The 56,750-nt window shown below is 45.0% G+C and carries 66 protein-coding genes and 1 pseudogene (3 of these 67 only partly in view); 19 read left to right on the forward strand and 48 right to left on the reverse strand.

The window, feature by feature from the left end; all coding sequences use genetic code 11:
• Both HP570_RS09840 and HP570_RS09845 read right to left on the reverse strand, forming a co-directional pair.
• A protein-coding gene (locus HP570_RS09840) for a transporter substrate-binding domain-containing protein (RefSeq protein WP_012684945.1) crosses the window boundary here: on the reverse strand, positions 1–78 show its start. 774 nt of this gene lie to the left of the window's left edge; only the first 78 of its 852 coding nucleotides appear in the window; the start codon lies at positions 76–78; the stop codon falls past the left edge of the window.
• 33 nt (positions 79–111) lie between these two features.
• The gene (locus HP570_RS09845; RefSeq protein WP_012684944.1) at positions 112–840 is read right to left on the reverse strand and encodes an amino acid ABC transporter ATP-binding protein; all 729 of its coding nucleotides are present in this window, start codon (positions 838–840) and stop codon (positions 112–114) included.
• 187 nt (positions 841–1,027) lie between these two features.
• On the opposite strand from HP570_RS09845, the gene HP570_RS09850 reads away from it, so the two are divergent.
• The 4 genes from HP570_RS09850 (at position 1,028) to HP570_RS09865 (ending at position 3,828) form a co-directional block, all read left to right on the forward strand.
• Complete coding sequence (locus tag HP570_RS09850; protein WP_173625606.1) at positions 1,028–1,606, forward strand: sigma-70 family RNA polymerase sigma factor; 579 nt, start codon at positions 1,028–1,030, stop codon at positions 1,604–1,606.
• On the forward strand, positions 1,596–2,582 hold the full coding sequence (locus HP570_RS09855; RefSeq protein ID WP_173625607.1) for a hypothetical protein: 987 nt from the start codon (positions 1,596–1,598) through the stop codon (positions 2,580–2,582). The genes HP570_RS09850 and HP570_RS09855 overlap by 11 nt, the downstream gene beginning before the upstream one ends.
• A gap of 248 nt (positions 2,583–2,830) precedes the next feature.
• On the forward strand, positions 2,831–3,187 hold the full coding sequence (locus tag HP570_RS09860; protein ID WP_012684941.1) for a DUF2512 family protein: 357 nt from the start codon (positions 2,831–2,833) through the stop codon (positions 3,185–3,187).
• A 122-nt stretch (positions 3,188–3,309) separates the two neighbouring features.
• Entirely contained in the window at positions 3,310–3,828 is a 519-nt protein-coding gene (locus HP570_RS09865) for a DUF3231 family protein (protein ID WP_064201751.1), read from the forward strand.
• Between the two features lie 75 nt (positions 3,829–3,903).
• Here the strand turns inward: HP570_RS09865 and HP570_RS09870 are convergent, their stop codons facing one another.
• From HP570_RS09870 to HP570_RS09920, 11 genes are all read right to left on the reverse strand, one after another.
• Positions 3,904–4,830 carry an ADP-ribosylglycohydrolase family protein gene (locus HP570_RS09870; RefSeq protein ID WP_173625608.1) on the reverse strand — a complete coding sequence of 309 codons (927 nt, stop codon included), beginning with the start codon at positions 4,828–4,830 and terminating at the stop codon, positions 3,904–3,906.
• A 37-nt stretch (positions 4,831–4,867) separates the two neighbouring features.
• Entirely contained in the window at positions 4,868–5,065 is a 198-nt protein-coding gene (locus HP570_RS09875) for a hypothetical protein (protein WP_231850565.1), read from the reverse strand.
• Positions 5,066–5,161: 96 nt separating this feature from the next.
• Positions 5,162–5,452, reverse strand: a complete 291-nt coding sequence (locus tag HP570_RS09880; protein ID WP_012684937.1) for a DUF3817 domain-containing protein — start codon at positions 5,450–5,452, stop codon at positions 5,162–5,164.
• Positions 5,453–5,548: 96 nt separating this feature from the next.
• Positions 5,549–6,076 carry a PadR family transcriptional regulator gene (locus tag HP570_RS09885; protein WP_173625609.1) on the reverse strand — a complete coding sequence of 176 codons (528 nt, stop codon included), beginning with the start codon at positions 6,074–6,076 and terminating at the stop codon, positions 5,549–5,551.
• A gap of 12 nt (positions 6,077–6,088) precedes the next feature.
• Entirely contained in the window at positions 6,089–7,606 is a 1,518-nt protein-coding gene (locus HP570_RS09890; protein WP_173625610.1) for an MDR family MFS transporter, read from the reverse strand.
• A gap of 110 nt (positions 7,607–7,716) precedes the next feature.
• Positions 7,717–8,370, reverse strand: a complete 654-nt coding sequence (locus tag HP570_RS09895; RefSeq protein ID WP_173625611.1) for a hypothetical protein — start codon at positions 8,368–8,370, stop codon at positions 7,717–7,719.
• 183 nt (positions 8,371–8,553) lie between these two features.
• Positions 8,554–9,237 carry an FHA domain-containing protein gene (locus tag HP570_RS09900; RefSeq protein WP_064201744.1) on the reverse strand — a complete coding sequence of 228 codons (684 nt, stop codon included), beginning with the start codon at positions 9,235–9,237 and terminating at the stop codon, positions 8,554–8,556.
• A 27-nt stretch (positions 9,238–9,264) separates the two neighbouring features.
• Complete coding sequence (gene blaBBI / locus HP570_RS09905) at positions 9,265–10,179, reverse strand: BBI family class A beta-lactamase (RefSeq protein ID WP_173625612.1); 915 nt, start codon at positions 10,177–10,179, stop codon at positions 9,265–9,267.
• Positions 10,180–10,394: 215 nt separating this feature from the next.
• Complete coding sequence (blaI, locus tag HP570_RS09910) at positions 10,395–10,793, reverse strand: penicillinase repressor BlaI (RefSeq protein WP_173625613.1); 399 nt, start codon at positions 10,791–10,793, stop codon at positions 10,395–10,397.
• Positions 10,794–10,836: 43 nt separating this feature from the next.
• Entirely contained in the window at positions 10,837–12,606 is a 1,770-nt protein-coding gene (locus HP570_RS09915) for a BlaR1 family beta-lactam sensor/signal transducer (protein WP_173625614.1), read from the reverse strand.
• Positions 12,607–12,831: 225 nt separating this feature from the next.
• On the reverse strand, positions 12,832–13,401 hold the full coding sequence (locus HP570_RS09920) for an FAD-dependent oxidoreductase (protein ID WP_173625615.1): 570 nt from the start codon (positions 13,399–13,401) through the stop codon (positions 12,832–12,834).
• 211 nt (positions 13,402–13,612) lie between these two features.
• Between HP570_RS09920 and HP570_RS09925 the strand changes: the two genes are divergently transcribed.
• Complete coding sequence (locus tag HP570_RS09925; protein WP_254495158.1) at positions 13,613–14,098, forward strand: hypothetical protein; 486 nt, start codon at positions 13,613–13,615, stop codon at positions 14,096–14,098.
• Positions 14,099–14,156: 58 nt separating this feature from the next.
• Here HP570_RS09925 and HP570_RS09930 read toward each other — a convergent pair whose 3' ends face one another.
• From HP570_RS09930 to HP570_RS09955, 6 genes are all read right to left on the reverse strand, one after another.
• A complete protein-coding gene (locus HP570_RS09930) occupies positions 14,157–14,687 on the reverse strand; it encodes a GNAT family N-acetyltransferase (RefSeq protein ID WP_173625617.1) in 531 nt (176 codons plus the stop codon).
• Positions 14,688–15,081: 394 nt separating this feature from the next.
• Positions 15,082–15,399, reverse strand: a complete 318-nt coding sequence (gene cyoD, locus HP570_RS09935) for a cytochrome o ubiquinol oxidase subunit IV (protein ID WP_012684923.1) — start codon at positions 15,397–15,399, stop codon at positions 15,082–15,084.
• Position 15,400: 1 nt separating this feature from the next.
• Positions 15,401–16,009: a cytochrome o ubiquinol oxidase subunit III gene (cyoC, locus tag HP570_RS09940; protein WP_012684922.1), complete on the reverse strand. Its 609-nt coding sequence runs from the start codon at positions 16,007–16,009 to the stop codon at positions 15,401–15,403.
• A gap of 2 nt (positions 16,010–16,011) precedes the next feature.
• Positions 16,012–17,982, reverse strand: coding sequence for a cbb3-type cytochrome c oxidase subunit I (locus HP570_RS09945; RefSeq protein WP_173625618.1), 1,971 nt, complete (start codon positions 17,980–17,982; stop codon positions 16,012–16,014).
• A gap of 23 nt (positions 17,983–18,005) precedes the next feature.
• Positions 18,006–19,001, reverse strand: coding sequence for a cytochrome aa3 quinol oxidase subunit II (gene qoxA / locus HP570_RS09950; RefSeq protein WP_173625619.1), 996 nt, complete (start codon positions 18,999–19,001; stop codon positions 18,006–18,008).
• A gap of 507 nt (positions 19,002–19,508) precedes the next feature.
• Positions 19,509–19,721 carry a hypothetical protein gene (locus HP570_RS09955; RefSeq protein WP_041749283.1) on the reverse strand — a complete coding sequence of 71 codons (213 nt, stop codon included), beginning with the start codon at positions 19,719–19,721 and terminating at the stop codon, positions 19,509–19,511.
• Positions 19,722–19,987: 266 nt separating this feature from the next.
• Here HP570_RS09955 and HP570_RS09960 point away from each other — a divergent pair, with 266 nt between their 5' ends.
• Both HP570_RS09960 and HP570_RS09965 read left to right on the forward strand, forming a co-directional pair.
• Positions 19,988–21,616 (forward strand): ATP-binding protein, encoded by a 1,629-nt coding sequence (locus tag HP570_RS09960; protein ID WP_254495161.1) that lies wholly within the window; start codon positions 19,988–19,990, stop codon positions 21,614–21,616.
• On the forward strand, positions 21,609–22,328 hold the full coding sequence (locus HP570_RS09965; RefSeq protein ID WP_173606116.1) for a response regulator: 720 nt from the start codon (positions 21,609–21,611) through the stop codon (positions 22,326–22,328). The genes HP570_RS09960 and HP570_RS09965 overlap by 8 nt, the downstream gene beginning before the upstream one ends.
• Before the next feature lie 29 nt (positions 22,329–22,357).
• On the opposite strand, the gene HP570_RS09970 is transcribed toward HP570_RS09965, so the two are convergent.
• The 11 genes from HP570_RS09970 to HP570_RS10020 form a co-directional block, all read right to left on the reverse strand.
• Positions 22,358–23,326 (reverse strand): EamA family transporter, encoded by a 969-nt coding sequence (locus HP570_RS09970; RefSeq protein ID WP_173606115.1) that lies wholly within the window; start codon positions 23,324–23,326, stop codon positions 22,358–22,360.
• A 19-nt stretch (positions 23,327–23,345) separates the two neighbouring features.
• Positions 23,346–23,798 (reverse strand): Lrp/AsnC family transcriptional regulator, encoded by a 453-nt coding sequence (locus HP570_RS09975; protein WP_173625621.1) that lies wholly within the window; start codon positions 23,796–23,798, stop codon positions 23,346–23,348.
• A 235-nt stretch (positions 23,799–24,033) separates the two neighbouring features.
• A complete protein-coding gene (locus HP570_RS09980) occupies positions 24,034–24,816 on the reverse strand; it encodes a class I SAM-dependent methyltransferase (RefSeq protein WP_173625622.1) in 783 nt (260 codons plus the stop codon).
• Between the two features lie 12 nt (positions 24,817–24,828).
• Positions 24,829–26,352: a tripartite tricarboxylate transporter permease gene (locus HP570_RS09985; RefSeq protein ID WP_012684914.1), complete on the reverse strand. Its 1,524-nt coding sequence runs from the start codon at positions 26,350–26,352 to the stop codon at positions 24,829–24,831.
• 12 nt (positions 26,353–26,364) lie between these two features.
• On the reverse strand, positions 26,365–26,826 hold the full coding sequence (locus tag HP570_RS09990; RefSeq protein WP_173625623.1) for a tripartite tricarboxylate transporter TctB family protein: 462 nt from the start codon (positions 26,824–26,826) through the stop codon (positions 26,365–26,367).
• An 81-nt stretch (positions 26,827–26,907) separates the two neighbouring features.
• Positions 26,908–27,942, reverse strand: coding sequence for a Bug family tripartite tricarboxylate transporter substrate binding protein (locus HP570_RS09995; RefSeq protein WP_142495243.1), 1,035 nt, complete (start codon positions 27,940–27,942; stop codon positions 26,908–26,910).
• Positions 27,943–28,143: 201 nt separating this feature from the next.
• The gene (locus HP570_RS10000) at positions 28,144–29,211 is read right to left on the reverse strand and encodes an AbrB family transcriptional regulator (RefSeq protein WP_173625624.1); all 1,068 of its coding nucleotides are present in this window, start codon (positions 29,209–29,211) and stop codon (positions 28,144–28,146) included.
• Positions 29,212–29,393: 182 nt separating this feature from the next.
• Positions 29,394–30,266, reverse strand: coding sequence for a LysR family transcriptional regulator (locus HP570_RS10005; RefSeq protein WP_173625625.1), 873 nt, complete (start codon positions 30,264–30,266; stop codon positions 29,394–29,396).
• Between the two features lie 2 nt (positions 30,267–30,268).
• The gene (locus HP570_RS10010) at positions 30,269–30,970 is read right to left on the reverse strand and encodes a TerC family protein (RefSeq protein ID WP_173625626.1); all 702 of its coding nucleotides are present in this window, start codon (positions 30,968–30,970) and stop codon (positions 30,269–30,271) included.
• 123 nt (positions 30,971–31,093) lie between these two features.
• Positions 31,094–31,390 carry a hypothetical protein gene (locus tag HP570_RS10015; protein ID WP_007722285.1) on the reverse strand — a complete coding sequence of 99 codons (297 nt, stop codon included), beginning with the start codon at positions 31,388–31,390 and terminating at the stop codon, positions 31,094–31,096.
• 38 nt (positions 31,391–31,428) lie between these two features.
• Entirely contained in the window at positions 31,429–31,650 is a 222-nt protein-coding gene (locus HP570_RS10020; RefSeq protein ID WP_173606107.1) for a hypothetical protein, read from the reverse strand.
• A gap of 159 nt (positions 31,651–31,809) precedes the next feature.
• Between HP570_RS10020 and HP570_RS10025 the strand changes: the two genes are divergently transcribed.
• A complete protein-coding gene (locus tag HP570_RS10025) occupies positions 31,810–32,079 on the forward strand; it encodes a hypothetical protein (protein WP_173625627.1) in 270 nt (89 codons plus the stop codon).
• A gap of 61 nt (positions 32,080–32,140) precedes the next feature.
• Here the strand turns inward: HP570_RS10025 and HP570_RS10030 are convergent, their stop codons facing one another.
• The 3 genes from HP570_RS10030 to HP570_RS10040 all read right to left on the reverse strand — a co-directional run bounded on the left by HP570_RS10030 (position 32,141) and on the right by HP570_RS10040 (position 35,814).
• Positions 32,141–32,482, reverse strand: a complete 342-nt coding sequence (locus tag HP570_RS10030) for a GRAM domain-containing protein (RefSeq protein ID WP_173625628.1) — start codon at positions 32,480–32,482, stop codon at positions 32,141–32,143.
• Between the two features lie 156 nt (positions 32,483–32,638).
• Positions 32,639–34,618 (reverse strand): methyl-accepting chemotaxis protein, encoded by a 1,980-nt coding sequence (locus tag HP570_RS10035; RefSeq protein ID WP_173625629.1) that lies wholly within the window; start codon positions 34,616–34,618, stop codon positions 32,639–32,641.
• 263 nt (positions 34,619–34,881) lie between these two features.
• Positions 34,882–35,814, reverse strand: coding sequence for a 3-hydroxyacyl-CoA dehydrogenase family protein (locus HP570_RS10040; RefSeq protein WP_173625630.1), 933 nt, complete (start codon positions 35,812–35,814; stop codon positions 34,882–34,884).
• 200 nt (positions 35,815–36,014) lie between these two features.
• Here HP570_RS10040 and HP570_RS10045 point away from each other — a divergent pair, with 200 nt between their 5' ends.
• From HP570_RS10045 to HP570_RS10055, 3 genes are all read left to right on the forward strand, one after another.
• Entirely contained in the window at positions 36,015–36,716 is a 702-nt protein-coding gene (locus HP570_RS10045) for an SDR family oxidoreductase (RefSeq protein ID WP_173625631.1), read from the forward strand.
• A 28-nt stretch (positions 36,717–36,744) separates the two neighbouring features.
• Entirely contained in the window at positions 36,745–37,512 is a 768-nt protein-coding gene (locus HP570_RS10050; protein WP_173625632.1) for an SDR family NAD(P)-dependent oxidoreductase, read from the forward strand.
• Positions 37,513–38,076: 564 nt separating this feature from the next.
• Positions 38,077–38,454, forward strand: a complete 378-nt coding sequence (locus HP570_RS10055) for a hypothetical protein (protein ID WP_231850563.1) — start codon at positions 38,077–38,079, stop codon at positions 38,452–38,454.
• Positions 38,455–38,648: 194 nt separating this feature from the next.
• Here HP570_RS10055 and HP570_RS10060 read toward each other — a convergent pair whose 3' ends face one another.
• The 8 genes and pseudogenes from HP570_RS10060 to HP570_RS10090 form a co-directional block, all read right to left on the reverse strand.
• A complete protein-coding gene (locus tag HP570_RS10060) occupies positions 38,649–40,070 on the reverse strand; it encodes a SpoVR family protein (protein WP_016741702.1) in 1,422 nt (473 codons plus the stop codon).
• A gap of 92 nt (positions 40,071–40,162) precedes the next feature.
• Complete coding sequence (locus HP570_RS10065) at positions 40,163–40,669, reverse strand: ParB N-terminal domain-containing protein (RefSeq protein WP_173625719.1); 507 nt, start codon at positions 40,667–40,669, stop codon at positions 40,163–40,165.
• A 153-nt stretch (positions 40,670–40,822) separates the two neighbouring features.
• Positions 40,823–40,957, reverse strand: coding sequence for a hypothetical protein (locus tag HP570_RS29790; protein WP_256436222.1), 135 nt, complete (start codon positions 40,955–40,957; stop codon positions 40,823–40,825).
• Between the two features lie 453 nt (positions 40,958–41,410).
• Positions 41,411–41,857 carry a hypothetical protein gene (locus HP570_RS10070; protein ID WP_041749281.1) on the reverse strand — a complete coding sequence of 149 codons (447 nt, stop codon included), beginning with the start codon at positions 41,855–41,857 and terminating at the stop codon, positions 41,411–41,413.
• Positions 41,858–42,240: 383 nt separating this feature from the next.
• A pseudogene (locus HP570_RS10075) lies at positions 42,241–42,632 on the reverse strand (ArpU family phage packaging/lysis transcriptional regulator).
• A 139-nt stretch (positions 42,633–42,771) separates the two neighbouring features.
• On the reverse strand, positions 42,772–43,494 hold the full coding sequence (locus HP570_RS10080; protein ID WP_173625633.1) for a glycosyltransferase family 2 protein: 723 nt from the start codon (positions 43,492–43,494) through the stop codon (positions 42,772–42,774).
• A 100-nt stretch (positions 43,495–43,594) separates the two neighbouring features.
• On the reverse strand, positions 43,595–43,909 hold the full coding sequence (locus HP570_RS10085; RefSeq protein WP_173625634.1) for a hypothetical protein: 315 nt from the start codon (positions 43,907–43,909) through the stop codon (positions 43,595–43,597).
• Complete coding sequence (locus tag HP570_RS10090; protein ID WP_012684893.1) at positions 43,893–44,357, reverse strand: hypothetical protein; 465 nt, start codon at positions 44,355–44,357, stop codon at positions 43,893–43,895. The genes HP570_RS10085 and HP570_RS10090 overlap by 17 nt, the downstream gene beginning before the upstream one ends.
• 206 nt (positions 44,358–44,563) lie before the next feature.
• Between HP570_RS10090 and HP570_RS10095 the strand changes: the two genes are divergently transcribed.
• Complete coding sequence (locus tag HP570_RS10095; protein WP_111914456.1) at positions 44,564–44,899, forward strand: DeoR family transcriptional regulator; 336 nt, start codon at positions 44,564–44,566, stop codon at positions 44,897–44,899.
• Positions 44,900–45,457: 558 nt separating this feature from the next.
• Here the strand turns inward: HP570_RS10095 and HP570_RS10100 are convergent.
• A complete protein-coding gene (locus HP570_RS10100; protein ID WP_012684891.1) occupies positions 45,458–45,763 on the reverse strand; it encodes a BC1872 family protein in 306 nt (101 codons plus the stop codon).
• A 364-nt stretch (positions 45,764–46,127) separates the two neighbouring features.
• On the opposite strand from HP570_RS10100, the gene HP570_RS10105 reads away from it, so the two are divergent.
• The 4 genes from HP570_RS10105 to HP570_RS10120 all read left to right on the forward strand — a co-directional run bounded on the left by HP570_RS10105 (position 46,128) and on the right by HP570_RS10120 (position 49,392).
• On the forward strand, positions 46,128–46,364 hold the full coding sequence (locus HP570_RS10105) for a hypothetical protein (RefSeq protein ID WP_041749279.1): 237 nt from the start codon (positions 46,128–46,130) through the stop codon (positions 46,362–46,364).
• A gap of 102 nt (positions 46,365–46,466) precedes the next feature.
• Positions 46,467–46,772, forward strand: a complete 306-nt coding sequence (locus HP570_RS10110) for an NIPSNAP family protein (RefSeq protein WP_012684890.1) — start codon at positions 46,467–46,469, stop codon at positions 46,770–46,772.
• An 889-nt stretch (positions 46,773–47,661) separates the two neighbouring features.
• Positions 47,662–49,143, forward strand: coding sequence for an IS110 family transposase (locus tag HP570_RS10115; protein ID WP_173625635.1), 1,482 nt, complete (start codon positions 47,662–47,664; stop codon positions 49,141–49,143).
• 99 nt (positions 49,144–49,242) lie between these two features.
• Complete coding sequence (locus tag HP570_RS10120) at positions 49,243–49,392, forward strand: hypothetical protein (protein ID WP_173625636.1); 150 nt, start codon at positions 49,243–49,245, stop codon at positions 49,390–49,392.
• Positions 49,393–49,521: 129 nt separating this feature from the next.
• On the opposite strand, the gene arsC is transcribed toward HP570_RS10120, so the two are convergent.
• The 6 genes from arsC to HP570_RS10150 form a co-directional block, all read right to left on the reverse strand.
• The gene (gene arsC, locus HP570_RS10125; protein ID WP_173625637.1) at positions 49,522–49,926 is read right to left on the reverse strand and encodes an arsenate reductase (thioredoxin); all 405 of its coding nucleotides are present in this window, start codon (positions 49,924–49,926) and stop codon (positions 49,522–49,524) included.
• Positions 49,927–49,945: 19 nt separating this feature from the next.
• Positions 49,946–50,989: an ACR3 family arsenite efflux transporter gene (gene arsB, locus HP570_RS10130; protein WP_173625638.1), complete on the reverse strand. Its 1,044-nt coding sequence runs from the start codon at positions 50,987–50,989 to the stop codon at positions 49,946–49,948.
• Positions 50,990–51,002: 13 nt separating this feature from the next.
• The gene (locus tag HP570_RS10135; protein WP_173625639.1) at positions 51,003–51,440 is read right to left on the reverse strand and encodes an ArsI/CadI family heavy metal resistance metalloenzyme; all 438 of its coding nucleotides are present in this window, start codon (positions 51,438–51,440) and stop codon (positions 51,003–51,005) included.
• Between the two features lie 65 nt (positions 51,441–51,505).
• Positions 51,506–51,820 carry an arsenical resistance operon transcriptional regulator ArsR gene (arsR, locus tag HP570_RS10140; protein ID WP_106656033.1) on the reverse strand — a complete coding sequence of 105 codons (315 nt, stop codon included), beginning with the start codon at positions 51,818–51,820 and terminating at the stop codon, positions 51,506–51,508.
• 403 nt (positions 51,821–52,223) lie between these two features.
• The gene (ltrA, locus tag HP570_RS10145) at positions 52,224–54,032 is read right to left on the reverse strand and encodes a group II intron reverse transcriptase/maturase (RefSeq protein ID WP_483862093.1); all 1,809 of its coding nucleotides are present in this window, start codon (positions 54,030–54,032) and stop codon (positions 52,224–52,226) included.
• A gap of 1,287 nt (positions 54,033–55,319) precedes the next feature.
• Entirely contained in the window at positions 55,320–55,502 is a 183-nt protein-coding gene (locus tag HP570_RS10150; protein WP_173625640.1) for a hypothetical protein, read from the reverse strand.
• A 197-nt stretch (positions 55,503–55,699) separates the two neighbouring features.
• On the opposite strand from HP570_RS10150, the gene HP570_RS10155 reads away from it, so the two are divergent.
• Positions 55,700–56,074 carry a DUF423 domain-containing protein gene (locus HP570_RS10155; RefSeq protein WP_012684886.1) on the forward strand — a complete coding sequence of 125 codons (375 nt, stop codon included), beginning with the start codon at positions 55,700–55,702 and terminating at the stop codon, positions 56,072–56,074.
• 131 nt (positions 56,075–56,205) lie between these two features.
• On the forward strand, positions 56,206–56,750 hold the 5' portion of the coding sequence (locus HP570_RS10160; RefSeq protein WP_173625641.1) for an RNA polymerase sigma factor. It continues 25 nt past the right edge of the window; only the first 545 of its 570 coding nucleotides appear in the window; its start codon is at positions 56,206–56,208; the stop codon falls past the right edge of the window.
• Positions 56,744–56,750 carry the beginning of a DUF4179 domain-containing protein gene (locus HP570_RS10165; protein WP_173625642.1) on the forward strand. 1,124 nt of this gene lie beyond the right edge of the window, so only the first 7 of its 1,131 coding nucleotides appear in the window; the start codon lies at positions 56,744–56,746; its stop codon lies off the right edge, out of view. The genes HP570_RS10160 and HP570_RS10165 overlap by 32 nt, the downstream gene beginning before the upstream one ends.

A 56,750-nucleotide genomic window follows, 5' to 3' on the forward strand; every position in this document is an offset into this window, starting at 1 on the left:
GCCTGCCAACGCAGTTGCGCTTAGCATCAGAACGAGACCCATACCTGCTACCTTTTTCCACAGCTTGTTTGCTTTCATCTGAATACCCCTTTTCTCTATCATTTTCTTTTTTTAGTGATTCAAAATCCGACTCAAGAACAAACGCGCACGTTCTTCACGCGGACTTGCGAAAAACTCCTCTGGTGTCGAATCTTCGAGAATCGTGCCCTGATCCATAAACACGATGCGATCTGCCACTTCGCGGGCGAAGCCCATTTCATGCGTCACGACCACCATCGTCATGCCTTCCTTCGCCAGCTTCTTCATGACATCGAGCACTTCTCCGATTGTCTCGGGGTCCAGTGCAGAGGTCGGTTCGTCAAACAGCATGATTTTTGGTCGCATAGCCAGTCCGCGCGCAATTGCTACGCGTTGCTGTTGACCGCCAGATAGTTGCGTTGGGAACATTTCCGCCTTTTCCGGAATCCCTACCTTTTCCAAATAATAGAGAGCTGTTTCTTCGGCTTCCTTCTGCGATACGCCCAGTACCTTGGTTGGTGCCAACGTAATGTTTTGCAGTACGGTCTTGTGCGGGTATAGATTGAAGTGCTGGAACACCATGCCGATGTCCCGACGCAGCTTGTTGATATCGGTGTTTTTACCGTTCACTTTCACCCCGTCTACCACTAGCTCTCCGTCTGTAACCGTTTCCAATCTGTTGATGCAACGAACCATCGTGCTTTTACCCGATCCTGACGGGCCAATGACCACGACGACTTCTCCCTGGTTGATATGCAGGTTGATGTTCTTGAGGACATGAAAGCTTCCGTAATGTTTATTTACTTGATGAAAACTAATCAACCTTAAATCCCCCTTGCTCTATGTCTTATTTTGTATACTAATGTCGAACTACTCAAAACTACTGAAAAAGACAAAGAAAAGTTTTTCTGTTTAAAATTTTCTAATAACACACAATAAAAAAACGAAGTGAACCTCCCAGGCAAATGGGAGCCAATATATTATGTAAGACCTGAATGGAGGCCGGCCTATGAAAGAGGAAAATGTAAAGCCTTGGCTCATCCGGATGCGCCAAGGAGGGGAAGAAGCTTTTCAAGAAGTCTATCGAGCAACTCGCACGTACGCCTACAATCTGATCTATTTTCTGGCGCCACACAAACAGGATGTAGACGACATGATGAGTGAAGTGTACGTGGAGTTGATTCGAAGCATTGACAGGTACGATGTGGAGCAGCCCTTTATCCCATGGTTCAACGGCTTGATTGTGCGGCAGGTTCGCAACTGGAATCGGAGCATTTGGCGAAGGTTCCGCCTGCTGGAGCGGGTAAAGGAAAAAGGCTACGAAGCACCTGTTGCAGGTATGGAGGATAAGCTGGGGGCGATCAGTGATGAGCTGGAAGTCATTCCTGCCGTAGAGAAATTATCCTTCAAGCTCAAGGAAATCGTCGTACTGCGTTACTATCAGAACTGTTCCTTGGAGGAAATTGCTGCGATTCTTCAAATCCCGCTCGGAACGGTGAAATCGAGACATCACTTGGCAATGAAAAAGTTGAGAGAGCATTTTGAGCATCGAATCAATCCTGAGGAGGCATCTTTTCATGTTCATTGAAAAAAAGCTGAGAAATGAGTATGAGTTGGCAGCAGGGAAGGTCCACATTGATCCTGCATTGGATAGCAAAATCGAACGATTAGCCAAAAAGGAGTTCGCTGGCAAGCCGCGTTTGCACAAAGGGATGCGCTTTCGTCCAAAGCTGGTACATGTTGCAGCAGCGTTCGCCCTGACTACTGGTTTTGGTTATGCGACACACAGCTTGTTGTACAAAATTGATGAAGGCTCTGTCCAAATGGAAGTTCAAGCACGTAAGGATTTTACATTGACACAAATAACCACTAAAGAAATCCGTCTGGAATTGGCAAACGTTGAGAACAAACTGGCAACAGGCGAGACTGCCCTTGTCTACTTCGCAGCGCTTGAAAAAGAGAAGCACCCTCTCTTTCAACAAAACCCCATGATTGGCATCGAAAAGCCGGATGTGGTGAAAGATTGGAAAGCATGGACTGCCGTCCTCAGTGAAGAAGCTTCTCTCTCACATGCCTTGCCACACCAGCTTCCTGACAGCTTTTCCTTCCTTGAAGGCAAACAGGGTACTCCCTACGGTGTCATGATGGGTCAAGAAGGACAGCAGTGGCTGCATGAGCTTCAAGAAGAAAGCAAGGAAACAGGTAAAAATGTCGTATGGAAAGTCGTTCCACAAGCGACTTCTCCTATCCAAGCGTATACCAGTCTGTATGAGAACGAGCAAAAAGAACGTATCTTTGTTACGGTCGAGAAATTCCCGAAAGAACAGCTAGATGTACAATTGAGCACACCAGAAACAACGAAATACGACGCAGTAACTGTCAGCGGAAAAAAAGCGCATTACACGAAAAACGACCAGTTCTTGTTTAGTGAATCCGGTCAGTATCAAGAGCTGTCTTGGTTGGATCAAGATGGAGAGCAACCGATCATGTATCGTATAGCTACCGATTCGCCAACCGTTTCCAAAGAAATGCTGGTCCAGGCTGCAAAAGCAAGCCAGCAGTAACAATATGAAAAGCCAGCCCTCTCTTGCTTTGTATCTGCAAAAGAGGACTGGCTGCTTTTTTGTTTCGTCATAAGGGATTATCCCCGCAGGCGGGCTTCCCTCTGCTACCCCCACTCAAACCGGGGCCAGACAGCATTCGCATAAACCTTGTTGTTTTGTAAAACAGTAAGCATCGAGACACTTATTTTCACATAGGAAAGTGGCTGAAAATCTCTTTGTTTTAAACTGGAAGTAGAGGAGAGTAATAAATGACTCGATTTTTAATCAAGACTGCTGTTAACGGCATTATTGTCGTCGCCTGTTTATGGTTGTTTACAAATGCAACCTGGACATCCGCTATTTTAACAGCACTCGGCTTGACCGTCATTGCTTATCTGATTGGCGATCAATTGATATTGCGTGCAACCAATAATGTTACGGCCACGATTGCAGATGCAGTGATCGCTGCTATTTACTTATGGGCAGTTGCCAGATGGATGAATTGGCCACTAAGTTTTGGCGAGTTGATCATTACGGTAGCCCTTTTAGGTGTGGCTGAATTTGTGTACCATCGCTTTTTGGGGATATACGATCATAATCGTATCAAGAAAGAACCCGGAAAATAATTCTCCTCTTCCTAAAGCGGATAGATCCCGTCCCCCTTGTAAACCTTATCTTTGGGTTACATTACAAAGTTAGGAGAACCCGAATGGATATCAAAACTCTACTGAGTACTGGGAGGACATTAATGGGTATTTTATCAGGCAATCCGCAAAATGAACCGATGCATTATGGCGAGGTTTCTGGAGTATGGATGTATCTGTCAACGACAAAGGGCTTGCTCGCGGGTTATCAAACAGCACTCAACCATACTGGTGATCATGATCTGAAAGGCTTCCTCGAAGACATTACGCGAAGCATGAAACAAGAAGTGGAACAGCTGGATGAATTGCTCAAAGTGAATGGCATTGGGTTGCCACCTACCCCACCGGATCGACCGGTAGCGAATCTGGAAAGTATTCCAGCCGGTGCCCGTATGAATGACCCTGAGATCGCTGCCGGTGTTTCAAGAGACATTGCTGCCGGATTGGTTGCCTGCAGTCAAATCATGGCACAATCCATCCGAGAAGATATCGGAATGCTTTTTGGTCAATACCATGTTGCAAAAGCTCAATTTGGCCTCAGATTGCTCCGCATTTCAAAAGAAAAAGGCTGGTTGGTTCCGCCGCCTCTTCATATACAAACTCCAGAACTTGTCCATGCCTAAACAGGAGGATAAGCACTGCCTGATTGGTAGTGCTTATCGTTTTTTATCTATGTTCGCCTGAGAGAAATTAGGCCGTTAACGGGTAGCTTGCTCGTACAATTTCTGAGCGAACTCCTCCATCAATTCCCGCTTGGCCAACAGCTTAACCATTCGTTGAGGCAAGTCCTCTACTCCATAAAAAGCACCTGCCAATTGACCGTAGACAGCTCCCGTCGTATCCGCATCATCCCCGAGATTTACCGCTAGGAAGAGGCCTTCTTCGAAAGAACTACTGGAATAAAATGCCCAAAGCGCCGCTTCAAGCGAATCGACGACATACCCCGACCCTTTGATCTCTTTTTTAGTTTTCCGTTTATAGGAACCATTTGCGACTCGGGCGATATCAGGATCAAGCGGTTGCTTTTCCCATACACCGGCTAGTGGAGAAAACGAATCAGTGAGCAACTCCTCTTTCGAAATACCCTGTAGAGCCCCCAGAAGTAATGCCCCGAGAAAACGACAGCCATCTACTGCCTTTGCCGTCGCGTGTGTGGTGCGAGAACTTTGCGCACAGTAATCAATGGCGAGCTCTGGTTGTTTGGCATAATAGAGTGCGACTGGTGCTAGCCTCATAATCGAGCCATTCCCTGCCGACATCGGATGATCCGATCCGCTGAATGGATTTTTGGTCTGCTCAAAACGCCACAGCGCTTCTTTGGTGATATTCCCGATATCGAAGCAGTGATCCTTGCAGCTCATATAACCCTCTCGAAACCAGGCTACATATCGGTTCATCTGATCAACCGGATCGAAGCCGTTCTGTGTAATCAAGCTCTCAGCCAGGCACAACGCCATCGACGTATCATCCGTCCATTCTCCCGGCTTTAAATCGAACGGTCCTCCGCCGACCATTTCTGTAAGTGGCTGGAAGGTATCCGGTTTGCGAAATTCTAAAGTAGTGCCGAGTGCATCTCCAACGGCTAATCCTAGCAAACTCCCAGCATAGCGGTCACGCAGTTCCACGCCTATCCACACCTTTTTTCAGAATTATCTGTTCATATCAAACGAAGCATCTGGCAATAACATTTTGACCGACAAATTGTTCGCTCAATTCATCTGTCGCTACCTTTTCTTCTGTGTTCGCAAGCGTGATAATCTGCGGCAAAACCAGCTTGTAACGGTCCTCCATCACGGTTTCAAGAACGTACTGTTCCACTTCGTCCCACAAAAGAATTCCTGCTAAAATTCTGGTCTCCACACAGATCCCCTCCATTTTTTTCTCTTTTGAATATGTACGAAAGACGGGTACAATGACCCGCCTTCTAGTGCCTTACATAATGTGTAATGTGTATACTTACTGCTCTTTTTTCAGGCGTGCATCCAGAACAAAGTTGCCGAATGGCAGTAATGAAGCGATAAAAGCCCCGATCACTTTCAAGAAGGACCACTTATTGGTTATTGTAACATGTGCCAGCGCCAAAATATACAGGACAAAAAACAATCCATGAAGCGAACCGGCAATTTTAACTGCAGCCGGGTAATCCATAAAATACTTAAGCGGCATAGCAATCCCGAGAAGTACCAAATACGAGACGCCTTCGATCAGGCCGATGAGACGGAAGCGTCCGAGGGCAGATTTCATCATGTGCGGGTACCATCCTTGCCATTGAAATTACCACTATTATAAACGAAAAACTATCATAATGTTGAAAATAGTCCAATGTTCATAATAAATTCAAAATCAACGGCCCCATGATTCTTCTCGGATGCGTTCCATCCAGCGCATCTCTGCGTGCAAATGCTCAACGGCACCGATCAGAATCGCTCGTGCTCCCCAGCTAAGCCTCTCTCTTTTTTCCTCCTGGATCGATTCCAACAATCCAGCTAACCGTCTTACTTCCTGGATATTAACTTCCAAGGCCTCATCCATTTTTTGTGGATCACCATACGAAGCAAAAGTCAGAGCCGCGTAGATCGGATTGGTCAGCTGCATCGGTTTTTGCAGTTCTTCCAAGAGAAGCTGTTGGAATTGCTCTTCGCCTTTTGGCGTGATCCCATACATCTTCTTATCTGGGCGGTTAGTCTCACGAATGACTTCTTTGACCTCAATCATCCCGCTCTTTTCCAGTTGGTCGAAGGCATAGTAGAGGGAGCCCTTGGCATATTTCATGTAACAATCCATTCCCCTTGCCTTCACCTGCTGCTGAACCTCATAGGGATGCTTCTCCCCTTCCATCAGCAATCCCAGAACAAGCAATTTTAGACTCATGACGATTCTCCTCTATCCGCGTTCCGGTTTCGGTGCGGTAGGCGATTTCCCCAATGCCCGATCATTTCCCATCAGCAAAATGCATACGAGAGCAAGTGCAGCAGGAACGAGCGCCCACATAAACGTATTCGCAATCGAAGAAGCAAGAATATCAATCATTTTATCCAAAATAGGAGCCGGAATGGATTCGCGCGCTTCTGGTGTCAAAATCGCTCGTGGGTCTGTAATGGCATTCGTCATCCCTTGACCCCCGAAGGCAGAGAACAAGCCGTTTTCAAACGAGTTACGTTGCAAGATCCCAAATACGGTGATCCCCAATGTCATTCCCAATGAACGGGAAAAAGAGTTCGTCGAGCTGGCCGATCCTCTTTGACGCATATCAAAGCCATGAATGGCTGAAATTCCCAAGGTGGAGAAAGAGAAGCCCACGCCAAACCCTGCAATCACCATATAAAGTGTAACGATTGAACGAGAAATCTCAGGCGTCAGTGTACTCAAAAGAAAAATACCTGGGATGAAAAAGACTGCGGACAGAAGCATAATATTACGGAAGCTGGTCTTCGTCGTCAGAAATCCACCTAGCTGGCTACCAGCAACCGAGCCGAGCATCATCGGTGTCAACAGTAATCCGGCATTCGTCGCTGACCCGCCATAGACCCCTTGGATAAAAATCGGCAGGTAAACTGTAGAGATAATGAAAGCAGCTCCATACAACAATGCAACCGCATTTGTCGTGGCAAATAACCGCTTCTTGAACATGGAGAACGAAATAATCGGATCAGATGCCCGCTTCTCGACAAATAGAAAAATCACAAACAACAAGAAAAAGGAAGAGAACAATCCAATAATCTGCATCGAATCCCACGCGTATTGATTGCCGCCCAGCTCAAGTGCAAACATCAGACTCACTACCGCCCCGACCAGCGTAATCGCTCCCCACCAGTCAATACTCTGCTTGCGGTATTCCAGCGACTCCTTGTAATACATCGAGATCAACCAGAGGGAAACAGCACCAATCGGTACATTGATGTAAAAGATCCAATGCCAGCTGACATATTCGGTAATATACGCACCGAGCAAAGGTCCCAATACGCTGGACGTACCGAATACAGCTCCGAAAAGTCCCGTCATCTTTCCACGCTTCTCCGGCGGGAATACGTCAAAAATAATCGTGAAGGCAATCGGCATCAGCGCTCCGCCACCAATCCCTTGAATCGCCCGATAAATGCTCAACTCAACGATGCTGTTTGCCGTCCCACATAAAATAGACCCTAACAAAAATACGATGAGACCAAATACGTAAAAACGTTTTCGCCCATACATATCGGAGAGTTTACCGAATATCGGCATCCCCGCCATCGTAGCGACCATGTACGCTGATGTCACCCAAACAAACTTATCCATGCCGCCCATCTCACCGACAATCGTACCCATAGCCGTCGCGACAATGGTATTGTCCATGGAAGCCATCAGGAGACCTAGCAGTAGCCCCGCTAACACCATATTCACTTTACTTTCTCTTGCAATCATTGCTTCGCCCTCCTGGGTGGTTAAATCAAAATACTATACGTTATTATATTCAAATTTGACTACATATCAAAAAGAAATGCTCCTTTTTCTCGGAGCATTTTTTCGGTTTATTATCGTCCGAACGGTGACGGGCTGAATGGAGATGGCTGCTGGGCTTGATTGCCCTTCCACATTTTATACGCCGCTTCCGACATCGGTTCTACAGTCGGCTTGATCTCTCCAGTGAATGGATTCTTGTTATAGGGCAGGTTAAACGTCCGTGTCCCGTCGCTCTTACGCATCAAAGAACCATCCGACAGCTCCACCCAACTACTTCCTGGTCCTCCATCGTCTACGACATAGAGGCCGTTATCATCCCAAGCCGGATACGTTGGCACTTTTTTTACCGGAGGGCGCGTAGTCTGTTTCTTGACTGGTTTTGTTGAGGTTTTCGTCTTTTGTGTTTTCTTCTTCGGTGTGCTCGTTTTAGCAACTGCTACCGCTTTTGTTTTTGGCTTCCATTCGCTTTGTTTTTGCGCCGACGCTGGGGTAGGTGCTGATACAGCTACAGGCTTTTCAACCGGATAGGCGGAAACGTTAGCAGCGCGCGGGCCTTGATTAGCCAAATCCATAGCAGGCTTGGCAGTACCTGCTTTTTGTGAGACAGATGCTGTTTTTGTATTCGTTCGTCCATCTGTTTTTACCGCGTGAATTAATGTCGGCCACAAATAGGCGTTAAAGCCTAGTAAAGCGACCATCGAAGCAATACCTACGATTTTTTTCATAATAAGGGCTCCTATGACTGAATGATTAGGAAATAGAGCAATGACTTCTGGCCTATATCAAAATTTTAGTCGATTGGAAGAAAAAAGAAAACACCTTACATAAACAAACTCCTTCTCATGTTGGTTTTGAGAAGGAGTTCGTTTTGCAGGAGTTTCTCTCACCTGGATTTTACTTTCACTCATTCAAACATCTAAGCGATATCCATATCGCGGAATCGTCGTGATTTGCTGCCCGTAGTGCCGAAGCTTTTTCCTTAATCGATACACGAGCGCATTGACTTCCACCTGTCCGACATCTGGGACGTTACCCTCATACAGCATTCGCTCTGGCCAAACGGTCAACATAATTTCTTCAAAACTAACGGCCTTGTTCGCCTTTTGGTAGAGAAGCTTCAGCAAATCCATGTCTTTTCCGGTTAAAGGAAGTCTTGTTCCGTCGATACGAACTTCTCGTCTCTCCAAATGAATTTCCAAACCTGGCAAAAGCGACGCATTCTTCGGCTGCGTGAAAGGGAGCTCTACCGTATCATCCAGTCTATTGACCTCTCGTAAAAAGACGAGCTCAGCTACCCCTTTTGACAAGCTTATTTGATCCCCGTGACAAAGAATGTGAGAGGAGTAATGAAGCGGGGTCCCGTTTACCTCTGTGCCATGCTTGCTTTCCAAATCGATAATTTTGTAATCGTTCCCGATCCTTTGAAAGGCTGCATGCATTCTCGAAATGTACGGACTGGAAAAGGTAATGTCCAGTTGAAAACTAGTCCCCCTCCGCCCGATTGTACAGCGATCCTTCGTGAGATATTTGCGCGTGGCAACTTGGCTAGGGTCCCCTTTTTTTACAAGTAAGTATGCACCATTATCTATCATCTGGTGATCACCTCACGTGTTGATCGATTACGGTTTTGCAGCCGTCAGTGCGTCAACAACAATCTTGGTAGCTTCAGCAATGAGCGCATCATCATAAGTAGCATCCTGCTTATCTCTGCTAGACAGCACGGCAATGACAATCGGCTTTTTATTCGGTGGCCATATGATCCCTATATCGTTTCGCGTTCCGTAGCTCGCTGCTCCCGTCTTATCTCCGACAATCCAGTCTTTAGGAACGCCCGCTCGAATCAGCTTGGCTCCCGTCGTGTTGCCTTGCAGCCACTCGATAAGAATCTTCTGCTTGTCAGACGACAGCGCATTCCCTACCGTATAGGCTCGGAGGCTCGTTGCAAGTGCTTTCGGTGTGCTTGTATCGCGAAGATCTTCTGGCTTAGCCTCATTCAGTTCCGTCTCATAGCGCTCGGATTTCGTAACACCATCACCAATCTGTCTCAGAGCTGATTCAAAGCCTTTCGGGCCACCCAATTCTTTGAACAACAGATTTCCGGCTGTGTTGTCGCTATAGCGAACTGCGGCGTCTGCAACCTCGCGAAGAGTCATCCCGGTCGCTACGTGTTTTTCTGTGATCGGTGAATAAGTAACGAGGTCGTCCTTTGTGTAGGTGATGACTTTGTCGAGCTCTTCCAATGGTTTCTGATGCAAGACTGCACCTGCGGCTAAAGCCTTGTACGTAGAGGCAAAAGCGAATCGTTCATCTTCGCGATAAGCAACTGCCAAATCTGTTTCGGTGTCGATCGCATATACGCCGAGCCTCGCACCAAACTGTTTTTCCAGTGCAGCGAACTTTATATCCATTGCAGATGCGGACGTTTCCGTTTTTGCGACAGGCGTTTCAGCAGAAGAGCAACCAGCAAGAGTCAGAAGCGTAAGAAATATTGTTTTCACTGTGAATCCAAACAGTCTCGATGTGTAAACTTTCATGGATGACAAACCTCTTTCTTGGAAAATTAGTTGGAATACTACGTATGTAATACCGTACTACATTTGTAATCAATTGAATTCACAACAATATTACACGCGTAATCCACTAGTGTCAATCTCCTTTTTCTTGCAAAGCTTTTGAAAAAAAAGACGCCCTTTCAAGCAAACTGGATAACCGGAAATGGCTTTTCCAAGTCAGCTTGAAAGGGCGTACTTTATTTTTGGTGAGGATCGGTCGATGATTGTTTCGCATCCAATATGGAACGTAGCTCCTGAATCTCCTCGTCCGATAAGGATTCCTTCTGAATGAACTGAACAAGCATTGATTTTAGAGCTCCGCTGTAAATCCGCTGAAGAAATGACCGTGCCTCAGCATGCTGGCATTCGTTTTGGGAGTACAACGGATAAAATGTATAGACTCTTTGGTTTTGATTGACGCCAACAGCATTTTTTTGAACCAAACGATTCAAAAGAGTACGTACTGTTTTGGGATTCCAATCTGTTTGGCCTTGCAAGGAGGAAATAATTTCGTTGGCCGTCAACGGCGACTTTTCCCATAGTACGTTCATGACTCGCCATTCCGCTTCTGAAATACTTGGCATGGATGTAGACACTGAAGTCTCCCCCTTTCGAAAATAATGACTGTAGGCGCAAAGGCTAGTAGAGACCTCTGGCTTTCAAAATAGACAAGGTTATTTCTGCTGCTTTAGGTCCATTCGCGTCGTCTTCGTTTTGTATATTGGTAGCAAAGAAGTAGGTGCCTTCCTCGTTCTCTACATACCCGACAAACCAACCGTTGACATCTTTTTGATTGACGGTGCCCGTACCTGTTTTCCCGGAAAGAATCGAGCCCGCCTTTTTCGATAACCGGATAGAGTCTTTCACTGTCTGGATATTGTTTTCTTGAAAGCCAAACTCATTCGTATAGAACGCTTTTAGTAATTGTACCTGCTCCACCGGAGAAATCTTCAAGGAAGATTCTATCCAATATTCGCCGATTCCACCAGATGTATTGGAGTTCCCGTAGTTCAATTGTTCCAGAAAAGCTTGAATCATATCCGGGGAGATGTTCTTATCCATCTCTTTGAAATACCAGGTCGTGGAGTTTCGCATCGCTGTAAATAGATCTTGATCCCGGTTCCACTGCTCATATGGATAGTGGATTCCATCCCATTTTAGCAGGGAATCTTCTCTCGAAATCACACCGGTCTCCAGACCAAACAAGGAGAGAAAAACCTTGTAGGTAGAGTTGGGTGAAACTCGTTGAGTACTTCCTGCCTCGTTGTAAATCCGATACTGGTCTGCTTTCAAATCATATAAGACAAAACTACCTTCAAAGCCTCGGAAATAGTTGTCCAAATCCTCGTAAATGGTTCGATCATCTTGAAAATGATAGCGGCTGCGATCGTCAGCTAAAGCGGAGCCAACAAGAACCTGACTGGCAACCAATACGACCACCATGGAAAAAATGACTGTGCTTTTCAACTGCAACAGCTTTGATTCTGCCTTGTGGGACGCGATTTTCTCGATTCGTTTTTTAACTGCCTTCTTGGAGCCATTTAGCTGATTGGCAAAAACGACATTCCCGGCTCCACTTTCTTGATCCAAAAACTTAATGATGGTATGACCATATTCCAAGTAATTTCGCTTGTCTAAAAAGTTCAATACAGCTACATCACAAGCAATTTCACGGTCCATCCTCATTTCCCGAAAAGCCAGCCAAACCAATGGATGGAACCAATACAAAAGCTGATACACGACTGTCACATAGTTCATGAAGATATCATGGTTTTTTTGGTGCATCAGTTCATGCAAAAAGATATACTTCATTTCGTTGATCGACAGCCATTCATCAAAATGACTGGGAAGGACAACATACGTCTTAAAAACGCCAAACGTCATCGGAGATTTGACCTGATTGGATTCAGCTAGCACGATATGCCGCGTTATTTTAACATCCTTCTTGCATTGTTCAAACAGATCGATGACTTCTTGATTGGTGATCACAGATGCTGTCCGCTTGATCTGCTGGATTTTTAACCAGGCTGATATCGTGAAGGAAGCACAAACGATCATCCCGACTACCCATATGCTGACGAAAATCGTAGAAAGGGAGTCTGGTGTATAGCGACTTACCGACAACGATAAATCCTGTACCCAATTCGCATTTTCAAACGTAGGAGCTTGTGCAGCGAACGTCGAACTGCCAGCTTCATTACGCTGTATCATCCCTGAAGCAAAAATATCTCCAAAATCAAAAAAGGATTTCGGGATGAAAACTGGCGTCAAAGAGACCAACAAGAGAAACCACAAATTGTACTTCCATTTAGCTGACAAGTGGGAGCGAAATACTTTTCGAATCAAGAAAATTAGCGTGATCGTGCAGGAAGAAACGATCAAGCTTATCACCACATGATTGACAAACATGCTTCCTGTCTCCCTCCTTACTTATCCAGGATAATCTAGATAAAAATAGAATCCGTATCAATTCTGAGCAGCAGGAACGCTCTGCAACCTGACAGGATTCTTCACGTCGATTCGCACAATTAGCTTCATTATGTCAAAAACGCGATCACGATACAAGCTATCGCCAATTGTAGAAAAAGGAAAACACCTTCTTTACAAAAGTAAGAAGGTGTTTCTTAACCTGATTTAGTTTGTTTTCAAAACATCGTGATCGACGTAACGTTCGCCATTCATTTCGCTGATAACATTGATTGCAACCTTGGCGCCATCACCAGATGTAATAATCGTATGTACGCTTACTCCCGCGCACGTACCTGCTGCCCAAATTCCTTCGATGTTCGTCTTCCCTTGGGCATCGACATCGACAACGGTTTTGATCCGTGGCTCTGTACCTTCTTTGGTTTTTACCCCAATCGCTTCTGCCAAAGTCACGAGCGCTCCAGTTGCAAGTATCACATGCTTTGCCTCAAAGCCGCCTTTTTCCGCTGTCTCTACGAGCAAGCCTTGCTCTGTTTTGGTAATGTTGCTGACTTGATCGGCTACCAGCTCCGCACCGAATTTCGCTGCTTGCTTTTTACCGATCTCAATGAGATCTGGGCCGGAGATTTCCATGATGCCGTAGTGATTTTCCATCCACGCGCGCTTGGTCATGCTTTTGTCATTATCAATCAGCAACGTCTTCTTCCCTGCTTTTGCAGCAAACAACGCTGCACTACCTCCTGCCGGGCCTGCTCCAATAATTACGATATCAAACAAAGAAATCTCTCCCTTCCAAAATAACTTTCATAACATAATTATATACTAAGTATGGTAAACATGGCAATATCTTTGATAAGTTTATGCTGTCTATAAGAAAAATATTTATTATGATAAGGGTAAGAGAATGAAGTTTCAGATAAAGAACATGATCTAAGGAGTGAATCCTATCGAACTTCGAATAGGCTTTGTAATCGGGGAAAAATTGGATTTGAAAAGAATCGACGAGATTTTATACACCCATGAAAACAAACAAGCTGCATCTTGTAAGGTCGTATTAGACTATATGGAGATGGACCCAGATATTTTCTTAAGTCGTCCCTTTTCCTCCACAGAAGAGGTACTCATTAAAGATCCCGAGCTCCTTGAAGCTGAACTTTCCCAGTTGTATGATTTTGTATGGGTTGAAGTATTAGGCGGTATTGAGAGACATGGGCACCCTTCCGTTACTATCTCTGATATAGAATATGAAGGTAAACTCATCCATACGTTAGACAATAGAGTGCTAATCTTCTTACGAGATATCATCATTGACAATCACGGGAGAGAACTTCTTCGGAAAATTTGCCATGTCCCAAAAACATTACAATGGCTCGCTCTACCTAAAAAAGATGGAAAAACTCCACCCCCAGACTATATTCTTGACGAGATGGAGCAATGGGTTCGCAAGTTGATTGCATATAAGGTAGATAAATAAACAGGGAAAGGGCTATCTCAAACGTCTTGTAAACGGACAATGAGATAGCCCTCTTCTTTTACGAAGGTCTCGTAATCCAGAAGCGACGAATGACCAATCCATCGTCATCTGTACATTCTGACTCAAAAACGCCCCCGTTCTTCCGAATCGTTTTCTCCGAAGCAACATTATCATAGTCGCAAATCACCAATACTTCGTTTATACCCAACTCGCTCGTAAAAGGTAGGGCTTGCGCTAAAATTTCCGTCGCATATCCTTTGCGTCTCTCAGATGGCCGGATTCCATATCCGATGTGCCCGCTGTTTTTTCGTAGACGCTCGTTGAGAAGATGCCGAATATTCACCGCCCCCACTATGCGTCGCTCCTCATTCACAAGCCAATACGTCGAATGAGGAACATAGCCATCCGGGAGATTTTCCTCGTTACTTTCACTCTCTAGAAATTCCAGATACGCAGGAAAATCATAGGGCTCCCGATCCACCACCCACGGTACGATAGGCTCTCCACTTTCTTTCCACTCTTCGTAAAAGGAAATATACTCTGCTTGAAGTTCTGCACAAGGCTTCGTTATATAAAGTTGCCCAGCCATCGACTTCACTCCCCTTGCACATTTTGACGTAAAATTCTTTCTATTATAGCTGCAAGATGAGAGTGTTACCAGTTTTCACCTTCTTAAATTACTTCCATTGGTTGACGAAAAGCCGCGTAGGAAGAGGCGCATTTCCAGTCCAAGCGCCTCAGGAGCCCAACTCAGCTTCGGAAAAAATGGCGGGGAATTTCAGCTTCACTTATGGAATACTTCCTCGAAACTTCAACGTTTGAAGCGCTCCCGCCATTTTTTCCGAAGCGGACAGTCAATCCCCCTTGCGGGGCGTAGGCCGAAGCGTAGACTGGAAATGCGCTTCTTCCCTCCACTACCGCCACTTCAAAAACAAAAAAACGCGGCACAAGCAACGAATCGCCTGTGCCACGCTCTTAACTGATTAATATTTGTTAAACAACATGATCCAGAGGGAACCTGCAACGATTGTAATTACAATCACAAGTCCAAGAATCAATGTCTGTACGTTGTAGCGTGGTTTTTCTCCTTCGCGGATGTGCATGAAGAAGACCAACTGAATGACGAACTGCAAGACCGCCATTACCAAGATCGCGATCATGGTCGCTGTTTTACTCAAAATCGAGTTCATGACCAGCACGAGTGGGATAATGGTGAGCACGATCGACAGGATAAAACCGATTACGTACTCTTTCATCGATCCGTGACTATGATGTCCGCCATGGTTTTGATGTTGTGCCACCTTACATCACCCCCATCAAGTAAACGACTGTGAAGAGGAAGATCCACACAACGTCAAGGAAGTGCCAGTACAAGCTAAAGTTGGTAATTTTGCGGCGAGTAACCGCAGAGATTCCACGACGCTTCAGCTGGATCATCAACGCAGTCATCCAGAACAGACCAACCGTTACGTGCACTCCGTGTGTACCAACCAGTGTGTAGAAAGCGGACCAGTAGCCGCTAGTCGCCATGGTTGCGCCTTCGCTCATCAAGTGCATAAACTCAGTGACTTCCAACACTACGAAAGACAGTCCCAAAAGACCAGTTACAGCCAGCCAACCAATCAGCTGCTTAACATTGCCTTTGTTCATCGCCAGAACAGCGAGACCGCTGGTAAAGCTACTTGTCAACAAGATAAAGGTTGAAGCAATAACGCCTGGCAGCTGGAACAATTCCTGTCCAGTTGGTCCACCAGCAAAGCTATTCATCATTACCGCATAGGTTGCAAACAATGTACCGAACAACACGCAGTCTGTTACAACGAAAATCCAAAAACCGAGAACCTTAAGTTGCTCATGCTCTTCATGATGGTCGTGGTCGTGGCCGTGACCATGGTCATGATTCGTAGCCATCGTTACACCACCCTCCCCAGTGAAGCCTCAGTGCGACGCACATCCTCCACCGGTACGTAATAATCCGTGTCGTATTGGAAGGAGCGTGCCCACATGCATGCGAATACGCCAATGAATCCAATAACGGCCATCCAAACCCATCCAAATGTGAAACCAAAACCTACCAGGAACCAGAAGTTCGCCATGATAAACGGAATTCCAGAGTTCTTCGGCATGTGAATCGGCTCCAGTTTGGCCGGTTGTTCTTTATAGGTGCCATTTGCTTTTGCTTCTTTCGTTGCCCACCAGTCATCCATTTCTTTCACTTGTGGAACAACAGCAAAGTTGTAGAACGGTGCAGGTGATGGAATCGACCACTCCAGTGTACGACCATTCCATGGATCGCCTGTCGTGTCGCGCTCACCATGCTTGATGCTGTAAGCGATTTGCCATACTTGGAAGATGAAACCGATACCCATCATGAATGCCCCAACAGTGGATACCAGGTTCAGGTCTGCCCAACCGCGATCCCAACCGTACGTGTAGTAACGGCGAGTCATACCCATGAAACCGAGCGCGTATTGCGGCATAAAGCACACGTAGAAACCAATATTCCAGAACCAGAAGCCCCATTTGCCCAGTTTCTCGTCGAGCTTGAAACCGAACAGTTTTGGCCACCAGTAGTAAATACCAGCCAGGTAACCGAACACTACCCCACCGATCAATACTTGGTGGAAGTGGGCAACCAGGAAGTAACTGTTGTGATACTGATAGTCTGCCGGAGCTACTGCCAGCATTACCCCTGTCGCTCCACCAATTACGAAGCAAGGGATAAAGGCAATGGTCCACAGCATTGGTTGTTTAAAGGATATCCGACCACGGTACATTGTAAACAGCCAGTTAAAGACCTTAACCCCGGTCGGGATACCAACAATCATCGTTGATATCGCAAAGAAGGCGATAACACTTGCGCTCGTACCCATTGTGAAGAAGTGGTGAGCCCATGTAAAGAACGATACAACGGCAATGATCATCATCGCCCAAACCATTGATTTGTAGCCGAAAATCTTTTTACGTGAGAACGTAGCCACGATTTCAGAGAAAATACCGAAAGCTGGTACTACTACGATATATACCTCAGGGTGACCCCACATCCAGATGAGGTTGAGGTACATCATCGGATTACCGCCGCCGTCCATTGTGAAGAAATGGGCACCTGCGAAACGGTCAAGGAACAACAGAGCCAATGTTACAGTCAAAATTGGGAAAGCGAAGATAATCATAATGCAGCTGGACAATACGGACCAGCTAAACAATGGCATTTTGGAAAGCTTCATGCCAGGTGCACGCATTTTGAGAATCGTTACGATAAAGTTAATCCCTGTCGCCAAACTACCGATACCGGAGATTTGAATCCCCCAAATATAGAAGTTCTGACCTGGTCCAGGGCTAAAATCATTTTGTGACAGTGGTGGGTAAGACAACCAACCAGCGTCTGGGGAGCCCCCGATTACGAACGAAAGGTTGAACAGCATCGCACCGAGCATAAACAGCCAGAAGCTGAGTGCGTTCAAGAACGGATACGCTACATCTCGAGCACCGAGTTGAAGCGGTACTACCATGTTAAACAAGGCAAACATCATCGGCATCGCCATGAACAAAATCATGATCGTACCGTGAGTCGTAAAGATGGCATTATAGTGATCCGAGTGCAGGAATTCTACGTTCGGGAATGCCAGCTGCACGCGCATCAGCAGGGCGTCAACCCCACCGCGGAACAGCATCAGAAGCGATGCGATCAAATACATAATACCAATACGCTTATGGTCAACTGTAGTCAGCCATTCGCGCCACAGCCAACCCCATTTTTTATACTTAGTCAGAACGAATACGATCGCAACCATGGTCAGTACAATCGATACGTCCGCACCGTAAATCAGTGGGTCACCTGTTACAAAGAACGTGGATGCAAAATCCTTAATGTTCTCCCACACGTGGTATTCCTCCTCCCTCTCGCCTAGTGGTTCATACTGGAATGATTCATTCCAGGCATGTTGTGCGATTCAGTCTTATGCTGCATATGCTGCATATTTAGCGAAGTCTCACTAGAAGACTTGTCACCTGCGGGCGCAGGGTTTTTCTCCATCACATAGTCCATATCGTGACCATGACCATATTTCGCAACGATCTCTTCAAACATACCTTTTGGGAATGCAGAGTACGTAAACTTGTCTGTCACGCCAGGCTTGCGAAGCTCTTCATAATCTGCCTTCGTCATAGCTGGAGTCGTACCTTTTACTTCTTTTACCCATTTATCGAACTCATCTTTTGGTTTTGCCACTACATCGAACTGCATTTTGGCGAAACCTTCACCTGAGAAGTTGGAGCTAAATCCAGCGAATGTACCTGGTTCATCTGCTTGCAGATAAAGTTCGGTAGCCATTCCCGCCATCGCATAAATCTGTCCACCCAATTCTGGAACCCAGAAAGAGTTCATCGGTGCGTCAGCAGATACCTGGAAGCGAATCGGTACGCCTGCTGGAATTTCCAGATGGTTAACAGTTGCGATATTTTGTTCTGGATACGTAAACATCCATTTCCAGTCCAAAGCCGTAACCTGAATGGTCATAGGGGCAACTTCTTTATTCGGGTTCTCTTTTAACACATAAACATCACGGACAGTAAAGTAACCCAGCAATGCAACGATAACGATAGGAATAATCCACCAAATTACCTCTAGGGTTGTACTGTGTGCCCACTCCGGCTTGTAACTTGCTTTATTGCCCGGTGTATCCCGATAGCGGTATACAATGAAAGCGGTAAGCGCAATAACCGGAACGATAATGACAGCGACCAATATCGTGGAAATAATAATGAGATTGTACTGCGTTTCTGCTACAGGTCCTTTTGGATTCAAGACGAGGTATTCGCTACCACAGCCTGTCAGCAGAACGGTGCCCAACACTGCCAAGATCCAAAACTGGATATGCCTCAGCATTTTTCCTCCGCTCATTCTCCTAATCCCTCCTAGTCACAAACAACGAGCATGTAATACTTTGGATGTCGATAGTGCAGTCACTCTCTATGGAGAGGTCTCGAACGAGGTTTTGGAAAACCTTCTTTCTTCAACGTGCATTCACACGTTTCGAGAGTTCCTCACAATAGGTTTTTCAACACAAGTGAACTTCACTATTTGCCGCATATACATACTATCAGAGTCTGCGAGATTTTGTACTCGTTTTTAACGACGTTCAATATTTCGTAGCTTTTCTGTTACAAAGTGTTCACATTGCAGTCACGAGTTGATCATATTCTTGTTAGGATTCCCCTCTAATGATTCCCGCCACCCATTTTTGGTCATTACACCCAATTCTAATTGTCAAGATTTCTTTTTCACTTTTAATAAAAAAACAAAAAAACCGCCAGCTTATTTCGCTGACGGCAAATTTCCGTATAAATAAAAAACCTCTCATTATTAATGAAGAAAATGAGAGGTACTATGGGACTATTTTTAACTAACTTAGGCGTCAGTTCTTTTTAGTGTCATCAAGCGAAACACCGTGCTCATAATGAAGATATTCATGCCAGCGATCAAAAATCCGATCGACACCATCAACGGCAAGTTCTCCGATCTGAAATCGCTTGCAGTGAAAGCCATAATAACAGCACCGACGAATAATACTGTCCAAGCCATCCATCTTAACACATCTGCTGCTTTTCGATCGTTATTCATAACACAAAACCCCTATCATCATAGATTTTTTGCGTGACCGTTTCTGTTTTATGCTCTTATTGTAACATAATATTCACTTGTTGTTCATATTTTGTTCATTTTTTTATAAAAAATTTGTCAAAACTTTTTTCATAAACCTATTGGCTATCGTATTGTTACAAATTTACTTTGTGTCACAAATGTGAAAGCGTTATTGTTATAATGAATACAGTAAACGTTTTCATACATGTATAGCATCTTGATCTGTCATCGAAGGTGGTTTGCCCATGGTTCATACTCCAAAAAAAGCCCGCATCAGCCTCTTGACCCAAATGGTTCTGCTCATTTCCATCGTTGTCCTGATCAGCATGGGGATAGGAACTGCCTTATTTTCCTTCATATTAGATGACATTTTGGATCGCTATATCGGGCAGCAAGCCATGACGGTCGCCAAGCTATCTGCCATGAACGAACGCATCATTGCAGCCTTTGAGACCGATCATCCTTCCATGGTGATTCAACCGATAGCCGAAACCATTCGGAAGGAAACGGGCGCCAGCTATGTTGTGATTGGAAACAAGGACGGTATTCGGTACTCTCACTACGACCCAAAGCAGATTGGATTACCGATGGGAACAAGCAATGACCCCGTCTTTTTAGAAAACCGCTCTGTCATTTATCGGGGAACAGGCATTTCTGGTCCAGCCATCAAAGCGAAAACACCGATCGTCAACAAGAAAGGCGAAACAATCGGAGTCTCCTCTGTCGGCTATGTCATGAGTGATGTAGAGAAAAAGGTCGCGGAATACAAGGAAAGGGTCGTCACCTTATCTCTAGTGCTGCTGGTTATCGGAATTATTGGTGCGATTATTATTGCCAGACGAGTCAAGCGGTTGATCTTTGGTCTGGAGCCAGAGGAAATCTCATTTTTGTTTACGGAAAAAGCAGCTATTCTTGAATCGATTCGCGATGCTACGGTAGCAGTCGATATGCAAGGGCGTGTCGTCTCGATGAATAAACGCGCGCGTTCCCTCCTCCAAGAGGATTTGACCGTCGGGAAATCGATCGCTAGCCCGCAATTGCGCGACATCATTCATTCTGTCAATCGAAATACGCAAGAAATGAACTACAAAATTTTGCTGGGGCACGAGATTTTTATAACCGACTACTCTCCTATTTTGAGCAACAATGAAATCAGAGGCGTGGTCTTCACATTTCGTCCAGAGTCCGAAATCGAGCAACTCACTGAAGAAATTACGAAGATCAGTTCCTTTTCGGACAATATGCGTGCACAAAATCACGAATATTTAAATCGTTTGAACACCATTTACGGTCTCCTCAAGCTAAAGGAGTACGACAAAGCAATCGAACTCATCACCGATGAAGTAAAGGAACGGCAGGATATTCTCGCCTTCATTATGAGTTCAGTCAAAGAGCCCTTCATCGCTGCTTGTCTGCTAGGGAAAATCAATCGCTCCAAAGAACTGAAGGTATTACTCGAAATTGATCCGGACAGCTATTTGGGAAATGTACCTGACAGCTTGGATACAAAGGTATTGGTCACTATTCTCGGCAATTTGATCGACAACGCGATGGAAGCTGCACTCGAATACAAAGGCACTGACGCATTGGTTCACGTATCCTTCACTGATTTAGGCGGCGATATCATTTTTGACATCGAAGATAATGGACATGGGGTATCAAAAGAATTGGAGCCCCGCATCTTTGAAAGCGGTGTCACTACGAAATCAGGTGAAAATCGAGGACTCGGTTTGGCTATTGTGAAAAATGCCATCGAGCTATTAGAGGGGCAAATCTCACTCGGAAAAAGTGATCTAGGCGGAGCGCGTTTCACCGTTGTCGTCCCCAAGAAATGGGACAAAGCAAGTAGTGAGGAGGCAATCCACAATGTCTGAGAAACTTATTACCGTCATGATCGTGGAAGATGACGAAATTGCAGCTAGAATCTATGAACAATTCACAAGTAAACTGGAAGGATTCCAGATTATTGCCACGGCCACGACTGGAAAACAGGCACTGGAGATGCTTCACGTCGTTACGCCAGATGTGCTGCTTTTGGACATTTATTTGCCGGATATGAACGGGATTGACTTGTTGCGTGAAGTACGGAAGCATTTTCGCGGGATCGATGTCGTTATGATCACAGCCGCAAACGATGTGGAAACGGTGAGAGAAGCGATACGTGGCGGTGCATACAGCTACATCATCAAGCCGATCATGATCGATAAATTCATGTCTACCTTGGAGCAATATGCAAATACGAGACATCAGCTGCAGCAGCATACAACCATTGATCAAACAGCGGTGGACAAGCTGTTCACGAAAGCCGCACACACTCCTGCTGTCAAAACCGTTGGAACGGTCACCTCGCTCCCGAAAGGCATCGACAAGCTGACATTAAAGCTGATCCGGGACAAGATGCAGGAGACCACCCAAAGCATGAATGCCGATGATCTGGCTGCACTGGCTGGCATGAGCCATTCAACCGTGCGCAGATACCTCGAATTTCTCGTCTCTATTAATGAAGTAACTGTCGAGACGTTCTATGGAACCGTCGGACGTCCGGAAAGAAAATACCGCTGGGTTCCACAAAAGACAACCAAATAAAGCCTGATGGCAAAAAGAAGAGGGAAGCTTCATTTATGAACCTGAAGCTTCCCTTTTTCTTTTCTTGCTACCGTTTGTGTCGCACCTGGACTCTTCTTTTCCCGAAACATCGTGATGATGGCAACAGCTGCGATGATCATGACAGCAGCAATCAAGGTTTGGCTTGTCAATTGTTCATCAGCGATCAGCCAGCCTAGAAATACTGCGACAATCGGGTTCACATAAGCGTACGTGGAGACCAGGGAAGGCTCTGCATTTTTTAAAAGCCAAATGTATGCTGTGTAGGCGACAATGGAACCAAATCCAACTAAATAGCCAAAAGCAATCCAGGAACGCAGGGTGATCTCCGATAGGTGCAGCTTCGTCCAATCGTCGAGAAACAGCGAAGTGATCCCCAGCAAACTCCCTCCGATGATCATTTGCAAGGCTGTCGCCATTACCGGTGATGCAGGGAGCTTTGCATTTCGCGAATACAACGATCCCACTGCCCAACTGATTGAGGCAAACAGGAGCGCAAAGATTCCGACGGTATCGATCCCTTGATTGCCTGAGCTCTCGGGATGGACAACCAGCACTGCGATCCCCGCCAAGCCAAACAGGATTCCTCCCATGACTCCAACTGTTGGCTTCTTCTTGCTGCCACCGACCCAGTTGAAAACGAGAATCCATAATGGAACGGTAGCGATCAGCAAGGACGCGATTGCTGACGGTACCTTGAGTTGCGCCCATGCAACTACACCGTTACCTCCGAGAAGCAACAACGCCCCAACAATTCCGGCCCCTCTCCATTCTGCTGCACTGGGCAACTCTGCCCCTTTCCAACGCCCGATCAAAAACAGGATCGATCCCGCCAGAAAAAATCGCGCCCCCGCCATAATAAAAGGTGGCATCGATTCAATGGCGATCTTCATTCCGAGATAAGTGCCTCCCCAAAACAGGTAGACCGCTAGCAACGCAATCGTAACGCCAAATAATTTCGAATCTTTTTTTCCTGTCATTGTGTTTCCACCTTGGTTGTCAAATTTCTTTCCGGCCATCCTCGTAGATCGTCGACAAGATGAAAGTCGTAGAAGTTTCCAGTATTTCGTCATACTGGACCATTTCATCGATCAGATTGGTGATATCTTCTGGTGCCGTTGCACGTACTTTTAGCATCATGCACCACTCTCCCGCGAGCCGCTGGCATTCAATGATGGTCACGTTCGGTACCTGAACGCTCATAATCTTTGCAGTGATTTCTTTGAAGTCCTGACATCTTGCTTTGACGAAAATCAATACCTTCAGCCTTTGCTCTAATTTTCTCCAGTCAATGATGCCACGGTATCCCTTGATCACACCATTTTTTTCAAGCTTGGCAACCCGTTGGTGAACAGCCGGCCGCGAGATGTGCAACAGCTTGCTGATTTCCTCATGAGATATCCTTCCGTTTTCCTCGAGCAATTGAACAATTTTCAGGTCAACCTCATCCATCACATACCTCCTGTGGTTATAGTAGCATATTTTCCTTCATATAGACTATTTGTACTCTATATTGTCCGAATTCAAACGAATAGTAAATACAGAGTAAGATATCCCAAAAAAATCATGCCAAAAACCGTCGTGAAAGCACCCTACTCATTACGAATCGTTACTTAGGTACCCACACAAAAAAGAACAAGCCCCCGCTTAATTGTAAGCGGGGACCAGCTTAAAAGCATCGTCCTTATCATTCTGGTTTCTCAAACAATGCCATCCACTCATCAACTTGGATGGAAACGACTTGCTCTCCAACTTTTTCAACCGCGAAGTAGGCTTGGATTTCTTTATCCGCACTTGCGATATGCGCGGTTACTTGCTCAACCTGCTCCTCAGTCTCAGTCGTACGTCTGACCCAAGTCGCATACGGGAACGTCTTCTTACGGATGCGCGAATGACTCTCCACCAGCCCCTCTTGCTCGATCCACCTTACCCATTCGGAGCGTGAGTAGCTTCGTACATGACTATGATCCCGAAGTTTCTCCAGCGTATTCACAAATTGGTCGAGCTTTTCATCCTCTGCTGCGATATTGTCGATCAGCACGAATTTTCCACCCGGTTTCAGAACACGCGCCACTTCTTTTACAAACGACTCCGGGTTCGGGAAGTGATGAGCCGCGATTCTGCACCCGACTGCATCAAAGGATTCACTCAAAAACGGAAGTGCCTCCGCATCCGCAACCACATAAAAGACATTGCTTGTGTGAGATTTCAGATGGTTTCGCGCCGCTGCAAGCATCGGCTGTGTCAAATCAGTCGCAAAGACATGACCGACAAGTGGAGCGATTGCCTTGGTAAGATGACCGCCACCCGTTGCCACATCGAGAAACACCCATTCCGGCGATGGATTCAGCCAAGGCGTGAGGAGAGCGAGATCCTCTCCCGTAGCATGCGTCTGGCTATTCACATACTTTTCAGCATTCGAGCCGAACTGCTGTTTGACTTCCTCTTTGATCCTTTTGTCATCGCGCATGAGAATCACCCCCTATTCTTCGTTCACAATTACTTTCTTCCCTCTCATTTTCATGATCAAGGGAACGGTGATCCAGAGAACCGCAATGATGAGGAACACCAGCGATACTGGCTTTTCAATAAAGATAGAAAAATCACCATTGGACGTCGTCAGCGCTCGTCGTAAATTGTTTTCAATCATCGGACCCAAGACCAAGCCAAGAACGAGTGGAGCCATTGGAAAATCGTTTTTCGCCAAAAAGTAACCCACGAGTCCACAGAGCAGCAACAAGACCAGATCAAAAACAGAGACACGGACCGCGTATACACCAAACACCGAAATAGCAACGATCATCGGGATCAAATATTTCGGCGGTGTCTCAATCAGCTTTGCAAACACCTTTACGAGCGGCATATTGAGGATCAAGAGCATCACGTTTCCGATGAACATACTCGCGATCAAGCCCCAAGCAATGGTCGGATGATCCTCAAATAAGAGCGGACCTGGCTGCACGTTGTACATAATCAGTGCGCCCATCAATACCGCTGTCGTCCCTGTACCCGGAATCCCCAAGGTCAAAAGTGGAATCATCGCCCCGCCAGATGCTGCGTTGTTTGCCGACTCTGGAGCCGCTACCCCAGCAATTGCTCCTTTGCCGAATTTTTCAGGCGTTTTACTGATTTTCTTTTCCAGCAAATAAGCGAGGAAGGATGCCAGTGTTGCACCAGAACCAGGAACAATTCCTTTAAAGAATCCAACCAGTGATCCACGAAGAATCGGTCCAGCACTTTCCTTCAAGTCTTCCTTGGTCGGTATGATTCGGGAGATTTTGGCGATCTCCCCCTCATTCACATCCCGTTCGAGGATCGTCTTGAACACTTCGCCAAGCGCAAATACTCCTACGGCGATCGTCAAAAATTCCAAACCGGAATAAAGCTCAGGCATATCAAAGGTAAAACGCGCCACACCAGATACATTGTCCAGCCCGATCGTCGCGATCAATAAGCCAAAAACCGTCATCATCAATGCTTTGGTCACAGACTTGCCTGCCAGCCCGCTCAGAGCACATAATCCCAGGATCATCAGCGAAAACTCATCTGCCGGACTTAGCTTGAGCGCTACTTCAGAGAGTGGCTCTGCCAAAAATACCAGACCGATAAGCGAGACAAGTCCTGCAAAAAATGAACCAATCGCAGCGATGGAGAGAGCAACTCCGGCTCTTCCCTGCTTCGCCATCGGGTATCCGTCCAGAACGGTAACGACAGAAGATGACTCACCCGGTGTATTCAACAAAATCGAAGTGGTAGAGCCGCCGTACATCGCCCCGTAGTAAACCCCTGCTAACAAAATAATGGCGCTGGTAGCCGCTGCTTCTGGTGGCAGTCCACTCGTCAACGAGGCTGTCACCGGAATCAACAAGGCCACGCCGCTGATTGGCCCAATTCCTGGCAATACCCCAACTACTGTCCCGATCAAGACGCCGACAAACGCAAAGATGATATTTTGCCATTGCAGGGCAGTGGCAAATCCGTTTAGCAAATAATCAAATGCACTCATTTCATCCACCTCCTACAAGCCTAACCATGTTGGTAAACCGGGCAATGTGCCATCGAGAACTTCCACGTACAACAAGTAGACACCGAACGAAAACGCACCGGAAATGATTACGCTGTTGAGCCACTTCCCTTTCTGCATTGTCTGGAACCCAACCAAAAGGAACAGGAAGGTACTGATCACGTAGCCGATTTCCTCCAAAAGCAATACGTACAATAATGCCCCGACCAGAATGATGAGGAACCGTTTGTAATCGAGCTTTTCCTTCTCTTTCTTGCCCTCTTGCTTGTATGTAAATGTCTCATAAAACAATCGCAGGCTGAGCAGGATCAGAAGACTTCCGAGTCCCATCGGAAAAATGTTTGGCCCTACATGGCTGCCGTAAGCACTCGCCGAGATGTTTTGGCTCCCGACCACAAAGGCTACGCCCAACACGAGAAAAATCAGACTGGCGAAGCGGTCAAATGTTTTGCTCACGTATGTTCCCTCCTGTTCGTACCAGAATCCAGAATGAAGGAGGAGAAGAATCGCTCCTTCTCCATCCCCCAGCAACCCTTTTTATTTCGCCATTCCGAGCAAGCCAAGGATTTCCTTGAACATTTTTTCTTGCTCACCCAGGTAGCTCTTGAAGTCTGCACCGTTTTTGTAGCCATCGTCCCAGCCGTTTGCTTCCAGCTCTGCTTTCCACTCAGGAGTCTCTGTCATCGCTTTCAATTTTTGCTCCCAGTAAGCAACAGCATCTGGCGTCATATCTTTTGGCCCAAATACACCGCGCCAGTTGATCAGCTCCGTGTCATAACCGGATTCTTTGTACGTCGGGATATCCTTGAACATTCCTTTCAAGCGCTCAGGGGAAGAAACACCCAGAATTCTGACCTTGCCGGATTTCAAGTATTCACCCGAACCGGATACATCTGTTGCCAGTACGTCAGCATTGCCACCCAAGAGAGAGGCGATCGCTTCCCCGCCGCCATCGTAAGAGATGTATTTCACTGATTTCGGATCAATTCCCGCTTTAACAGCTGGCATCAAGAAGGTCAAGTGATCAAGCGAGCCAGGAGCAGAACCGCCTGCAACCGTTACTTTGGTTGGATCAGCTTTGATTGCATCTAGTAACGATTTCAGATCCTTGTATGGAGAATCGGCTGCTACGACAATCGCGCCGTAATCTTTCGTCAATTGTGCCAACGGAGTCATATCCTTGTAGGAATGCGGGCTGTTTCCTTCTTTTTTCACATTGTTAATGACGATTGGTGTAGAGGGTAGCAGGAGCTTATAGTTGTTTTTCTTGTCCTGCGTTACGAAATCAGCCAAGCCTACTGCCTGTCCGCCACCTGGCTTGTTTTCGACCGAAATGGTCTTGTCTACCAGCTTCGTTGCTGACATCACCTTTGCGAGGGAACGCGCTGTTTTATCCAAGCCTCCGCCTGCGCCCGATGGTGCGATAACCGAGATAGGCTTTTCCGGGTAGGTAGAAGCTCCTCCCGAGGAAGCCGTCTGCCCACCGCCGCCTCCACAGGCTGCGAGGCTAAGTGCCATTGCCGTAGTGAGGAGTACTCCGCTCCACTTTGTCCATTTGTTTGATTTTTTCATCCTTATGACCCCCTCTGTTGATAGCGTTTTCAATTAAGGTAAGGAGATCATAGCATCCGATGAAAACGCTTCCTAGTTTATTCAGATAATTTGGATAAACACCATATTTACGATTATTTTCATTCTTTTCACGCCAAAAAGACCTGCCGTTCCGATCTGGGAACGTGCAGGCCTTGCCATATATTTGACTGTAAAACTACGTCAGGCGCTGGTCTCCTTTGGCTGTTTGATCCTGCTGTGGTAGTTGGTCCATGCACGTGCGCCGAAGGAAAACAGTGTAAGGACAAGGACCAAGCGAAACAGATGAAACGCCGTCACTAGGAGCGGATCGGCTCCTGTCGCCAAGGCAGTCAAGCTCATTTCGGCAAGTCCACCTGGCACCGTAGCCAGAATCGTTGTCACGATATCAGTTGCAGTGACGTAAGAAATGCCAATGGCAAGCACAATTACCATGACGAACAAGAACAAGGAATGCATGAGACCAAACAGAAAGAATCGGCGGTTTTTCACGATGTCCTCTCGTTTGAAGCCAAGACCGATGCTGACCCCGATGAATATTTGGGCCCCTTGGACCAAGATGCTTGGCAACGCAGGACTCTCTCCCACAAGCGATGTATTCATCGAAATCAAAGCGGTCACGAGCAAGGCACCTAGCAAGAACGGAGCGGGTATATAACAGCGTGACGCAATCAGTGCTCCAATGAGACCAGCCACTAGGATCATGACTGTCTGCCCAATCCTCAGCACGTGTTCTGTCGTAGCAATCTGTATGGCAGCATGCGTAGGTAGAAATGCCACGAGATAAGGGGTACAAAGCACGACGCTGATCGCACGGATCGAGTGAAAAATCGTAATGACTTGTTGATTTCCCCCCGCCATTTGCCCCACCGACACCATTTCCGATAATCCACCGGGAATATTGCTGAATATCGCCGTTATCCCGTCTACTCTGCAAATCTTATAAAAGATCCACGCGTTCACCAAACTGATCAAGATGGTCAAAATCGTGGTGATAAGCATCAAACCGACGTGCCCCGTCATCGTATCGACGATTTCAGATGTCATTCGCAGACCAAGGGTAATCCCGATCACTGTCAATCCTGCTTGACGAAACCAGCGGGGAATCCAAAGATTTTTGACCCCAAGCATATTACAGATAACTGTCGTAACTAGCGCTCCGAGTAGCCAAGGAAGTGGACTGTGAATGGTAGCAAACAGCAAGCCTCCCAATGATCCGAGCAGCAATGTAAACAGAATGCGTAGCAGCATAAGCGTTCCCTCTCCTACTATCCGACGTTGTATGAAGCTTCTAGGGTGGGGGTACACCTAGTGTAAATCAATTGTTCTCGCAGAAAAAATACAAAATGGTTATCGTTAGCGATTCCTTGTGTGAATAATAAAAAACTGCTGGCTCCCCTTCAGGGAATTCCCAGCAGTTCCTTTTTCCTAGCTTAATCGATGAATGCAATCTCACCCTGCTCTATGAAGTGCACAAATGCCTTGACCATTTGCAATTCCATCGAGTCGGCATGATAAAACATCCAGGTACTCCGCTTGATCGGCTCTCCCTCAGCTGTGGTCAGCTCAATCATGTGCAGATCGTCTTTGCCATTCAGCACGCCTCGTGGAAGGATGGCGTACCCCAAACCGTTTGCTACCATTTCACTGCATGTATCCGCCTTGTCGACCTCCATGCCGATCAACGGCGGTTGGGAAAATCGTTCCGTCCACCAGCTGTCCACTAATGCCAGTAGCATGGGATCCGTCTCATAGTCGATTCGCGGCAGAGTGGGCAGGTCGTCGATCTGAATGGGTTCCGTGGAAACGACATAGACCGATTCCTCGAACAATAAGTGCTTTTGGTCGGACCAGTTGTAGCTTCCCCGGACGAAGCCTACGTGCACGTCCTGATTATACACGGACTTGTAGACGTCTTTGCTCCATCCGGTCATTACCTTGTACTCGACGTTTGGATAGGCTTCCTTGAACTTTTTCAAGATCATCGGGAGCTTGTACCGTGCAAAATAGTTGGAAACCCCCAGCCGGAGCGTACCATTGACCTCGCCGCCCATGTTCAAGACATGCTCCTTGATATTGCGCAGTCTGAGGAGCATTTCATCTGCACATTTGGCCAAGTACTCGCCTTGAGGAGTGAAATGAACGCCTCTACTCCCCCGTTGCACGATCTGTACGCCAAATTCTTTCTCAATCTGCCGCAGTCTTTTCGTCAGCGCAGGCTGGGACAAATACAAGCTTTCGGCTGTCTTTGTAATGTTTTGTTCCTGGTACAAGGTTTGGAGAATGTACCAATCGCGATATTCCATAGCTATAGTGTCTCCGCATGGTTATTTGTCACTTCTTTATTTAACGCATTTTTCTCCTTCCTTTTCAAATAGTTTCCAATCACAATGACTAGAAGTGCCAATGCTACTGGCAATATCATATGCAGCGAAGGCATTACCCCCTCCAGGAAGCTGCCAACTGCTTTGTCTCCTACAATCATTTCTCCTGCTGTATATCCGAGCAAAGCCGCCCCCAATAATACGATGATGGGAAAACGGTTCATCAGCTTCATCAGTAACTGGCTTCCCCAAATGATGAGCGGAATGCTGATGGTAAGACCGATGATAACCAAAACCAGGTTCCCGTTCGCTGCCCCAGCTACGGCGATGACATTGTCCAGACTCATAATCAGATCGGCAAAAATAATGGTTTTGAGTGCCTCAACAAAACTCGCTCCCCCACCTATGTGACTGTCCTCATCTTCACCTTTTAACAGCTTGACCGCAATCCAGATGAGCAAAAGCCCTCCGACGACTTGGACAAACGGAATATTCAACAGCCAGATAGCAATGAAGGTCAGGATGATCCGAAGTCCGATTGCACCGAAGCTCCCCCAAAAAGTAGCTTTCTTCTGCAGTTCTGGACTCAGGTTGCGACAGGCAAGAGCAATCACGACTGCATTGTCTCCGCTCAAGACCAGGTTGATCATAATAATTTGAAGTAAGCTAAGTAAGTAATCTGTCATGATGTCTCCTCCAAAATTTCTGATACTGACAATAATAGACCTATCTTTTCATTCGTGCAGTATTATTTCTATTATTTGCATATATTTTTTTGGAATAGAAAAAACCTGTCATTCGAAGACAGGCTACTTCTTGTATCCATACACAGAATAATCCGCCCGCACTTTTCGAATCGCTAGCCAAACCGGCAATCCTCTCGCTACCCAACGCAGGGCGGACATAATATTTTGTTCATTTTCAAACTGCTCGACAATGATGACGGTCTTTTCATTGATGTACGTCTGTAGCTCCTCCCACCCCATTGCTGAATAGCGATCATTTCCGTACGTTTTCAACGCCAAAAAGTCTTCGCGTTTTGGGTCCTTCAGTTGGAGGAGATGCTGAATGGCTCTCGCGCATTCGGGATGAATGGTATTATTCATGATGTCATGCCTCACTTTGGTACGGAGATGATTTTATGTTAAACGATTGCAGCAGGCTTCGCACGCAAATAAAAAAGGCCATCATCACTTTGGTAGGATAACGACCTTTTGTGCTTCTGTTGATTCAGTTTTTCTGCTCTCGTCTTCGTCGTCCGTTGTCTCATGTCAGCGAATGCAAAGATGCTTCTGTTGAGCTCTGGGTTTCTTTTGCCTTCACGAGCCAGTTTTTCCCGCTGCTTGCGTGCTACGCTTTTTGCCATTGTCTTTCACTCCTTTTTTACGTTGAATACCGTCCTTGGTGTTATCATAGAACGCTTCCTGCGTTGTTGCAACGAAAATAGTAAAATTGCCTACAACTCTTGTCCACTCCTTTTTCTCTCCCATGAATAGGATAGATTGACAGGAGGTGTTGAGACTCGATGAAAAACAAAAGAATCACCGCGAGTCGCGTGGAAAACCAAGTGTATTCCAATCGAGTTCTGCGCTCTGAATTCGACCGCAACTGGCGTACGATAATCTCCAGAAGTGGTTACGTTATTTATATTGCAAAAACGAATCGGGCAAAAGTCACTGTCCTGCTCTCAGATGGATCTAGGAAATTGCTCATCTTCAGACAAGGTGGAAGAGTATTGGTTGGCGGTGGGGGTACCAGTCATTATAGCAAACCACACATTGCAAGAAATTTATAAAATGTGGGAAACGCCCTGCTCAGTATTACTTGTGGCAGGGCGCTTTTCATTGAACGGATCACTACCTCGTCTTAATAATCACCGTCATTTTTTGCTTCATTTTTGTATCTTGAATCATTCCAATGATCTCCGCCCGTTTCCATACAACAAATTTATGCTCTTGCCCGTTATGCATCTTGATTTTCATTCCATTAGGGATCACGAATAGCGTATTCCACTTTTCAACAGCCGTAATATCATTCAAGTGCAATTCGAGAGGTTGTGTTTGATTATTGTGACTGTGTGGTTGAAAATAGAGTCTTTCACTCGTAATCGTTAACTTCCCACCTACTCCTTCCCTTCCTCTGAATAGGTTTGCCGCTATATTCTCTTGCACGATCGATTCGTTTCGCTTGAGTTTCATTGCTTCCTTTTCCCCTCCGACATGCGATTCCGTTTTTACACAAATGATTAGATATTATATTACCATAATTAGGAACACACGTGACCACATCTATATAGCAAAGCGCCCTGCTCGTATGCCTGGAGACAGGACGCTTCGTTTGTTTAAGAATACAGGTTAATAGGTAAACTTATTGAGCAATACTTTCAGCTCTTCCGCCAATGACGACAAGGATTGAGCGGAGGATGAGATCTCTTGCATGGAGGCGAGTTGCTCCTCCGTAGAGGCTGCTACTTCCTCGGCTGTTTCGGCATTGCTTTTCGCGATGGTGACGAGCACATTGGCTGTCGCGGTTACTTCCTGAACAGCAGCCAAGATTTGCTGTGCGATCATGGAAACCTCTGCGATATGTGGATTGGTCATTCTGGTGCTTTCCATAATGCCTTCAAACTTGTGAATCGTCTCCTCCGAAACTTCCAAGCCTGCTTCAACATCCAGTCTGACTGTTTCCATGTTGTCGACAGATTGCTTGGTTTCCCGTTGAATCTCTGTGATCAATTCAGAAATTTGCTTAGCCGACATTTGTGATTGCTCAGCCAACAGTCGCACCTCTGTAGCTACAACCGCAAAACCTTTGCCATGCTCACCAGCCCGGGCCGCTTCAATCGCTGCATTCAATGCCAGTAAATTCGTCTGCTGGGCAATCCCGCTGATGACATCCGAGATCGTGCCGATTTCTTTCGAACGGTCATAGAGCGATTTGGTCATGCGATCAGACTGTTCTACGGATTCGTGAATCGACTTCATTTGACTCATGACCTGAGCGACAAAGTTGCCCCCCTCTTCTGCCTGAACCGTCGTTTGCTGAGCCGTATCCGACAACACATTGACACTCTCTACAATCCGTGTGACCCCTTCCGCAATCTCCTGCAAGGAGCGAACATTTTGGTCGATTCCGCTCGTTTGTTGTTCCGCGCTTCCAGCTACCTCTTGAACCGCAGTCGTTACATGCTCGGTTGCAATGCTCGTCTGCTGCGCACTCGCGGTCAATTGCTCCGAAGACGCTGCTACTTGCTCTGCTCTAGTCTCGACATCTGAAATGAGCGCCCGCAAGTTATCCTGCATCGTATTAAACGCATGACCGAGCTCACCGATTTCATCGGTTGACCGTACTTGAATCGGGTCAGTCAAATTCCCTTGGCTCACTCTAACGGCATGTACCTTCACTTCCTGGATGGACTGGAGAAGGGAACGCAGAACAGCTGCTACAATGAGTCCTCCCAACACCAAGCAGATCGCAATCGTCCAAAACGTTTGCTCGAAAATCGGCTCTGCAGCATCCTCAACCTCTGACAAGTACATCGAACCGGCAATTTTCCAGCCAGTAGCTGGATTCGTCGCATAGTAAATCTGTTTCGGGATGCTTTGCTCCTCGTAAGTGAATTGTCCTGTTTCTCCTTGGAACAAGTTGTCGTAAAAACTCTCTTGTGCCACTGTTCCTGCCTGATTTTCCGGGTGGACGACATACTTCTTATTGCTGTCCACTACGATGACATCTCCATCCGAACCGATGCTGACTGAGTTTGCCAGTTGCTTGATCTGTTCAATCCCAACTGTAATGCAGATAACCCCAGCGCCATCCTCTGTCGTTCTTGCTACCGCTACTAAAACCTGACCTGATACCGCCGAAATATATGGCTCTGTAACGACGACCGTCCCCTTGTTTTCCATTGCTCTCTTGTACCAGTCTCTCGTCCGGGGATCAAACCCTGCCTGTATTTCTTGCTTGGGAGCGCGGAAATACTGACCGTCAGCCGTTCCCAAACTGATACTGGACACATCCGCATGCATGCCCATATACATATCCAAGTGATGCATGATTTCTTCTTGAACATCAGCTGATTTCACGCCAGGTGTGATATCTTTTGCCAAATAGTCAGCATCCTTCTTTTTGCCCTCAAACGTACTGCTTACGATGGAGTTGACCAAATCGACGTTTTCGTCGGCGCTGTCCATGATCTGTTTTTCAATTTCTTGTCTCGCTTGATTGTAAGCCAAGCTTCCAACGACAAGGGAAGGAACTAACAGAATCAAGAGAAATGTGATGATGAGTTTGGTTCGATAGCTTCGAAGCCAATTCCTGAGGTTAACTTTCACTTCATTTCATCTTCTTTCTAAGTTGTATTTGGAAAAACGTTTCCTGTAGGTGAAGTCCTAATTTTTTTATATCGGTAACGAAGGAGTGTTAATTAAGCAAAAAATATATAGAACTGTAATAGGTATAAAAAAGTGGGGATTATACCGCCCTCGCGGCCATAGAAAAACCGCCCTGCTTATGAATGATAGACAGGACGGTCGGTATTGGATCGATGCAAGCTGCAACAGTTGCCACGATTTGTTGAGCGAATTTGTAAGTCACTTCAACCAGGCTTCATTTTCCCCAAGCGGATAAACTGTTCGTCACGTACACGCAGCTTTTCTGAAACAGCCGTATCCGTATACGAGTAAATACCTCCTCCGGTCTTGGTGCCGAGATTGCCTTCTGCTACCCGTTCCTCCATGATGGCGGGTGCTTTTGTCGAGCCATTCAGCTCTGGAGCAAGGTTATCCATCACGCGCTTCCACGTATCGAGTCCACCAAAATCCGCCGTCTCAATAGGCCCGACAAAAGCCCAGCGAAAGCCAATTCCGTTTTTCATCACCGTATCGATCTGGGCTGCATCTGCAACACCTTCTGCAAGCAAATGAAAAGCTTCTCTCATCAAGGCTGTTTGTAGCCGATTGGCGATAAAGCCCGGTACATCCTTTTTCAACAGAACAGGGCACTTCCCGATATCTTCCATCAGCTGCGTGGTTTTTTGAACCACTTCCAGCGCGGTCTTCTCATGCTTGACTACCTCGACCAACGGAACCAATTGGGCTGGATTGAAAAAATGGGTAATGATAAAGCGTTCGGGCGTGGTAGCTTTTTCAATCAGTCGCGCAATCGAAAACGTAGACGTATTGGAAGCAATAATCGCATCTGGCTTCGCGTAATGCTCCAGCTTTTCAAACAGCTCCCACTTTAGCTCGATGACTTCTGGGATTGCTTCTGTGATGATTTCAGCTGCCGATACTGCCGCTTGCAAATCCGTGGTCAGGACGATATGCTCGAGCGCCGCTACTCTAGACTGGTCTGCAATCACTCCCTCTGCAACCAGAAGGGAAAGGCTGTGCTCGATGCTAGCTCTCGCTTTCAGCAAAAACTCTTCCTGCAAGTCGTAAAGAGAAACACGAAATCCAGCCAATGCGAATAACTGCGCGATTCCATGTCCCATAACACCTGATCCGATAACAGCCGCATGCTTTTCCATAGAAAGATCCTCCTAAGGTGAATTCGGTTTATTAGCAAAGCTTTCCACGATGAAATACCTAGTTCCTGCCCACAAATTCCTACTCCTTTTACCGAAATTCATTCCTATGGCGCTTGTTGGTAGAGTCAAAGTTTTGTACCATTAAAAATCGTTTCCTAAAACCAGCTTTTGGAATGAACGTTTCATATACGGAGGTACACATGAAACTACTGAATAAAGTCGTGGTCATCACAGGAGCCAGTCGGGGACTGGGCCTTGAGATGGCAAATGTTCTGGCAAAAGAAGGAGCGATCGTTTGGGCAACCTCTCGAACCGCGTCTCATCCGAACGAAATTGCACATGCTGAACCGGGAAGTGTGACGAATGTACAGCTAGACGTGACTGACGAGCAAAGTGTCCTTGCCTTATTTGCGCAAGTACAAAGGTTATACGGACGTCTAGATGTCCTCGTGAACAACGCAGGCGTCGGCGTGTTTAAGCTTGTTGAACAAACAAGCTTAGATGAATGGGAGAATGTTTTTCGCACCAATGTAACCGGACTCTTTCTTTGCAGCCGCGAAGGATACAAGGTAATGAAAGCTCACGGAGGCCGTATCATCAATATCTCTAGTGTCTCAGGGTATATTCCCATTGCGGAAAACGGCGTTTATGGTGCTTCGAAATTTGCCGTCCAAGGCTTTTCCCAAATTTGTAATGAAGAATGGAAAGACGACAATGTAAGAGTCTCCACCATTTTTCCCGGCGCCGTTCATACAAATATGACGGAGGACCGACATTTTTTTGATCCGAGTGCGATGCTCGTACCAAAAGATGTGGCAGATACCGTGTTAGATATCGCTTCCCGTCCCCTCCACGTTCGAATCGATGAAGTCAAAATCCTTCCGCCTAAAGGCGTCCTCTAAATGACAGATGAATAAGGAGAGTTTACAAATGCAGCAAGTAGCAATCATCACAGGAGCAGGCAATGGAATCGGGGCAGCAGCCGCAAAGCTTTTGGCTCAACATGGGGTACGTGTCGCTGTTCTTGATGTACATGAAGAAAAGGCTCAGTTAGTCGCCCAAGAAATCAATCAGACAGGCGGTCAAGCCTTGTCCATTCGCTGTGATGTCGGTCAACGAGCGCAAGTAGAAGAAGCCATCCAGCTAGTAGAATCGCATTTCGGAGATATCACCATCTTGGTCAACAACGCCGGAGTTGGTGGTCCATTCCACCGAGTCGACGAAGTCTCTGATGAAGAGTGGGATTGGATCATGAATACCAACTTGAAGAGTGTTTTCCTATTTTGCAGGAACCTGTTGCCCAAGATGAAAGAAAGGAACTACGGGCGGATCGTCAACATCGCTTCTATTCAGGGCTTGCTCGGCTCAGCACATTCGTCCACCTACGTCGCTTCCAAGCACGGCATGATCGGCTATACGAAAACAATTGCTGCGGAATGGGGTGAGCACGGGATTACTTGCAATGCCATCTGTCCCGGATATGTGGATACCGCGATGGGCGTACGTCCGGAGGATATTTCGGATTACATGAATCGGGTCATCGCCAAAAGCCCGGTGAAACGCGTAGCTCAACCGGTGGAAATCGCCCAGATGATTGATCATCTCGTTGGACAGCATAGCGGATACATCAACGGGACGAGTATCACCATGGACGGCGGGATCAGCAGTCACATTGGAATTACGGATCAGTTGTCCTAGCTCGTTACACACAGAAAAAGCCGCACGCTCGGTCAGTTTCCACCGGTCGTGCGGCCTTTCTTTCCTCTACCCTTATAGTCCAAATAAATCATCCAAAAAGCCACCGCAACTGTGATGACTACTAAGACCTTTCTATTGATTCCCATGCTAACGTCTAGATCGAAAAATCTCAATGCTAACAGCCCAAGAAGTAAAACCAAGAGAATTATTCTGATAGGATCACCTCATTCATCAGTCTTCTTCCTTATATTAATGGTAATCGTTTGAAATTTTAACAAAAATTTTTAACCCATTTTCGAATAATTAGTGAAAATACCGATCCAAAGTCAAGCAACTTTCTTTGACCACCTCATATGTTATTGCAGGAGGTGGTCTAAGTGGCTAACAGATGTCTTTGTCGAGGTAGTAGATGCAATATCTTTTGCAGGTGTGGATGCAGGCGAAGAAGGAAAATAGCAGCGGACTAAGGAGGATTATATGCTATTCCTAAACATGATTTTTCTCAGTTTGGTGACGGTTAGCTGTATCCTTTATACCTATAAAAATCGGTCCGAGCTTGCCTGTATGGATGGCATGATCATCGCTATGGTGTTAGGTGCTATGTCTAGTATTTCCTTGGGGTTGAACATTCAAGTATATCTGGTGAGCGATTTACAATCTGCGACGATCATTGCTATCGCAATTGGTATGGTGGTTGGGTTTATCTCGGGGAAATTGGTCTCTCTTACCGCTTCTATTGAAGGAGTAATGGCTGGAGTTATGGGCGGGTTGATGTCACCTATGCTAGGGGCCATGCTTTCTCATCCCTTGGGGCTTATCTGGTTTCTCGACTTTGCCTACATCTTTGTTTTCATCCTGATTGTTTTCCTAGTAAAAGAAGCAAGGCAAGCCTTTTTGGAAGAAGCGATGGAGCTTGAGAAAAAAACTAGCAGTTTACCTTGAAACTCTTCAAAAACACGGACGCGCTCGCTTCTTTGCGAGTTTTTTCCAGCTCTCTTCCATCAACGGGACGAGCATCCCCATGGACGACGGGATCAGCAGTCACATGAAAATGACGGTTCAGTTGTCCTCGTTCGGGCACGTAGAAAAGGCCGCACGCTCGGTCAGCTTCCACCCGGCACGCGGCCTTTTTCCCCCTATAAAAAGCGGCGATGTACCTTCTTGCCATCGTACGTAAACAACACTTGTCGATCCTCCACCATCGATTCAAGGTGGATGGATTTTCCCCACAAGTCATAGATGTAAGGCAATGTTTTTTCTACGTATTTGACATCCAGCTCCAGCCCCTCGAAATGATGCTTCAAATACATCTCGCCGGAGCGTAAGTAATCCCCATCGTGTACGAGTACATAAGGGAATCCCCCGTTAACCCGTGTACCCGCAAGACCATCGCGTACCTTCTCCCACTGCTTTTCCGCGACGACCCAATCGTTGCCCTGCTTGCCGAACATATACAAATCCAGATCACTGACGAGGTCCTTGGTCAGGAAGTTGCGAATGAAGCTGATGTCGGACTCCAGCTCGCGTACCTCGAAAATTTTCGCGCGTCCCTCTCCTGGTTTGCGTCCGAAACGCTCCTGCTCCTCCTTCGTAGGATTATCCCAGCGCTTTTCAATGTCCTCCAAAATCTTCAGACCCAAATGATACGGATTGATGCTCGTCGTCGAAGGCTGAATGACGGAGGAATGCAGCTTGGCAAACTCGATCGTCTCCGATTCTGTCAGCTCCATTTCCCGCAGGATGCGCATATGCCAGTAGGTGGCCCAGCCTTCGTTCATGATCTTCGTTTCCATCTGCGGCCAGAAATACAGCATCTCATCCCGGATGATCGTCAGCACATCCCGCTGCCAATCGTCTAGGATATTGCTGTATTCCATAATGAACAGCAGCAGGTCTTTTTCCGGCTCAGGAGGGAATTTGCGTGGTGCTTTTACCGGCTCGGCTTCCTCTTTTGCTTTACGGTCCAATCCCCAGAGATCGTCATAAGGGGAGTGCCGTTCGTTCCTCGTCTTTTTGTTAGCTTCGTCTGGCTCTCGTTTCCAACGCAGCTTCGGACGCAGCAAGCTCGGATCGATATGCTCCTGAATCGCCAAGCTCGCGTCGAGCAAATTCTCCACAGCTTCCTTGCCATACTCGATCTCATACTGGCGAATCCGCTCTCCGCTGGCCGCCATGCTTTCGACCATATCCCGATTGGTGTTGGAGAAGCGCACATTGTTTTTGAAAAAGTCGCAGTGAGCAAGGACGTGAGCCACAATGAGCTTGTTTTGGATCAAGGAATTGCCGTCCAAAAGAAACGCGTAACATGGATTGGAGTTGATGACGAGCTCGTAGATTTTGCTCAGATTCAGATCATATTGCAGTTTCATCCGGTAAAAGGACTTTCCAAAACTCCAGTGCGAAAATCGTGTGGGCATTCCATATGCGCCAAATGTATAAATGATGTCAGACGGGCATATCTCGTATCGCATCGGGTAAAAATCGAGATTGAACCCTTTGGCGATCTCGGTAATTTCGTCAATGGATCGCTCCAGTTCTTTGCGCTCGTCGTTGGTCAAATCGTTTCGCCTCCCCCTTTTGCCGTCGGTCTACTTTATGTATATGGGGGAAACAGCCAAAAGACGCCACCTTTTAGAAAAGATGTCGTTCTTCATATGGCGCGTTTTGATGAATGGGTACATCGGGGGCAATGACAATCGAATTTGTTCTCAGCAAAATCATCCAAGCCCAGTACCTCGTTGGTAAACTCCGCGTCTTCATCGCTTTTAAAAGTGAACTGTGCAATGAGGTCTGCTGCTTCTTTATCATCGAAGCCAGTAAGAGCTTGATCCATTTCACTATCTTGCAGCTCAGCCAACACCTGGGCGAGCATTTCCTCATCCCAAGCACCACTGATCTTGTTTAGTGCGATATTGAGCGCCTTCTCTTGGATTTCATCCAAGGACACAACAGAAACCTCTATTTCAGTAGTTCCTTGTTCTACAAGAATTTTAAAACGCTGATGTCCGCCGACGAGATTACCTGTTTGCTCAATCCAAATTAGTGGCTCGACGTATCCAAACTCTTGAAAAGATCGTTTAAGCTTCTCGTATTCGATGTCGCCCGGCTGCAAATCTATTCGCGGATTATAAGAGGCTGGATTGATTTTAGAGACAATGCAGGTAAGGTCTTTGACGGTAAGCGGCGTCCCCTTTTGTCCGCGCTCATTGTCGCCTTGCAGGAGATTAGTTCCCTCGCTGGCATAAGGTGCGATCTTCAACAAAAAGCCAGCCTTAGTGAGTGACAGCTTTCTGAGCCGTCGCTTTGCCTTTTAGCTGGCTTTGATCTTCACGAATTTTGTGCTGCGGCCTACAGGACGAAAAACCTTTACGATCTCGTCCGACCGGAGCAGTACTTCCTTGGTGTAGTATATTTCTCCTGTCGCTGAGTCGACATACTGGCGCACTACATTTCACCCACCTCCATGAAAAAAAGCACCGCGTGGGTGCTTAATTTAAACTATTTCTTATTAGTATCACTGTGACAAGAACCCCTGCGATACTTGGAAGAATAGTTTTCGAACTAACGACAATATCAGGTATCGAAATTCCTAGATAAATTTCTGGCAAAATATCACCCCCTATACTTCCATTCTGAGGTAATGGCAGGAGCTTGTCTATATCAAAAGCCCCACTCTTTCGGCAGGGGCATCCGGCGCGAGCCAATCCTTACGCCTAACTGCGGTCACAGGCTATAGGAGGCGGTGCAGCAGGTAATTCTGTACACTTGAGACAGGATCGGCGTATCGGTTATGAGCGATACAGAGCAATGGGCAAAGACCGAAATAGTCCCCTATTAAATTTGATTGGAACAGAAAAAAGCACCACTAGGGTGCTTTTCATTAAGACTTTCCTCTCAATTACCAAGCCGATAAGTAAACAGCGTAAGCATGCCTCGAATCAAAATCTTGGGAGGAATGTCCACGAACCTTAAAGTATACTGTCACTCCCTTACCAAATCCTATGCCACCTGCCGATGCAGCGTCAATTTGGCCAGGCCCTAAATCACCAGCAGTACCAGACATTATATACTCGCCATTAGGTCCAAAAGCTATCCAGTCATAGTCATAGTTAATACCAGCAGGGGATTGAAGTTCGAATACCCAATTCGATTTGTCTGAGTTATTTCTATAAACATACCAATCAACATCTGTACTATCCGAGATTGTTTGAAAGAAACTACCACCATCGTTGATAGCATGAGCAGTTTCTTTTGAATCCGCCCACCCATCACTGGCAAAAGCGGCTTGCGAACCGAAAGTTAATACGGAAACAACTGCACCCAAAGTCATAAATTTTTTAATCATAATCCACACTCCTATTTCCACTTAATTTTTTCGAACATGCCTTTTTCATATTTCTTATCTACTGAATTGTTTCGTCGACTAACGTGGTATGTACGACATGGGCTAAAAATTAAAATAATCCATTTTTTCCACCTCTTTACATTTTTAAAGACATCATAGCACGCACAAAAAAACAATACAACTGTATTATTTAAATCATTCCGAATTATAGCCAATGCTACGCTTCTGCACAATTGAGATAGGATCGGCTTATTCGAATATGAGAGATACCGGACAAGGGACGAGAAACCGAAGCCGTAGGTCTCGCATGTAATCCCCTGTCCGGTAAATCCCAGCAGAGTAAATCGCGATTTTGTTGGGCTTTTCCGCACAAAAAAGGGCACTCAGATCATCCCGAGTGCCGTAGCAATTTGCCTGATTGCATCTTTCTTTTTTGTGTAGTATTGGTCTTTTGTTAACCCTAAATCAAGGTATACATTGATGTCTTTTACGCGTGAAGTGCTGAGATACTTCTCTTCGACAATCCGACGCTCGATCTCGTCTAGCGAGTATTGCAATGCTCGATCAATCTGGTTGGCCTTCAGCTCGTTTATTGTCTCTGTTGGCTGTAGCCTTGGGAACAGTTGACCTATGCCTTTTCTCTTAGTTCCTGCCTATTCTGTACAGCAACACGGAGGGCTTTATACTCTTTCAGTTCTTTCACAACGGCCTTTCTGACTTCTGTCTCATTCACTGGTTGCAGAAATGACAGTTGTTCTTGTACCTGTGCGCTCATTTCCAGATTCCCCCTCGCGGTAGCCCATGTTATAATTTTCTTGGCGAAGGAAATTATTAGGGCTCCCTGTTTGGGGGCTTATTTTTTTGTACTCCCGAAATATTATGTTAAATTCCAATTCTTGTTCATCCGCTTCACGTTAAATCAATTTTCGAGAAGCGAGTTTACGCAAATGAATCGACTTCGCCAGAATCCGACTTCCCGACTTTACATAACTGTCTGAGGCTTTCCATGTGTGACTCTTTTTGTTCGTTCTACGAACTGCAATGTAATTACGGGGAGCAGAAGCGTAAAGTTTATAGCCTCTTGCTAGACAGGCCCTTATAAATTTTCCATCTTCCCCAAGCGAAATGTTAGCAAAACGTACGCGGCTACATACACGTTTTCTAAATAATAAAGTTCCCCCTGCAAGCGCTCTGACGAACCTATTGTGCTGTCTAGGGAAACGTAAAATTAATTGCTTCCTTGATTGGAGATAAGTCATAAATGCCCGCTTTCCAACAATGTCAGCTCCTGTACGATGAAGATCATTCATTTGCTGCTTTAAATAATGTGGTGAGTAGTAATCATCATCATCGAACTTTGCGATAAATTGATATTTCGATTTGCTGACCGCATAATTTAAGCATCTGCCCAAAGAGACCCTTTCTGAAACTTTGAAGACAGAAATATTTTTATAGCCCCGCACTTTTTTGCGGTATTTTGCCAAGCTCATGCTATCTTTATTTATCACAATTACCAACTCTTTTACCCGAAACAACTGGGTCTTATAATTAGCGATGATATTATTAAAAAAACGTGGTCGGTTAGTGCAAGTTATAACGGAAACTCCGCCCCGAATGCTGTTTTTATTTTTTCTCATCGCTCACTCCCCCTTTTTCGAAAGTTTGTATACTTTATTCAAACTTCTATAAGAGAGAAAGGTACAAGTTTACATGGACAAAATCACAATTTCTCTTTTGTTAAATAGCGAGTCCCTTCGCCTCAAGGAATGCCAAGCATGCTGCATGAGGCGCTTCACTCTTTATTGCTTTTCCGATTGTGGCGTTTGACATTGTCTTTGTCTCACTGATGTAGCATGTCTCATTTGGTAAAATATCGAGGTAGATATCTTGTTTCCTTGCTTCTTCCACCAATTCACCCATTCGTCTCCAATCGGTAGAATATTGAGGAATAAGTATCCATCCATCGTTTTCTTTCAAATGCTCGATGAATCCGGGCTCCCATCCTTTTAGCGCTCCCGCAACCAAGGCATCCAACTCACGTCCTGCTTGCATCCCGTTCCCCTCCCCAATTCCAAAGTCCCTGCTGCCCTTTTGCTGGCACCGGATCAAACGGCTTCACATCCGTCATTTCCCATACAAACCGTCCGTGTTCAAACCATCCGAAGGAATCCTCTTGAAGACAAATCCGTTTCATTTGTCCTTCATCCCCGTTAAAGAGCACTGGCATGCCGCCCTGATGATTCTCTCCGACAGACCAACATTCAGTGATGTTTGCGACAGCAATCACTGCCCCCGTCGGTAAGTTGTCTGCCGTATACCCGTGTTTCTCCAGTACGCTACGGAAAGGCTCTGCGCTGCCTTGTCTTCCGGAAAGAGCAGCATCATATCCAGTTTGATATCGATTAAACCCTTGAGTTGCTCCACCGACATATCCTGTTCCAAGAACTGCTCGGTTGGTATTAATTCGAACTGGTCCACATTCCGCCCGCATAGTTTGCATTCATATACGCCACCAAGGTAATGAGCTAGTTTCTAACACCCACACGTTGGGCAGCACAACCCATCTATCCTGTTCCCCTCCCTGGGTGCAAACGTAATGTTTTGTAAAACGCGCGCCCCCGTAAGTTGGCTATAATCGATTGCATATTTACCATTTTCTTGAAACACATTCTTCATGTAGTTACTTTCCTGAGAGGGTGTTTTTTCATGAGTGCACTTAAGTCGACGTTTATCGGCGCTATTTATTCCGCTCCTTCCCCATTGCCTGGTCAATCGCATCGTTCTAGCTCAAATATTGGTACAGAAGTCCTTCCGCCAGACACAGTTAATTTTCAATGGGTAATAAGTGGAGTTTCTAATCCTAATCAAATTAGTTTTTCTGTCAGTCAAGATGTTAGTGGAGGCAATGATCCTACTCATCTTACTGGAGTAGTTAGCGAGAAAATCACAGATGTTGTTTCTACTCGCTCTCTTTACATTGGGAGTCCCAAGGGTGCACAAGAAAACTTTTTGGTTGAAATCTATGCACTTTCAAGAGCATAAATAATGCTGTTCAATTAGGGTGTCCTTTGGGACACTTCTTTTTTATTTGCAAATGACTATGTTGCATTACATCAAGTAGCACAAAGGTATCGCTCCTATTTAACAAATCGTGTGGGTTGTATCCACACTATTAAGAATTGACTTACCAATATTTGCGATTCGAATATTGTTTTTAGAAACACTCTGCACTCCTCGAAATGACCAGGAATATTATGCTGATTAGATTAGGAAGGAGTGGAAAGCGAATGGTGTATCCTGCTCAGGCTCCAACATCTCCACCCCCAAGCTTCATCCCTCCCAGGCCAACTTACGTCCCTCCGCAACCATCTACCTATCTTGTCGATTGTGTGTACGAAAACACTTATGTTTGGCTCGTAAATGGAGAACAATTTTGGTTTTATCCAACTACCGTTGAGTACAACGGGGTTACGGGCTATCGGTGGAACGGCAGGTCCTGGATGTTTTATGGTATTGATCCAAGATTTATCGATGCCGTTGTATGTTACCCGACTCCTACCCTTTATTAAGGTGTGGGAGTATTACATAATTACCGATTTGTTAAGCGACTGCCTCAAGAGCTGCCTTGCATATCGCTTCTTGTGCTGTCTTTGCATAAATTTCGATATTTCTGTCATATGGATGAGTTTCAAATACCGCAAGGAACCTCATATCCTCTGGAGCTCCTGGAGACTGTGGAAGCACCCCGATGTAGAGATTTTCTGCTATCATCCACGCATCGGCTATGTTGTGGAGTGGGCACCAGTGAGTTGCAACCTCTATTCCATTCTTCCGCCAAGAGTCGAAGAACTTCTGCTTCCCTCCATCGGTTAGGTCAAGCTCTACTTCATGCTTTTCCCATCCCATAACCTTCGTTGCCAGCGTTTCAATGATCTGCTACTCGGTCATTTGGCTGCACCTCCTGTCCTTTCCAGCTCAAATCCTCTCCGCAATCAGGGCATTCTAAAACCACCAACGATGCATGTATTGTAGTTCCTCGCAGTATTACGACCACTTGGCAATCCTCGCACTCAAATTTGTGTCTACCGCTCATCTAATGCCCCTCTGTTTCTCTAAATAACTATTTTGATAAACCCATCGACACCTATCTCTTTCGTTTCAACTCTGGTCAACAAGCTGCCTGCTGGCCTTTTCCCCCTGATACTCCCTGTGTGTTATAATGAATTACAACTAAAAACTATGGGGTGTATTATTGAAGAGACAATTTTTGATGATAGTAAGCGATGTAACCAAACCACAAATGGATAGGGTCACCGAAGTAGTTAAAGAATTTAACGAATTCATAGACTTGATTCCAATTGAGTCTAAATCTGATGGAGGCTTTAGCCTATACATCGATATTCAAAAAGGCGATGTTGCTACAACAATCTCAGATACACGAACATTCCTGAAAAATTGGTTTAAGCCTTTAAAAATAGAATGTGATTCGAATCCACGAGACTTTTAGTAAAAGTCTTTTTTTAATACACATTGTGTAGAACCATATCCCGTCTTGTTCCTAATGCTGATGTACAGTAAGATTTAGGAAAAACCCTTAGGGAGTGGAAAAATGGTCACTTGTTACTTGAAATATGTTATTGATCCATATCAGGTAAGTGTTTTTGAAGAATATGCAAAGATGTGGATACCTCTTGTCAACAAGTTTGGCGGACATCATCATGGCTATTTCCTTCCTCATGAAGGTGCTAATAATATTGCTTATGCCTTATTTAGTTTTCCTAGTTTGGCAGAATATGAAGATTATCGAAAGAAAATACTGGTCGATGTAGATTGCCAACTTGCCTTCTCACTCGCAGAGCAAACAAAGTGCATCATCAGTTACGAGCGAAGTTTCTTGCGTCCGGTGTTTGAATAATTCTCTTTCAACCTTGTCCATCCTTAGATAGGATGGGCTTTTTTATATAATGAGCATTACTGTAGTGCTTAGTTAACAATAAATTTGAAAATAAAGGACTACATGCTTTACGCGAAAGTTCTTTTATATACTATTTTTGCATACTCGTGTAAGAATTACTATTTGTTGATTTACTTACGGAGGTCACCTGGTAATTTCTCGCGAAATTATAGTCGAGAGAGGTAATCGTCTTTTTTTAGAGAATATCTTTTATAGCAATGTATCCCTTTACACAATGTGAACTTTCCTCTCTGGATAAAGTTCTGATGAGCATTTGGGAACATTGTTTTATTTTTTATAGAGGAAAGATGGTACTGTGAGCAGAATAAATATATCGCCATTGTACCTCTGTATGAAACGTGGGTTATTTAATAAGCTTTAGATGATAGTTTGGGGACATTGGTATTAAAGAAGGAATAGCCTTGATTGTTAGAGAATGAATAAACTGTGCAGTGACCTTTTACGGTTTTTCCTACCACAATTGGATTGGGGCTGGTTAATCTAGACCTCTGAGATTAAAGTGGGGCACTCCACCTTATCGGCGCTGCACATATTAGAAAAGATACGATAACCCGTCAACTGACGGGTTATTTTTGTTAGAAGCAGGAATTTTATTCCAAATGTTGTATCTGTATAAAGATTAGATTAAAGAATAAAGTTCTTAATCTATTTGAATAGCAGTTGAAACTCTTTGAGTGTTTGGGGCTATGTCACATAGACCTCTGGACAAAATATGGGGATCATAACCTGGCGCTATAATTCTAACATGCTACATTGGGCAAACAGCTCTCACAGTAACTTGGATAGTCAGGTATATACATACTGCTAGAATATACAGGAGAAAACTTAAATGAATGAAAACCTTTTGACGCAATTCATTGTTGTACATGATGAAGTCCATACAAAAACAGAAGAAAGACTGTTTTACCCCATTTATGCAGGAATCGATATTGGAGCCGATTTTCATGTGGCTTCCTGCATCATACCTGAGCATTTTCGTGACGGGAAATGGAAAAGGGCTAAAACAATGAAATTCAATGCGGATAGTCTTGGTATCTCTGATTTTTTGGGCGCACTCCGGGCGATTCAAGAACAACTAGGGCTAAAACCAGCAGACTTTTTTATGCTGATGGAGCCAACAGGTGGTCATTATTCATTTTTACTCCAACAGGTACTCGTAACCGAAGGTTATTCATTACACATGGTCGAAAATTCTGCCGTAAAAAGGTTCCGTGAGGAAACTCTAGGGATTCAGGAAAAATCAGATGCGATCGATGCTAGAATTATGGCTTATATGGGATGGCACAAATCGCTTCATCCTGACATGAAATCGGTACGTTTGGCAACTCCTGTCTCGCTGGCTCAGTCGATTGTACGCACCTTAATGAGAGATCGTTGGCTTACGACTACTACATTGACACGTCGAAAAAATCAAGTTCAGCAGCTATTCCAAATCACTCATCCGGACCTAAAACGTGCATTTAAAAAGTTGGGTAACCCCTCTGTTTTACGCTTGGCACAGATGTATCCAACCGCGTTAGATATGAAGCATTTATCAGAAGAGGAGCTGCGACAAGCCATTATTAAATGTGGTGCTAAGCCAATTGCTAAGAAGGCAGCAAATACATTGGCTTCCGTTCTCCCCCATTCTGTCGCCATTCAAGTAAGCCATATTACAGATAGACAAAATTGGCTTATCCAAGAAGCGCTTAGATTAGAAGACAGCTTAAAAAATATTGACGAGAATATTCACAATCTATTGCATGGAAATCCCGAAAAGGGTATGTCCCCCCATCCATATACCGAACTACTTTACTCTTTACCAGTTATGGGCGATGGATGGGCTTGCACATTGATTGGTGTCATTGGTGATATTGAACGTTTTAGTACCTATAAAGAATTTAAAAAGTACCTCGGCGTTTCAGCAGAAAATAAACAATCAGGAACCTCTGTTAAAGGTACACATCAAACCAACAGTGGGGTTCGGGATTCCCGTAGGGTATTGTTTCAAATGGCCCTAGTGCTAATTTCTCAAAGATCTGGCCCAAATGTATTTGCATCCTACTACGTGCGTCTGGTCGAACGTCAAATGGCAAAGAGAAAAGCGATAGGACATATGTGCGGGAAGGTTGCTAAAATTATCTACAGCATTCTTAAATCCGGTATGCGCTATGATCCCAGAAAGCACGCACTTGCGTGCGGTATTCCTTGGGCTGACGAATACAACAATAAAGCTGAAGCGGTTGATATTGAGCCATTTGAGGAAGAAGCAATGATACTTGCAGGCGGCTATGACGGAAAAATTGATGACAATGGGCATGAGATTGATTAACTGTTGATTCCACTACTGTGTACATTACGCATATGACTGTTGAAAGAACATACAGAGAGGCATAAACTAAGAATATCTCGTTGCAAGGAAGTGATTGGTATGGAGAATTCAAATAAAAACATTACAGCTAATAGCTTTGTGGACACTATGAAAGAAGCGATTGTTGTAGGTGAATCATATCACTTCTGGCTGGATGCAGAGGAAGATGTATATGATCAAAAGTACAATAAATTAGAGTCGGAGTTTTAACAGCTTTATGATTACAACAGCTTCCCTCCTGTAGGAGGGTATTCAGAGTATAGAGAAAATCCCCTTTCGTAAGAAGGGGACTTTTCATGCCTCGTACATTAGATAGTTACATCCCGCGTGCGGAGAAAGTTACTCCCCTGTCTCCACAAATTTCTTTATACGAGCTCCGATTTCATCACGCACTCTTTGAAACTCCGGCCATTCTTTCCCTGCCGGATCGTCAAATCCCCAATGGACGCGTTTTACATGTGGGGGTGTGGTTGGGCAAATGGAATCCGCATGGCTGCATAATGTTACGACGAGATCCGCATTGTTTAAAATATCGAGGTCTATGACATCAGATGTTTGGCTGGAAATATCAATCCCCACCTCTTGCATAGCCCGTACGGCATTTGGATTGACACCATGTGCTTCAATCCCAGCGGAAAAGACATTCCAAGTCTCACCTAAGTGTTTCTTTCCCCATGCTTCTGCCATTTGACTACGGCAGGAATTTCCTGTGCATAAAAAATAGATGGTTTTTTTGTTGATCATGATGCTCTCCTTTTTTGCTTCATCTACATGATGAGTCGGCATAATATTTGCGTTTGAACCATAACGCTACATTTACCAATGCAATCATAACTGGTACTTCAACAAGTGGACCGATGACGGCTGCAAAGGCGGCACCTGAGTGAATTCCAAACACACCGACTGCCACTGCGATCGCTAATTCAAAATTATTACTGCCTGCCGTAAAAGCGAGAGTCGTAGTAACGGGGTAATTTGCACCTATCTTCTTCCCCATGTAGAAAGAAATAAAGAACATTAAGATGAAGTAGATGAGAAGTGGAATCGCGATTCGCACCACATCTAGTGGTACACTTACGATGTTTTGTCCTTGTGTTGAGAACATAACAATAATGGTAAAGAGTAAAGCAATCAGCGTCATAGGACTTATTTTCGGAATGAATACTTTCTCATACCACTGTCGGCCTTTTACTTTTACGAGAGAATAGCGCGTAAGTACCCCTGCTAGAAAAGGAATCCCCAGGTAAATAAACACCGATGTTGCAACTTCCGCCATTGTGATGCTAATGACAGCTCCCTGCATGCCAAGCCATTCCGGAATGATGGTGACAAAAACATAAGCGTATAGCGAAAAGAAAAGCATCTGAAAGACAGAATTGAATGCCACAAGGCCAGCAGCGTATTCTGTATCTCCTTTTGCTAGGTCATTCCACACAATGACCATGGCAATACAGCGTGCCAGGCCAATCATAATCAAACCAACCATATACTCTGGCTTATCTGGCAGGAAAACGATGGCCAATAAAAACATCAAAACCGGGCCAATTACCCAGTTTTGAATAAGGGATAACAAAAGAACCTTTCGGTCTTTAAATACACGCCCCATCTCTTCATAACGAACCTTTGCTAAAGGGGGATACATCATCACGATTAAGCCGATCGCGAGAGGTATGGATGTTGTACCAATCTGTAGGCTATTTAAGCCACTTGTAAAAGCTGGAACGTAAGTTCCTACAGTAATCCCAATAACCATGGCAAGGAAGATCCAGATGGTCAGGAAGCGATCTAGAAATGATAGTTGTTTCATGGTCCTATTCGTCCTAACAGCAAGAGCTGCTTACTTCAGTAGTGGATTCTGTGCAGCAGGATGTGGATTGAATTTTATGAACTTCACTATCGGCCTTTGTGTAAAAGAACTCCCATTCGTTACCGTCGGGATCAGTAACCCAAAATTTGTCCTGAACGGCATAGCAACAAGTCGTATCCATCTCGTCACGTGCGAAAAAGCCTTCCTTTTCTAGCCTTTCCTTGTGAGCTACTATATCTTCTGTACTTTCAACCTGGAATCCGAAGTGATTCACTTGATTTCCGCTAACGGTGTCCCGAACATTTAGTGTAAAGTTAAGCCCTGGGTTCTCCAATAAGAACTTCGCATAATCTGTCTTTACCTTTACCGGCTCTACTCCGAACACTTTCTGATAGAAATCAATCGATTTCTCTAAATTCGTGACGTTAATCCCAACGTGAACATACTTCATTTTCGTGTTCCTCCCTAAATTTTAATAGAGTTAATCAAAAAAAATTGATATAAGGTTTAAAAAAATTAGCAGCAGCTTCCTTTACCTGTTTTCCTGAAAATACAACAAAGCTCTTCCGATAACAGGTGGTTGACTTCCACATCATTTAGATCGTAGTAACTCCATGTGCCTTTTGTCTCTTTCGTGATTAGGTTGGCCTCTAATAAGATCTTGAGATGATACGATAACTTTGATTGCGGCATATCAAATACTTCCGTTAGATCACAGACACAGGTTTTACCTCTCTGGCAGAGCTCATACATGATTTCTAATCGTTTTTGATCAGCAAGAGCTTTGAATTTTTTCTCATATTGTTCTAGCTGCGGCTTCAAGTCGTTCATCGAAGATAACCTCATTTATCAATTTTTTTTGATGAACTTATTATATGCCCATTTTCCAAGATGATGCAATAGTTAAATCAACTTTTTTTGATTAATAAGCGAAAAAGGGACTCATTTTCTGTGTTTTTAAAAGCACCTGTCAGTGCTTAAAAACACAGAAAACAAGTCAAAAACCAAGAATATTCGAGTGGATTGTTGCTCAAAATCCTTTCGGATTTTTGGCTAAGCACTACACTACATTGAGTATCTAGGTACACAGTAACTATAGCAATAGGTAAGGTTTTGAGGTTATCTCCACCTTTTCCCCTGCTTCAAACCGTACGTGCGACTTTCGCCGCATACGGCTTTCCATCTAACTCACATGAGACAAAACTCCATTTGGTATTGAACTGAATGAATGCTATCAGACTGCTACAGTTTCCATATGCGCTTTGATTCGTAAGTCGTTTACTTTCTTAATTTGCTCCTTACTTAACTTGAGAGAGTGAATGACTTGCTTAATCTTTGCTTGGTCAACTAAGTGAATGAGTTTATGAATTTCTTTATGTAGTATCATCAGGTTGCTGTAATGGTCGCTACCGCCATATTTTACTGGGATAATGTGGTGACAGTGCCAATCATCATAACTCAGTTCAACTTTGCTGATTGCACATTTTCCGTACTGAGCTACGAATCTACTGATTCGATAGTCGTTATACTCAATACTTCTGTATGGAATATAGCTTCTCATAATATGTCCCAACAAATCTGAGTTGACCGCAAGGTTACCGTGAATTTTGGCTCTTCCCTTTACCGTGTAGTTGCAGATTGTTTGGGTAAAATTCATACACTTCTTGTGTTTCTGTGCATGTATTGGGACAAAGACCATGTCCTGTATTTTGTATAATTTGGGCTGATAACCTTTATACCGCTCTTTCATTGACGGGGACATATCACTTGCGATAGCTTGAGTTCTGTGTTCATTCAAGCGATTGTATAAGACTTTCTGAAGACTATAGCTAATCCCAGCTAGATTTTTCGTAATGTTGGTGGCACGACAGTAGTAATTTTGAATGCCTATGACAGTTGAATTAAAGTTGTGAACGCTCTCCCGACATGGATTCTTTTGAATTTTCACAATACAATCTCTTATTTTCATCGTGGCATTTTTGATTGCCTTGTCTGTCATATGGGATTGTGCAACATACCCAAACTGAGCGGAACCCTTGCTTTTGGCTTTAATACTGAAACCAAGAAATTCACTGTTTTTCCTCTTGAGATTGACAATTTTTGATTTTTCTTCGTTTATATCAAGGTCAAGTCTATCTCTAAGGAATTGCTTGATTGCATGATACATCTTATTTGCTTGAGACCGTGTTCTACAAAGGATTTTAAAGTCATCAGCATATCTCACGATAAAGCATTCTTTTAGGTTCGTTTTCTTTAACGCTGTATACTTGTTCCCTTTGTATTTGCGCTTAGTGTTGAAGGTCTCCCATTGGTTGCTAATCCACCAATCAAGTTCATTTAGCACTACATTGGATAGGAGAGGTGATAGTATTCCACCTTGCGGTGTCCCTTTGGTTGGGACTCCTTCCCCTTGTATTTCGCTTTTGAGGATCAGAGAGACAATCTTTAGTAATTTCTTATCTCTAATCCCCAACGACCATAGTTGCCTCAGAAGTTTTCCATGACTCACGTTATCGAAGAATCCTTTAATGTCTATGTCAATACACTGATATAGCCCGACTCTATTGATAAGAAACATCATTCTTGATAGTGCATGGTGCGTACTTCTGTTGCTTCTAAAGCCATAACTGTGATTGTAAAATTTAGCTTCCATTATAGGGTCTAACACTTGCAGGATACATTGCTGGAAAACTCTGTCCCAAATTGTCGGGATTCCGAGGGGTCTTTTGTCTCCATTTGGTTTCGGGATGAAGACTCGCCTAACTGACCTAGGATTATACTTAGCGAACATCTCTTGTATCTTTGCAACCACTTCTTCAACTGTCATGCTCGAAATATCATTGATGGTTAGACCATCTGTACCTGCTGTCGCGCTTCCTTTATTACGTTTGATGTTTCTAAACGCTAGTCTTATGTTGTTTTCATTGCTCATCAGTTCAACAAGATGGTAGAAGTTATTTCCATTTACACTCCGCTGGTATACCCTATCAAATGTTGCTGTTGCATCAAAATATTCGGAGTGTCGTAGCTTTTTCTTCTTCAAAAGCTTTATAAGTCAGTCACCTCGGCACATATGAGGATTAACTTTTCTTAGTCTCACCAGAACCTTATTAAAATCATTTGAAGAAAATGGCTGTCTCATACTATTGTTAGACTAATGGCTATCCCTCCACGCTCATTACGCGCTTCATTGGTACTACGCCATCACTTTCACCACTATAAAGGCAAGTTATATCTTTCGATTTTCCTTACCACCGCTTCACTGAATGTAAGTTCTCTGCGTTAGTGGCTTACCACGTTCCATTACTCCTATCAAAGAATAAACTTAGGTGCTATCTATAAGCCTGTTAGGTTGAATATGCCTGTAACATATTATGGATTTTCATACACAATAATTTTACTCATCCACTCTAACCATGCAGTGAGCATGACACACATTTCTATGTGTTTTTAATATAGACCTGTACGTTCGATAGTTCGTCAGTTTGTGACCTTAACTAGGGCATCTGTAAACATTCTCACCGTATTTATTCGACACAAGCAGTATGACCAACAACTTATACCTCTATAAGTCTTTCGTCAGCATGACCTGTTACGGTTGATTCTCCCACCTTTACACCGAGCTTATGACATTTCCGTACTTACATACATCCATGCCATTCGGTATCGTGATAGCCCTTCAAGACGTTACTCTATCATTTGACTATTCGGAGTAATAGTTCTCTTGATTCTTACGAATCAATGCCTACTTTTACCGCAGGGCGTTTACCACCACTACGCTGTGTAGGAACGTGTCGCACACTGTGTTAAATTGCTTATTCCTTTCAAAAATGTGATTTAAACTTCAACTAAACTGTAAGCGATCGGATTTCAAATTTTGAAAAAGAACAGGAGTTAATTGAGACGCAGCTAATGGATTTAACTGGGAGGGATGTGCCTATGGGGAACCGCGCTAAAAGACGCCAGCATTTAGAAACGATATTGCGAATTATCAGTTATACTGGTGGTAATCTTGGCGTAGATGTAAGAAAATCTACTATAATAGACATTGGTTCTGAGATGAGGTGAGATAATGAAAACTTTTGGGTACTTCATTACTTTCATACTGAACTTGATAGTAGCTTACTTTATATACGATCAATCCAGCTATGTAAAACCTCTATTACAGTCTATTTTTATCGTGGCCTTGATCCTTATCATGGATTTCATTACGAATAAAAGAGCAATCAAGTAAAGCACAAATAAAGATATTAGTTAAAGACGCTTGCCTCAAGAAGAAAAAAGGCATCCCCGATTGGAGACACCCTTTGTTTGTTTTTCATCTTGCTACTTAACCCTTGAACCAGCCGCGTACACCAGAATAAATAAGAGCTCCTGCGAATACGACCACCGTGATCAGCCCCACTCCATCCACCACCGGGTCCACCCCACTTAGGAAGGAACCGTCCAACGGTGCTTTCAACAATGCGTAGCCACCTAGAAGCCCTCCTACGTTGGAAATCCATTTGTTCATATTACGTCACCTCCCGTCGCAGCGGCCTGTAAGCGTTGCCACTGCGATACTTTACTCTATGTCGGAGGTTGACAAGCGGCTTGTATGGTAGTCCAAGGCGTGTTCACCAAATTACAATTGGGCAATGTCTATCTTTTTACGCTAAAATAGAGGTCGGAAAGATGTACAGGTTATGCGAAAAAAGGAGTGACGCACTCATGAAGCTGTTTTTGATGCTTGGCAGTATCAGTGGATTTCTTTCTGTTGCGTTGGGAGCATTCGGGGCACATGCACTGAAGGAAAAATTGGACGAATATTCGCTGGGCATTTTCCATACGGGCGTGACCTATCAGACGACACATGCACTGGCTCTGGTGCTGGTTGCTCTGTTGCTCAAATGGTACCCGGATTCTTCTGGCCTCGTTTGGGCAGGCTGGTGCTTTACAGCCGGAACTTTGATCTTCTCCGGCAGTCTCTACACGCTGGCGATGACCGGTATTAAGGTTCTCGGTGCAATTACGCCGATTGGCGGAGTTTTGTTCCTTGCTGGCTGGGCGTTGCTTGCGATTCATGCATGGAAAACCGTGTCATAAACGAAAGAATTCATATGCTTGCAAAAGGTTGGGATATTGCCCAGCCTTTTTTCTATGCAAAAAATCGAAAACCAGTTGTGTCGATTCTCTAATGCCTGGCGTCTAATTCTGTTGAAGAAGGGAGGGAGAAAATGGAATCCACACCTTTTGATGAGAAGTACTGGATTTCGCGTGCCAAAGAAAATCGAGAGGACTTTGCTCCTATTTATGATCATTATGTAAAGCGAATTTACCGTTATTTTTCATTCAGAGTGGGGAAAACGCTAGCGGAGGATCTGACACAGCAAACCTTTTTAAAAGCAATGAGTCGGCTCGATAGCTTTCGGGAAGAGTCGCTTTTTTCCACCTGGCTGTTTCAAATTGCCAAGTACACGCTCATGGACGAACAACGCAAGCAAAAGCGACGTCCGAGAGAATGGGAGCTCGGTTCTCTATCTGCCAATTCGTCTGCCTGCTATGCAGAGCAAGCAGACACTCAACTCGATTTAACCTCTGCCCTGCAGCAAGTCAATGAGATCGAACGGGAAATTATCATGCTTAGATTTTTTGGTGAATGTACCTTTGCCGAGATCGCACAAATCATGCAAATGGGCGAAAGTGCCGTAAAAAATCGCCTGTATCGCGCCTTAGAAAAGGTAAAAGGAAATCTACGAGGATCGGAGGATTCTTATGAAGC

This window comes from Brevibacillus sp. RS1.1 (assembly GCF_013284365.1).
In the GTDB taxonomy this organism is placed as follows: domain Bacteria; phylum Bacillota; class Bacilli; order Brevibacillales; family Brevibacillaceae; genus Brevibacillus; species Brevibacillus brevis_D.

Excerpts from the sequence above, each read along its gene's own strand:
- HP570_RS09850 (WP_173625606.1), top strand. The coding sequence starts at position 1,028 with ATGAAAGAGGAAAATGTAAAGCCTTGGCTCATCCGGATGCGCCAAGGA.
- HP570_RS09855 (WP_173625607.1), top strand. The coding sequence starts at position 1,596 with ATGTTCATTGAAAAAAAGCTGAGAAATGAGTATGAGTTGGCAGCAGGG.
- HP570_RS09860 (WP_012684941.1), top strand. The coding sequence starts at position 2,831 with ATGACTCGATTTTTAATCAAGACTGCTGTTAACGGCATTATTGTCGTC.
- HP570_RS09865 (WP_064201751.1), top strand. The coding sequence starts at position 3,310 with ATGGGTATTTTATCAGGCAATCCGCAAAATGAACCGATGCATTATGGC.
- HP570_RS09880 (WP_012684937.1), bottom strand. The coding sequence starts at position 5,452 with ATGATGAAATCTGCCCTCGGACGCTTCCGTCTCATCGGCCTGATCGAA.
- HP570_RS09885 (WP_173625609.1), bottom strand. The coding sequence starts at position 6,076 with ATGAGTCTAAAATTGCTTGTTCTGGGATTGCTGATGGAAGGGGAGAAG.
- HP570_RS09890 (WP_173625610.1), bottom strand. The coding sequence starts at position 7,606 with ATGATTGCAAGAGAAAGTAAAGTGAATATGGTGTTAGCGGGGCTACTG.
- HP570_RS09895 (WP_173625611.1), bottom strand. The coding sequence starts at position 8,370 with ATGAAAAAAATCGTAGGTATTGCTTCGATGGTCGCTTTACTAGGCTTT.
- HP570_RS09900 (WP_064201744.1), bottom strand. The coding sequence starts at position 9,237 with ATGATAGATAATGGTGCATACTTACTTGTAAAAAAAGGGGACCCTAGC.
- blaBBI (WP_173625612.1), bottom strand. The coding sequence starts at position 10,179 with ATGAAAGTTTACACATCGAGACTGTTTGGATTCACAGTGAAAACAATA.
- HP570_RS09915 (WP_173625614.1), bottom strand. The coding sequence starts at position 12,606 with ATGTTTGTCAATCATGTGGTGATAAGCTTGATCGTTTCTTCCTGCACG.
- HP570_RS09930 (WP_173625617.1), bottom strand. The coding sequence starts at position 14,687 with ATGGCTGGGCAACTTTATATAACGAAGCCTTGTGCAGAACTTCAAGCA.
- cyoC (WP_012684922.1), bottom strand. The coding sequence starts at position 16,009 with ATGGCTACGAATCATGACCATGGTCACGGCCACGACCACGACCATCAT.
- qoxA (WP_173625619.1), bottom strand. The coding sequence starts at position 19,001 with ATGAGCGGAGGAAAAATGCTGAGGCATATCCAGTTTTGGATCTTGGCA.
- HP570_RS09955 (WP_041749283.1), bottom strand. The coding sequence starts at position 19,721 with ATGAATAACGATCGAAAAGCAGCAGATGTGTTAAGATGGATGGCTTGG.
- HP570_RS09960 (WP_254495161.1), top strand. The coding sequence starts at position 19,988 with ATGGTTCATACTCCAAAAAAAGCCCGCATCAGCCTCTTGACCCAAATG.
- HP570_RS09965 (WP_173606116.1), top strand. The coding sequence starts at position 21,609 with ATGTCTGAGAAACTTATTACCGTCATGATCGTGGAAGATGACGAAATT.
- HP570_RS09970 (WP_173606115.1), bottom strand. The coding sequence starts at position 23,326 with ATGACAGGAAAAAAAGATTCGAAATTATTTGGCGTTACGATTGCGTTG.
- HP570_RS09975 (WP_173625621.1), bottom strand. The coding sequence starts at position 23,798 with ATGGATGAGGTTGACCTGAAAATTGTTCAATTGCTCGAGGAAAACGGA.
- HP570_RS09980 (WP_173625622.1), bottom strand. The coding sequence starts at position 24,816 with ATGCGCGATGACAAAAGGATCAAAGAGGAAGTCAAACAGCAGTTCGGC.
- HP570_RS09985 (WP_012684914.1), bottom strand. The coding sequence starts at position 26,352 with ATGAGTGCATTTGATTATTTGCTAAACGGATTTGCCACTGCCCTGCAA.
- HP570_RS09995 (WP_142495243.1), bottom strand. The coding sequence starts at position 27,942 with ATGAAAAAATCAAACAAATGGACAAAGTGGAGCGGAGTACTCCTCACT.
- HP570_RS10000 (WP_173625624.1), bottom strand. The coding sequence starts at position 29,211 with ATGCTGCTACGCATTCTGTTTACATTGCTGCTCGGATCATTGGGAGGC.
- HP570_RS10005 (WP_173625625.1), bottom strand. The coding sequence starts at position 30,266 with ATGGAATATCGCGATTGGTACATTCTCCAAACCTTGTACCAGGAACAA.
- HP570_RS10010 (WP_173625626.1), bottom strand. The coding sequence starts at position 30,970 with ATGACAGATTACTTACTTAGCTTACTTCAAATTATTATGATCAACCTG.
- HP570_RS10015 (WP_007722285.1), bottom strand. The coding sequence starts at position 31,390 with ATGAATAATACCATTCATCCCGAATGCGCGAGAGCCATTCAGCATCTC.
- HP570_RS10020 (WP_173606107.1), bottom strand. The coding sequence starts at position 31,650 with ATGGCAAAAAGCGTAGCACGCAAGCAGCGGGAAAAACTGGCTCGTGAA.
- HP570_RS10025 (WP_173625627.1), top strand. The coding sequence starts at position 31,810 with ATGAAAAACAAAAGAATCACCGCGAGTCGCGTGGAAAACCAAGTGTAT.
- HP570_RS10030 (WP_173625628.1), bottom strand. The coding sequence starts at position 32,482 with ATGAAACTCAAGCGAAACGAATCGATCGTGCAAGAGAATATAGCGGCA.
- HP570_RS10040 (WP_173625630.1), bottom strand. The coding sequence starts at position 35,814 with ATGGAAAAGCATGCGGCTGTTATCGGATCAGGTGTTATGGGACATGGA.
- HP570_RS10045 (WP_173625631.1), top strand. The coding sequence starts at position 36,015 with ATGAAACTACTGAATAAAGTCGTGGTCATCACAGGAGCCAGTCGGGGA.
- HP570_RS10050 (WP_173625632.1), top strand. The coding sequence starts at position 36,745 with ATGCAGCAAGTAGCAATCATCACAGGAGCAGGCAATGGAATCGGGGCA.
- HP570_RS10055 (WP_231850563.1), top strand. The coding sequence starts at position 38,077 with ATGGATGGCATGATCATCGCTATGGTGTTAGGTGCTATGTCTAGTATT.
- HP570_RS10070 (WP_041749281.1), bottom strand. The coding sequence starts at position 41,857 with ATGATTAAAAAATTTATGACTTTGGGTGCAGTTGTTTCCGTATTAACT.
- HP570_RS10080 (WP_173625633.1), bottom strand. The coding sequence starts at position 43,494 with ATGAGAAAAAATAAAAACAGCATTCGGGGCGGAGTTTCCGTTATAACT.
- HP570_RS10085 (WP_173625634.1), bottom strand. The coding sequence starts at position 43,909 with ATGCAAGCAGGACGTGAGTTGGATGCCTTGGTTGCGGGAGCGCTAAAA.
- HP570_RS10090 (WP_012684893.1), bottom strand. The coding sequence starts at position 44,357 with ATGCAAACTATGCGGGCGGAATGTGGACCAGTTCGAATTAATACCAAC.
- HP570_RS10095 (WP_111914456.1), top strand. The coding sequence starts at position 44,564 with ATGAGTGCACTTAAGTCGACGTTTATCGGCGCTATTTATTCCGCTCCT.
- HP570_RS10100 (WP_012684891.1), bottom strand. The coding sequence starts at position 45,763 with ATGGGATGGGAAAAGCATGAAGTAGAGCTTGACCTAACCGATGGAGGG.
- HP570_RS10105 (WP_041749279.1), top strand. The coding sequence starts at position 46,128 with ATGATAGTAAGCGATGTAACCAAACCACAAATGGATAGGGTCACCGAA.
- HP570_RS10110 (WP_012684890.1), top strand. The coding sequence starts at position 46,467 with ATGGTCACTTGTTACTTGAAATATGTTATTGATCCATATCAGGTAAGT.
- HP570_RS10115 (WP_173625635.1), top strand. The coding sequence starts at position 47,662 with ATGAATGAAAACCTTTTGACGCAATTCATTGTTGTACATGATGAAGTC.
- HP570_RS10120 (WP_173625636.1), top strand. The coding sequence starts at position 49,243 with ATGGAGAATTCAAATAAAAACATTACAGCTAATAGCTTTGTGGACACT.
- arsC (WP_173625637.1), bottom strand. The coding sequence starts at position 49,926 with ATGATCAACAAAAAAACCATCTATTTTTTATGCACAGGAAATTCCTGC.
- arsB (WP_173625638.1), bottom strand. The coding sequence starts at position 50,989 with ATGAAACAACTATCATTTCTAGATCGCTTCCTGACCATCTGGATCTTC.
- HP570_RS10135 (WP_173625639.1), bottom strand. The coding sequence starts at position 51,440 with ATGAAGTATGTTCACGTTGGGATTAACGTCACGAATTTAGAGAAATCG.
- arsR (WP_106656033.1), bottom strand. The coding sequence starts at position 51,820 with ATGAACGACTTGAAGCCGCAGCTAGAACAATATGAGAAAAAATTCAAA.
- HP570_RS10150 (WP_173625640.1), bottom strand. The coding sequence starts at position 55,502 with ATGAACAAATGGATTTCCAACGTAGGAGGGCTTCTAGGTGGCTACGCA.
- HP570_RS10155 (WP_012684886.1), top strand. The coding sequence starts at position 55,700 with ATGAAGCTGTTTTTGATGCTTGGCAGTATCAGTGGATTTCTTTCTGTT.